52 protein-coding genes, 1 tRNA gene and 1 pseudogene (2 of these 54 running past the window's edge) are annotated in these 56100 nt (G+C 69.1%); 24 read left to right on the top strand and 30 right to left on the bottom strand.

Annotated features, from left to right (window positions below; all coding sequences use genetic code 11):
* The 3 genes from FPZ12_RS14715 to FPZ12_RS14705 all read right to left on the bottom strand — a co-directional run.
* Positions 1–402, bottom strand: the 5' end (the start) of a protein-coding gene (locus FPZ12_RS14715) for a PaaX family transcriptional regulator (RefSeq protein ID WP_279537807.1). The gene continues 429 nt to the left of window position 1, outside the view; the window shows 402 of its 831 coding nt (coding positions 1–402); it begins with the start codon at positions 400–402; the stop codon falls past the left edge of the window.
* 115 nt (positions 403–517) lie between these two features.
* Entirely contained in the window at positions 518–745 is a 228-nt protein-coding gene (locus tag FPZ12_RS14710; protein WP_144748397.1) for a hypothetical protein, read from the bottom strand.
* 415 nt (positions 746–1160) lie between these two features.
* Entirely contained in the window at positions 1161–2267 is a 1107-nt protein-coding gene (locus FPZ12_RS14705; RefSeq protein WP_144748396.1) for a DUF1015 family protein, read from the bottom strand.
* A 28-nt stretch (positions 2268–2295) separates the two neighbouring features.
* Between FPZ12_RS14705 and FPZ12_RS14700 the strand changes: the two genes are divergently transcribed.
* Both FPZ12_RS14700 and FPZ12_RS14695 read left to right on the top strand, forming a co-directional pair.
* Complete coding sequence (locus tag FPZ12_RS14700) at positions 2296–3108, top strand: helix-turn-helix domain-containing protein (protein ID WP_144748395.1); 813 nt, start codon at positions 2296–2298, stop codon at positions 3106–3108.
* The gene (locus tag FPZ12_RS14695; protein ID WP_144748394.1) at positions 3074–3490 is read left to right on the top strand and encodes an acyl-CoA thioesterase; all 417 of its coding nucleotides are present in this window, start codon (positions 3074–3076) and stop codon (positions 3488–3490) included. The genes FPZ12_RS14700 and FPZ12_RS14695 overlap by 35 nt, the downstream gene beginning before the upstream one ends.
* Before the next feature lies 1 nt (position 3491).
* Here the strand turns inward: FPZ12_RS14695 and pepE are convergent, their stop codons facing one another.
* On the bottom strand, positions 3492–4208 hold the full coding sequence (pepE, locus tag FPZ12_RS14690) for a dipeptidase PepE (RefSeq protein WP_144748393.1): 717 nt from the start codon (positions 4206–4208) through the stop codon (positions 3492–3494).
* Positions 4209–4317: 109 nt separating this feature from the next.
* Between pepE and FPZ12_RS14685 the strand changes: the two genes are divergently transcribed.
* Entirely contained in the window at positions 4318–5286 is a 969-nt protein-coding gene (locus FPZ12_RS14685; RefSeq protein WP_144748392.1) for a patatin-like phospholipase family protein, read from the top strand.
* Here FPZ12_RS14685 and FPZ12_RS14680 read toward each other — a convergent pair.
* Entirely contained in the window at positions 5269–5553 is a 285-nt protein-coding gene (locus FPZ12_RS14680; RefSeq protein WP_144748391.1) for a helix-turn-helix domain-containing protein, read from the bottom strand. The two genes, FPZ12_RS14685 and FPZ12_RS14680, sit on opposite strands and share 18 nt — an antisense overlap.
* 66 nt (positions 5554–5619) lie before the next feature.
* On the opposite strand from FPZ12_RS14680, the gene FPZ12_RS14675 reads away from it, so the two are divergent.
* Together FPZ12_RS14675 and FPZ12_RS46395 are read left to right on the top strand one after the other, a co-directional pair.
* Positions 5620–5889: a winged helix-turn-helix domain-containing protein gene (locus FPZ12_RS14675; protein ID WP_144748390.1), complete on the top strand. Its 270-nt coding sequence runs from the start codon at positions 5620–5622 to the stop codon at positions 5887–5889.
* Positions 5890–5967: 78 nt separating this feature from the next.
* Positions 5968–6192, top strand: a pseudogene (locus FPZ12_RS46395) (hypothetical protein); the annotation flags it as partial.
* 71 nt (positions 6193–6263) lie between these two features.
* On the opposite strand, the gene FPZ12_RS14665 reads toward FPZ12_RS46395, so the two are convergent.
* Positions 6264–7304, bottom strand: coding sequence for a J domain-containing protein (locus tag FPZ12_RS14665; protein WP_144748389.1), 1041 nt, complete (start codon positions 7302–7304; stop codon positions 6264–6266).
* A 97-nt stretch (positions 7305–7401) separates the two neighbouring features.
* Between FPZ12_RS14665 and FPZ12_RS14660 the strand changes: the two genes are divergently transcribed.
* Positions 7402–8007 (top strand): hypothetical protein, encoded by a 606-nt coding sequence (locus tag FPZ12_RS14660; RefSeq protein ID WP_144748388.1) that lies wholly within the window; start codon positions 7402–7404, stop codon positions 8005–8007.
* Here FPZ12_RS14660 and FPZ12_RS14655 read toward each other — a convergent pair.
* Together FPZ12_RS14655 and FPZ12_RS14650 are read right to left on the bottom strand one after the other, a co-directional pair.
* Positions 7991–8383, bottom strand: coding sequence for a DUF2237 family protein (locus tag FPZ12_RS14655; protein WP_144748387.1), 393 nt, complete (start codon positions 8381–8383; stop codon positions 7991–7993). The genes FPZ12_RS14660 and FPZ12_RS14655 overlap by 17 nt on opposite strands.
* 248 nt (positions 8384–8631) lie before the next feature.
* Positions 8632–9270 carry a TetR/AcrR family transcriptional regulator gene (locus tag FPZ12_RS14650; RefSeq protein ID WP_144748386.1) on the bottom strand — a complete coding sequence of 213 codons (639 nt, stop codon included), beginning with the start codon at positions 9268–9270 and terminating at the stop codon, positions 8632–8634.
* A gap of 52 nt (positions 9271–9322) precedes the next feature.
* On the opposite strand from FPZ12_RS14650, the gene FPZ12_RS14645 reads away from it, so the two are divergent.
* The 3 genes from FPZ12_RS14645 to FPZ12_RS14635 all read left to right on the top strand — a co-directional run bounded on the left by FPZ12_RS14645 (position 9323) and on the right by FPZ12_RS14635 (position 12719).
* Positions 9323–11074, top strand: coding sequence for a bifunctional sugar phosphate isomerase/epimerase/4-hydroxyphenylpyruvate dioxygenase family protein (locus FPZ12_RS14645; RefSeq protein ID WP_166462742.1), 1752 nt, complete (start codon positions 9323–9325; stop codon positions 11072–11074).
* A gap of 311 nt (positions 11075–11385) precedes the next feature.
* Positions 11386–11973 carry an ECF RNA polymerase sigma factor SigK gene (gene sigK, locus FPZ12_RS14640; protein WP_144748385.1) on the top strand — a complete coding sequence of 196 codons (588 nt, stop codon included), beginning with the start codon at positions 11386–11388 and terminating at the stop codon, positions 11971–11973.
* Positions 11970–12719 carry an anti-sigma factor gene (locus FPZ12_RS14635; RefSeq protein ID WP_144748384.1) on the top strand — a complete coding sequence of 250 codons (750 nt, stop codon included), beginning with the start codon at positions 11970–11972 and terminating at the stop codon, positions 12717–12719. Before sigK ends, FPZ12_RS14635 begins: the two co-directional genes overlap by 4 nt.
* An 11-nt stretch (positions 12720–12730) precedes the next feature.
* Here FPZ12_RS14635 and FPZ12_RS14630 read toward each other — a convergent pair whose 3' ends face one another.
* The 3 genes from FPZ12_RS14630 to FPZ12_RS14620 are packed head-to-tail and all read right to left on the bottom strand — an operon-like array spanning position 12731 to position 15854.
* Positions 12731–13924 carry an SAM-dependent methyltransferase gene (locus FPZ12_RS14630; RefSeq protein WP_144748383.1) on the bottom strand — a complete coding sequence of 398 codons (1194 nt, stop codon included), beginning with the start codon at positions 13922–13924 and terminating at the stop codon, positions 12731–12733.
* Positions 13921–14580 (bottom strand): DUF1365 domain-containing protein, encoded by a 660-nt coding sequence (locus FPZ12_RS14625; protein WP_144748382.1) that lies wholly within the window; start codon positions 14578–14580, stop codon positions 13921–13923. The genes FPZ12_RS14630 and FPZ12_RS14625 overlap by 4 nt, the downstream gene beginning before the upstream one ends.
* A complete protein-coding gene (locus tag FPZ12_RS14620) occupies positions 14574–15854 on the bottom strand; it encodes an NAD(P)/FAD-dependent oxidoreductase (protein WP_144748381.1) in 1281 nt (426 codons plus the stop codon). Before FPZ12_RS14620 ends, FPZ12_RS14625 begins: the two co-directional genes overlap by 7 nt.
* A gap of 307 nt (positions 15855–16161) precedes the next feature.
* Here FPZ12_RS14620 and FPZ12_RS14615 point away from each other — a divergent pair, with 307 nt between their 5' ends.
* The 6 genes from FPZ12_RS14615 to FPZ12_RS14590 all read left to right on the top strand — a co-directional run bounded on the left by FPZ12_RS14615 (position 16162) and on the right by FPZ12_RS14590 (position 21310).
* Positions 16162–17148 carry a sigma-70 family RNA polymerase sigma factor gene (locus FPZ12_RS14615; protein ID WP_341771221.1) on the top strand — a complete coding sequence of 329 codons (987 nt, stop codon included), beginning with the start codon at positions 16162–16164 and terminating at the stop codon, positions 17146–17148.
* Positions 17145–17717, top strand: coding sequence for a TIGR03086 family metal-binding protein (locus tag FPZ12_RS14610; RefSeq protein WP_144748380.1), 573 nt, complete (start codon positions 17145–17147; stop codon positions 17715–17717). The genes FPZ12_RS14615 and FPZ12_RS14610 overlap by 4 nt, the downstream gene beginning before the upstream one ends.
* A gap of 108 nt (positions 17718–17825) precedes the next feature.
* Positions 17826–18521 (top strand): 4-carboxy-4-hydroxy-2-oxoadipate aldolase/oxaloacetate decarboxylase, encoded by a 696-nt coding sequence (locus tag FPZ12_RS14605; RefSeq protein WP_144748379.1) that lies wholly within the window; start codon positions 17826–17828, stop codon positions 18519–18521.
* Positions 18518–19561: a 4-oxalomesaconate tautomerase gene (locus tag FPZ12_RS14600; protein ID WP_243769845.1), complete on the top strand. Its 1044-nt coding sequence runs from the start codon at positions 18518–18520 to the stop codon at positions 19559–19561. Before FPZ12_RS14605 ends, FPZ12_RS14600 begins: the two co-directional genes overlap by 4 nt.
* A gap of 8 nt (positions 19562–19569) precedes the next feature.
* A complete protein-coding gene (locus FPZ12_RS14595; protein ID WP_144748378.1) occupies positions 19570–20526 on the top strand; it encodes a catechol 2,3-dioxygenase in 957 nt (318 codons plus the stop codon).
* A gap of 244 nt (positions 20527–20770) precedes the next feature.
* The gene (locus FPZ12_RS14590; protein WP_243769844.1) at positions 20771–21310 is read left to right on the top strand and encodes a hypothetical protein; all 540 of its coding nucleotides are present in this window, start codon (positions 20771–20773) and stop codon (positions 21308–21310) included.
* Between the two features lies 1 nt (position 21311).
* Here FPZ12_RS14590 and FPZ12_RS14585 read toward each other — a convergent pair.
* A tRNA-Leu gene (locus tag FPZ12_RS14585) sits at positions 21312–21385 on the bottom strand.
* 108 nt (positions 21386–21493) lie between these two features.
* Here FPZ12_RS14585 and FPZ12_RS14580 point away from each other — a divergent pair.
* The gene (locus tag FPZ12_RS14580) at positions 21494–21715 is read left to right on the top strand and encodes a DUF3618 domain-containing protein (RefSeq protein WP_144748376.1); all 222 of its coding nucleotides are present in this window, start codon (positions 21494–21496) and stop codon (positions 21713–21715) included.
* A gap of 2 nt (positions 21716–21717) precedes the next feature.
* Here the strand turns inward: FPZ12_RS14580 and FPZ12_RS14575 are convergent, their stop codons facing one another.
* Positions 21718–22188, bottom strand: a complete 471-nt coding sequence (locus tag FPZ12_RS14575) for a hypothetical protein (RefSeq protein WP_144748375.1) — start codon at positions 22186–22188, stop codon at positions 21718–21720.
* A gap of 240 nt (positions 22189–22428) precedes the next feature.
* Positions 22429–23004, bottom strand: a complete 576-nt coding sequence (locus FPZ12_RS14570) for a TetR/AcrR family transcriptional regulator (RefSeq protein ID WP_144748418.1) — start codon at positions 23002–23004, stop codon at positions 22429–22431.
* 112 nt (positions 23005–23116) lie between these two features.
* Here FPZ12_RS14570 and FPZ12_RS14565 point away from each other — a divergent pair, with 112 nt between their 5' ends.
* Positions 23117–24601 (top strand): flavin-containing monooxygenase, encoded by a 1485-nt coding sequence (locus FPZ12_RS14565; RefSeq protein ID WP_144748374.1) that lies wholly within the window; start codon positions 23117–23119, stop codon positions 24599–24601.
* 28 nt (positions 24602–24629) lie between these two features.
* Here the strand turns inward: FPZ12_RS14565 and FPZ12_RS14560 are convergent, their stop codons facing one another.
* The 5 genes from FPZ12_RS14560 to FPZ12_RS14540 form a co-directional block, all read right to left on the bottom strand.
* Positions 24630–25127, bottom strand: coding sequence for a helix-turn-helix domain-containing protein (locus tag FPZ12_RS14560; RefSeq protein WP_144748373.1), 498 nt, complete (start codon positions 25125–25127; stop codon positions 24630–24632).
* A 190-nt stretch (positions 25128–25317) separates the two neighbouring features.
* Positions 25318–27021, bottom strand: coding sequence for an LCP family protein (locus tag FPZ12_RS14555; protein WP_144748372.1), 1704 nt, complete (start codon positions 27019–27021; stop codon positions 25318–25320).
* Between the two features lie 73 nt (positions 27022–27094).
* A complete protein-coding gene (locus tag FPZ12_RS14550) occupies positions 27095–29224 on the bottom strand; it encodes a phospholipase A2 (RefSeq protein WP_144748371.1) in 2130 nt (709 codons plus the stop codon).
* 66 nt (positions 29225–29290) lie between these two features.
* Positions 29291–30526 carry a GGDEF domain-containing protein gene (locus tag FPZ12_RS14545; protein WP_144748370.1) on the bottom strand — a complete coding sequence of 412 codons (1236 nt, stop codon included), beginning with the start codon at positions 30524–30526 and terminating at the stop codon, positions 29291–29293.
* 632 nt (positions 30527–31158) lie between these two features.
* A complete protein-coding gene (locus FPZ12_RS14540) occupies positions 31159–32352 on the bottom strand; it encodes an MFS transporter (RefSeq protein WP_144748417.1) in 1194 nt (397 codons plus the stop codon).
* Positions 32353–32783: 431 nt separating this feature from the next.
* On the opposite strand from FPZ12_RS14540, the gene FPZ12_RS14535 reads away from it, so the two are divergent.
* Positions 32784–33698: an SDR family NAD(P)-dependent oxidoreductase gene (locus FPZ12_RS14535; RefSeq protein ID WP_166462740.1), complete on the top strand. Its 915-nt coding sequence runs from the start codon at positions 32784–32786 to the stop codon at positions 33696–33698.
* A gap of 302 nt (positions 33699–34000) precedes the next feature.
* On the opposite strand, the gene FPZ12_RS14530 is transcribed toward FPZ12_RS14535, so the two are convergent.
* Together FPZ12_RS14530 and FPZ12_RS14525 are read right to left on the bottom strand one after the other, a co-directional pair.
* Positions 34001–35833, bottom strand: a complete 1833-nt coding sequence (locus tag FPZ12_RS14530) for an AMP-dependent synthetase/ligase (protein ID WP_144748369.1) — start codon at positions 35831–35833, stop codon at positions 34001–34003.
* Between the two features lie 87 nt (positions 35834–35920).
* On the bottom strand, positions 35921–38509 hold the full coding sequence (locus tag FPZ12_RS14525) for a bifunctional FO biosynthesis protein CofGH (protein WP_144748368.1): 2589 nt from the start codon (positions 38507–38509) through the stop codon (positions 35921–35923).
* A 146-nt stretch (positions 38510–38655) separates the two neighbouring features.
* Here FPZ12_RS14525 and FPZ12_RS14520 point away from each other — a divergent pair, with 146 nt between their 5' ends.
* A complete protein-coding gene (locus tag FPZ12_RS14520; protein ID WP_144748367.1) occupies positions 38656–40227 on the top strand; it encodes an IS1634 family transposase in 1572 nt (523 codons plus the stop codon).
* Here FPZ12_RS14520 and FPZ12_RS14515 read toward each other — a convergent pair.
* From FPZ12_RS14515 to FPZ12_RS14505, 4 genes are all read right to left on the bottom strand, one after another.
* On the bottom strand, positions 40202–41158 hold the full coding sequence (locus FPZ12_RS14515) for a hypothetical protein (protein WP_150980333.1): 957 nt from the start codon (positions 41156–41158) through the stop codon (positions 40202–40204). The genes FPZ12_RS14520 and FPZ12_RS14515 overlap by 26 nt on opposite strands.
* 335 nt (positions 41159–41493) lie before the next feature.
* Complete coding sequence (locus FPZ12_RS14510; protein WP_144757905.1) at positions 41494–43032, bottom strand: glycoside hydrolase family 13 protein; 1539 nt, start codon at positions 43030–43032, stop codon at positions 41494–41496.
* Between the two features lie 305 nt (positions 43033–43337).
* Positions 43338–43487 carry a hypothetical protein gene (locus FPZ12_RS45575; protein WP_166462739.1) on the bottom strand — a complete coding sequence of 50 codons (150 nt, stop codon included), beginning with the start codon at positions 43485–43487 and terminating at the stop codon, positions 43338–43340.
* 73 nt (positions 43488–43560) lie between these two features.
* Positions 43561–44721, bottom strand: coding sequence for a trans-sulfuration enzyme family protein (locus FPZ12_RS14505; RefSeq protein WP_144757904.1), 1161 nt, complete (start codon positions 44719–44721; stop codon positions 43561–43563).
* A gap of 63 nt (positions 44722–44784) precedes the next feature.
* Between FPZ12_RS14505 and FPZ12_RS14500 the strand changes: the two genes are divergently transcribed.
* Positions 44785–46176, top strand: coding sequence for an aminotransferase-like domain-containing protein (locus tag FPZ12_RS14500; RefSeq protein WP_243769843.1), 1392 nt, complete (start codon positions 44785–44787; stop codon positions 46174–46176).
* Between the two features lie 29 nt (positions 46177–46205).
* Entirely contained in the window at positions 46206–47273 is a 1068-nt protein-coding gene (locus FPZ12_RS14495; protein ID WP_144757902.1) for a glycosyltransferase family 4 protein, read from the top strand.
* A 1-nt stretch (position 47274) separates the two neighbouring features.
* Here FPZ12_RS14495 and FPZ12_RS14490 read toward each other — a convergent pair whose 3' ends face one another.
* Entirely contained in the window at positions 47275–48027 is a 753-nt protein-coding gene (locus FPZ12_RS14490) for an ANTAR domain-containing response regulator (RefSeq protein ID WP_144757901.1), read from the bottom strand.
* 197 nt (positions 48028–48224) lie between these two features.
* Between FPZ12_RS14490 and FPZ12_RS14485 the strand changes: the two genes are divergently transcribed.
* The gene (locus FPZ12_RS14485) at positions 48225–49367 is read left to right on the top strand and encodes an LLM class flavin-dependent oxidoreductase (protein WP_144757900.1); all 1143 of its coding nucleotides are present in this window, start codon (positions 48225–48227) and stop codon (positions 49365–49367) included.
* On the opposite strand, the gene FPZ12_RS14480 is transcribed toward FPZ12_RS14485, so the two are convergent.
* From FPZ12_RS14480 to FPZ12_RS14465, 4 genes are read right to left on the bottom strand one after another with little or no spacing between them, the layout of a single operon-like run.
* Positions 49357–50679 carry an MFS transporter gene (locus tag FPZ12_RS14480; protein ID WP_243769842.1) on the bottom strand — a complete coding sequence of 441 codons (1323 nt, stop codon included), beginning with the start codon at positions 50677–50679 and terminating at the stop codon, positions 49357–49359. The two genes, FPZ12_RS14485 and FPZ12_RS14480, sit on opposite strands and share 11 nt — an antisense overlap.
* A 56-nt stretch (positions 50680–50735) precedes the next feature.
* Positions 50736–51164 (bottom strand): cupin domain-containing protein, encoded by a 429-nt coding sequence (locus FPZ12_RS14475; RefSeq protein ID WP_144757898.1) that lies wholly within the window; start codon positions 51162–51164, stop codon positions 50736–50738.
* Positions 51165–51178: 14 nt separating this feature from the next.
* Positions 51179–52144 carry an SDR family NAD(P)-dependent oxidoreductase gene (locus tag FPZ12_RS14470; protein WP_144757897.1) on the bottom strand — a complete coding sequence of 322 codons (966 nt, stop codon included), beginning with the start codon at positions 52142–52144 and terminating at the stop codon, positions 51179–51181.
* A gap of 35 nt (positions 52145–52179) precedes the next feature.
* The gene (locus FPZ12_RS14465; RefSeq protein WP_144757896.1) at positions 52180–53220 is read right to left on the bottom strand and encodes an AraC family transcriptional regulator; all 1041 of its coding nucleotides are present in this window, start codon (positions 53218–53220) and stop codon (positions 52180–52182) included.
* Positions 53221–53291: 71 nt separating this feature from the next.
* Here FPZ12_RS14465 and FPZ12_RS14460 point away from each other — a divergent pair, with 71 nt between their 5' ends.
* The gene (locus FPZ12_RS14460) at positions 53292–54746 is read left to right on the top strand and encodes a flavin-containing monooxygenase (protein ID WP_279537805.1); all 1455 of its coding nucleotides are present in this window, start codon (positions 53292–53294) and stop codon (positions 54744–54746) included.
* Positions 54746–56100: the 5' portion of an FAD-dependent oxidoreductase gene (locus tag FPZ12_RS14455; RefSeq protein ID WP_144757895.1), read on the top strand. Its footprint extends 319 nt past the window's final position; the window shows 1355 of its 1674 coding nt (coding positions 1–1355); its start codon is at positions 54746–54748; its stop codon lies beyond the right edge, outside the window. Before FPZ12_RS14460 ends, FPZ12_RS14455 begins: the two co-directional genes overlap by 1 nt.

Here is a 56100-nt window from a genome sequence, read left to right as displayed (position 1 = left end):
CGAGCCGAACCCGGCCCAGGTCAGCCGGGTGCGCAGGCTGTGCCGCAGGTCCCGCTTCGTCTCCGGGACCGACACGAGCAGCATCAGCCACTTGCCGTCCCACTCTCCGCTGTCGCGGCCGAAGCCGTAAATCCGTTCCGCGCCTTCGGTGAGCAGCCTGCGCCCTGGCGGCGTCAGCGACCAGCGCACGCGCCTGCCGACGCGCTCGGACACGAGCCAGCCTTCGGCGGCCGTGCGCGCGAGTGCCTGGCGCGCCGACTTTTCCTCGACGCCGAAGGCAGCCAGCACGTCGACCAGGGTGGACGTCCAGACCGGGCGCCCGCGCGGCAGCACGTACTCACCGAGCACGGTCATCAGCAGCGAACGGGCACTCGTGTGGCTGACCTCGCGCCGCCTGCTCATCGTCGGGCGCGCGGCGGAGTCCCCCATCGGCTCCTCACCTCCCATTCCGGGCGTCAATCCGTCCACGGTACCGTGCGGCCGCGCCGGGTTGCCGGAATGGGGGGAATCGACGGGGTCAGGGCAGGAAATACGCGAGGTCCGGCACCGTTCGCGGCATCGGCTCCGGCAGCGGGAAAGTGTCCGGCCACGGTTCGTGGATTATGCACTCGTCGCGGGCGCATTGCCCGCACAACGGCCGGTCCTTGAAGTCGAAACACCATTCTTCGTCGTGGGGGGTCTGTTCCCGAGGGACGAGGCAGGAAAAGCAGATGTCGCCGGGCTCGAAATCAATGCGTGTTGCCATGATCGCATCCGGTTTCTCGTGAAGGTGCTGGCATCGTAAGCACGGTCGCAGGGGAGCCAGAAGCGTTGTCACCTTAATGTAGCAAACCCTTTGTCTCGGTGGCTGAAACTCCAGAAACTGCAATTTGCAGATTGCGTTTTCCTGCGTCCGTTGACCTGGGCGCGAGCAGCCGGGCGACGCCTGGCTCCCTGGGTGTCGACGAGATGATCTTTCGTCGCGACCCGGCCCGGGAATTCTGTCCCGCGGCGGCCGAATTGTACGTACCTTGTCGTGCCTGATCGTTATCCCGGCGCGCTGGAATATTCTGGCCGGCGCCTGCGTGACAGGAGCTGAGCTGCTTCTTTTGTCGTCCCGCGTCGGCGATTATTCGGGGAGCTGTCGATGGCGGGGCAATAGGTGATCTCCGGTTTAGTGGTCAACTTTTCGGTGCCGGCAGCTCGGCGATCAGGAGGCCGCTGCGTGGTTTCGGCGTGAAATAGGTGCTCTTTCGCGGCATTCGCCGACCTTGTTCGTGTACCGCGAGTACGTCGGCGAAGGGAACGGGCGCGAGTTGAAGCACGGCGTCGACATCCGGGCCCGGTGGATGTCCCGCGGGCAGCGCGCGCACGTGCGGCCCCTCCGGATCGATGCCGAGAGCCTGGCCGATGAGGAGTCGCTCCACGACGTCGTGATCGATGCGCGGCAACGGTTCCCGCGGCTCCGGGAGCTCGACGACCAGGCCGGACGGCACGGTGACGAGCCCCGGTTTCGCCGGTGGCTCCGGCGCGCGCGTCTCCCGCACGACGAGCCCGGCGCGACGCCAGGCCGCGGCGAGTTGTCCCGTGCGCAAACCCGTGCCCACCAACGCCCGGTGGATCGCCCCGATCCGCAGCTCCGGCCCCGCGGTGACCAGCGCCAGCAGACTGGACCGGGCCGCCGCCACACGGTGGTTCCCGTCGGCGACCAGCAACGGCCCGCGGCGCACCAACGCGAGCAACTCCTCTTGTACGGGCCCGGGGCCGATGAGCCACAGTCTGTGTCCACCGCTGACGACATCGGGTTTCTGCCCCGCGACCGCGCGCTCCACCGATTCGGTGAGCGCCGGACCGTCGCGCAGTGGGACGAGCATCGCCGCGCTCGTCGCCCGGCCGAGCCCATCGAGCATCGCGGCGCGCTCGTCGACGATCCGGGGGTAGATCTCTTCGCTGTGCCGCACACCTTGCGCCGGGTCGACAAGGCAGAACACGCCGACCGCACCATCCACCCGGTATGCCGCGACGAAATCGTGCGCTTCGCGGTAGTGCGTGGCGAGCAGCCTGTCGAGCGTTCGCCGTGCCTCGGGCAGGGCTTGGGCGAGCGAGAGGCCGCGGGCGCGCGCCCGCGGAGTGCGGTGTGGGTGCTGGACCGCGAGCAGCGTTTCGCCGCGCGTGCCGGCGAGTGCGTCGACCACCTCGCTCGGCTCGGCGAACTCGTCCACGTTCGGCCCCGGCACGTCGCCGACGACCACCCAGCCGGTCCGGATCGCGTGTGCGGACTGGTTCATACCCCGATCCTGCCTGGATACTGGCCGGGTGGCTGTCCCAGTGCGGCCGTCGGCCGGTCTCGGCCCGCGGCGTTCGGTCTACCGCGAGTTCGCGTCGTCCGTGCCGGGCGTCGCGTGCGCCTGGTACGGCCGCCCCGGCTGGGAACGAAATCTGCGCGTGCTGCCGGACGGCTGTGTCGACGTGGTGTGGAACGGGCAAGAGCTGACGGTGATGGTCGCGGTGGACGAGCCCGTGCGGGTCCGGCTGCGGCCGGCGGGGCAGACGGTGGGCTTGCGGCTGCGCTGCGGGGCAGCGGGTTCGCTGCTGGGCTACTCGATCGCCGAACTGCCGGTCGGCGGAGTCCCGCTGCGGGAGCTGTGGGGGCCGTCGACGGTCGAGGAACGGCTTGCCGAAAGCGCGGATTTCCTTGCCGCGCGGTCGATCCTGGAGTCGCTGTTCGTAGATCGCGAGGCGGATGGGCTGCCCGCCGGGGCAGTGTCGGCCGGAGCACGCGTGCCCGAAGTCGCCGCACAGCTGGGGATCAGCGAGCGCGGGTTGCGTCGCCGGTTCGCGTTCGAGGTGGGCTGCAGCCCCAAACAACTACACCGGGTCCTGCGGTTCCAGCGCTTCCTGGCGCGCCTTCCCAGAGTCGCATGTGGACGGACATCGCTCGCCGACGTCGCTTTCGAGACAGGGTACGCCGATCAGTCCCATCTCGGCCGGGAATGCCGCGCCCTCGCCGGATCGTCACCGGCCGGGCTGGTGCGCACCTGGGCTGGCCGAAACGTTCCAGACAACCGCCCCACCACAGGGCATCGTGCGCGGCATGACGTTTCGCACCACCATCGGCGTCCGCAGTGACGACCTGGACGTGAACGGGCACGTCCGCGGCCCGGCCTACCTCGCCTACGCCGACCACGCGCGCTGGGAATGCCTGCGCGCGGCCGGTATCGACCCGAACGAGCTGACCGCGCGCGGGCTCGGGCCGGTGAATCTGGAGACCACGCTGCGCTTCCGCCGCGAGCTGCGGATGGGCGACGAGATCACGGTGGTCAGCACTTTCCATTGGGGCACCGGGAAAACCTCGCGGGTGCGGCAGGAGATGCTGGTGCGCGGCGAACTCGTGGCCGAGGTGTCGAGCGTGTCCGGGGTGCTCGACCTGCGCACCCGGCGGCTGGTCGAGGACCCCGGCAGGCACTGGCTGGAGATCGCGGCCGAACCGGAGCTGCTCGGCCTGTCCTGATTCAGCGGAACAGCGGCACGGTGTCCAGCAGTGCGCTCAGGTCCGCGCCGGAGTGGATCTCCGCCGCGGCCGAACCCCGCTGGAACAGCCGGGCGCCGGACTCGTCGCCGCCCAGGGTGAGCGCGTCGCCGGAGCGGTGCAGCCAGGTGCCTTCGCGCATCCCCAGCACGGGCACGTCGTTCTCCTCCAGGAACTGCTCCAGCCGTTCCTCCCGCGTCTCGCCCATGTGCGGATCGCCCGCGACGGGGTCGAGGTAGTGCGGGTTGATCTGGAACGGGACGAGCCCGCTGGCCTCGAACGCGGGCGGCTGCACGATCGGCATGTCGTTCGTGGTGCGGATCGTCGGGCAGGCCACGTTCGTGCCCGCACTCGATCCGATGTAGACGGTCCCGTGCGCCACCCTGTCCCGGATCGGGGCGAGCAGCTCACGCGCGTACAGCTCGCGCAGCAGCCGGAAGGTGTTGCCACCGCCGACGAACACCGCCTGCGCGCTGTTGAACAGCTTGATCGGATCGTCCGAATGCGCGCCGGCGACCTCGACCCCGACCGGCTCCAGCGCCTCGGCGACCTTGGCCGTGTAGCCCTCGTGATCGGCGAGCGCGAACGGGACGAACACCAGCCGCTTGACGCCGTCGAGGATCTCGCCCAGCACGTCCAGCGCGTGTTCGAGGTACTGCTTCCCCGGCGCGGTCGAGTTGGACAGCAGCAGCAGACGCATCCGGAATGCCTATCACGAGCGATCAACACTGATGTGCCGAGAGTGGGCGGTGTAACACCGCGGTCCGCGCGCCGACTCCTGAAGCGGACGACTCCCAGGGGGGTGGGGCATGGCTGACGGGAAACCGGTCGACCTCGTGCTCGAAGGCGGCGGGGTGAAGGGGATCGGCCTGCTCGGCGCGGTGCTGGTGCTCCACGACCAGGGCTACCGCTTCCAGCGGATCGCGGGCACCAGCGCCGGGGCCATCGTGGCCGCGCTGGTCGCGGCGTACCAGAAGGCGGGCCGGGATCTGCACGAGCTCGAAGACGTGATGCACGGCTGCGAGTACCGGAAGTTCCAGGAGGACAGCCTGCTGCACCGCGTGCTCGGCAAGGCGGGCGACGGTATCGAGTTCCTGCTGCACCGCGGCGCGCACACCGGCGACTACCTCTACGAATGGCTGGGCCCGCTGTTCGAGGCCGTGGGCGTGACGAAGTTCGGCGACCTCCGCCTCGACGACCCGAACACCTCGCTCCAGGACTACCAGCGCTACTCGCTCGTCGTGCACACCAGCGACCTGTCCCGCCGCGCGCTCGTGCGGCTGCCGTGGGACTACGCGGAGTACGGCCGCAAAGCCGATGACGAGCTGCTGGTCGACGCCGTGCGCGCGTCCATGTCGATCCCGTTCTTCTTCCGGCCCGTGGAGTTCGAGACCGGCGAACGCAAGAAGGTCACCTGGGTCGACGGCGGGCTGCTGTCGAACTTCCCGATCACCGTCTTCGACCGCACGGACGGGGTGCGCTCGCGCTGGCCGACCTGGGGCGTGAAGCTGTCCGGCCGCCCGCGCGGGAATCACGACTCGCCGATCCGTTCGCCGCTGGGCATCGCGACGGGTTCGCTGCAGACGCTGATGGCGGACTGGAACCGGTACCGGCTCGACGACGAGGGCGTCAACCAGCGGACCATCTTTGTCGACACCGGCGGGATCTCCGCGACGGATTTCGGGCTGTCGCCGGAGACGCAGGCGACGCTGTACTCCAGCGGGCAGGAGGCCGCGCGCAGGTTCCTCGCGCAGCTGCCGTCAGCGGTCGTCGAGTAGCTCGGCGGGGTGCACCCCCAGCGCCTCGGCCATCCGGAACAACGTGTCGAGCGTGATGTTGCGGGGCGGGCGTTTTCGCGGATCTTCCTTGCGCCGCGGCTGATCGAGCCGGGAACGCTCCAGCTCCGCGACCACCGACCGGGAGACGCCGGCGCGGTCGGCGAGCTCGTCCTGCGTGAGGTCCCTTTCGCGCCGTGCGCGGCGCACGCGGGTGGCCAGCGCGCGCAGCCGCGCGTCCAGCGCCTCGTCCAGCTCGTCCTCGGTCATCGGAAGTGCAGCTTACTGTGGGCGGATCAAGCGACATTTTGTCGTTTCTATGCTACTTTTCGTCCTGTGAGTCTTGATTTCGAAGCACCCGGTTACCTCTACGAGTCCGTCGCGAAGCGCATCGCCGAACGGATCGAGGCGGGCGAACTGGCGCCGAACACGACGCTGCCCGCGGAGGGCCAGCTCGCTCGCGAGTACGGGGTGTCACTGGGGACGGCCAGACATGCGACACGACTGCTGCGGGAATGGGGGTTGGTGGTGACGGTCCGCTCGAAGGGCACGTACGTGCGTCGGCGTGAGAAGACGCCGGAGTTCTGCCTGTGGAGCGCCCCCTAGCGGTGCTTGGCGGTTAGGTTGGTGGCAGTCGGCTGGTGGGTGCACCCGCATCGAACGGCTGATGACCGACAACGCCTGGGCCTACCGTTGGCGACGCGCACGGTCTCGCGAGTACTTGCACGACATGGCGTGCCGCCACGATCGGCGCTCGACCCGGTGACCGGCACGGTAATCAAGGCCAGCAAGACCACAGCGGTGCGCTACGAGCGAGACCGGCCGGGCGAGAAGGGCCCGACCTGCGCCGCTTTCCTCACCCGGGCGATCACCTACTTCGCCGACCACGGCATCCCAGGCGTGCCCCGATTCCCGCAGGCCTTCCTCGCCTTCGTGCGCATGCCGGTCCAGCCACGTTCTCACACATTTACCCAGCCCGGTCAGACGACCTGCCCGCGCACGCGGCGCAGCACGGAGGTGTCCACAATGGAGGGTCCGGCGGCGAGCCAGCCGCCGATCTCCTGTACGAACTGGTCCGGGGTCATCGGCGGGGCGGGCACGGTGAAGTCCGCCTCGGTGGTGATCTCCCCGGCGCGGCTCGGGTACACGACCAGCGCGCCCCGCACCTCCACGCCCGGCAGCAGGTTCCGGTAGGCCTCGATGGCTTCGGGGAGCCGGGTGGCGCCGCCGCGGAAAAGGCGGTCGTCGCGCCACAGTGTGCCGTCGTCGTCGGCTCCGTAGCGGCCGGGCAGCCACGTCTTGGATTCGACCAGCACCAGGCGTTTCCCGGCGAGCACGGCGTGATCCACGTCGGCGAAGACCGAGCCGGGGAGCGCGAGGCCGTGGAAGACGCGGACGTGCGGCAGGCGGGTGAGGTAGCGCTCGAGCAGTTCGGCGGTGAGCCGCTCACCCCACTGGTCGGCGTCGGCGCCCGGCCTGCCGAACACGGTCACCCCGCCGAATTCGGTGGCGAACCGCGCGCGGGCGCGCGCCAGTTCGAGGTGCCGCCGCACGAGCCAGATAGCCACGGCCGTCGCCAGCAGCAGCCAGACGGCGAACAGCAGCCAGTCCGCCGTCAGCGGCAGCACGACCAGCAGCAGCCAGGCGAGCAGGATCGCCGCCGGGGCGTGTCCCGGCGGGCGTGGCGAGGACGGGCCCGCGCATTCCGCCCCACGGTGCCACCAGGAAAGCGTTTCCGGGTCGAGCCGGGGAATCGTCGCGACGAACGACGGGTCCTCCCCGAAATCCCGCGGCCGCCGCCGCGTGCGCACCGGCGCGGGCACGAACCCGCGGTCGTAGTCCGCGCGGCGGCGCGGGTCGCTCAGCGTCTCGTACGCCTCGCGGAGCAGGTGGAACTCGCGAGGCGAACCGCCGGCGTCGGGGTGCATCGCCCTGGCTCGCGAGCGGTAGGCGGACTTGATCTCCGTCGCGGAGGCATCCCGCTCCACCCCGAGCAGCTCGTAGTAGCCGGGATCGTGCACGCGGTCACAATACAAGGGCACCGCGCGTTGCCGGGGTGTTGCTCCGGGCAAGGGAAAACCGGTCACTGGACCCGGTGAACCCGGTTAGTCTTGCGCGATGGCAGCTTCTCCCGCGGACGTCTTCGCCCGAAGACTCGGGTTGCGCACCGGCAGGCTCACGGCCGTGTGCGGGCTGGTGGCCATCGTGGCGGCAGCAGTCGTTTTCCTCCTTCCGCCGCACAGCACCATCGCCGCGATCGTGCTCGGCATCGCCGGGGTCGCCGCGTTCGGGCTCGGCATGGCGCGGCAGGCGGGCGGCCCGTGGTGGGCGCTGGTCACGTCGCTCATCGTGGCCGGGCTGCTGTTCGCGGCGCTCACGATCGCCGGGCGAGGCGTCGTGCTGCATGCTTTCGGGGTGGCCGAGAGCTGCGAAGTGACGCAACGGCAGGAAGTCGACACCCAGTCGCGGTACCAGCACTACGGTTTCGTGCACACGCTGAGCTGCCCGCGCGCCGGCACGCTCATCATCCGCACCGACTCCACCGACCGGCAGCGGCAGGGTAGCCAGGCGGAGGTGCTCGACGATCCCGGCGGTCTCCTCGAACCCGATTTCGCCGGCAGGCACGGACTTCTGGTCGACGTGCCGGCGCTCGTCGTCTCGATCGGCCTCGTCGCGGCGAACGTGGTTTTCGTCCGCCGCGTGGCGATCAGAGCAAAGAGCTAGGGTCCGCCGGCACGTCGGCGGCGTGCTCGCGCAACGCCTCCAGGCTCACCACTTCGAGCGCGCGCTCATGCGTGGCGGCCAGCACGACGGGCGCCGCCATTCCCGCTTCGTACGCTTCTTGCCAGCGGGAGGCGCAGACGCACCACCTGTCACCGGGACGCAGGCCCGGGAACTCGTACTCCGGGCGCGGGGTGACCAGGTCGTTGCCCGCGCGGAGCTGATGCGCCAGGAACTCCTTCGAGACGACCGCGCACACCGTGTGGTTGCCCAGGTCGTCCGGGCCGGTGGTGCAGCAACCCGTCCGGTGGAACCCGGTGCGGGGTTCGGTTCCGCAGGACTCCAGCTCGCCGCCGAGCACGTTGCGATCGTTGGTCATGGCTCAAGCTTGGCACTTCCGGCGTGTTGCCGCTGTGGGTCCACTGTGGACTCCCGGCCGGTGCGCGGTCAGTGATTCACCTGCTACCGACCGCAGTCCGCCGTCGGACCACGAACGCCACCGCACTTCTCCTCCGACGCGTGCTCCGGCGGGTCAGCTCGCCCCGGCGAGGAGTCGTGCTCCGTTGCGGGAGCGGGGCCGTCCGGGTTAATGTACCGTCCGGTTATGTACCAGATGGTGAGTTGTGGTCAAGTCGCCGTCAGGTAGTCGATCACCAGCTCACCGAGCATCTTCCGGTAGTGCTCGCGGCGGCCGGGGTCGAGCAGGTCGCGGTCGAAGATCGCGTTGAAGGTGTGCCGGTTGGCCGTGCGAAAGACACAGAAGGAACTGATCAGCATGTGCACGTCGAGCGCGTCCACGTCGTCGCGGAAGCGGCCCTCGGCGCGGCCGCGGTCGAGGATGCGGGACGCCACGTCCAGTGCCGGGTTGGCCAGCGTGGTCAGCACCGAGGACTTGAGCAGGTGCTCGGCGTGGTGCGTGTTCTCGATGCTGACCAGCCGGATGAAGTCCGGATGGGACTCGTGATGGTCGAACGTCAGCTCGGCCAGCTGCCGCAGCGCCTCGACGGGGTCGAGGTGCTCGACGTCGAGCTCCTGCTCCTGCGCGCGGATCACCGAGTACGCGCGCTCCAGCACCGCGACGTAGAGGCCCTCCTTGCTGCCGAAGTAGTAGTAGATCATCCGCTTGGTCGTCCGGGTCTTGGCGGCGATCTCGTTCACCCGCGCCCCGGCGTAGCCCTGGTCGGCGAATTCGTGGGTGGACACGTCGAGGATCTCGGCGCGCGTTCGGTCGGCGTCGCGCTGCCGTTCGGGGGTAGCTGAGGGCATACGCCGCACCGTAGAACTCACCGATTGGTCCGTCCACCGCGGAGGAGAAGACGTGCAGAGGAAGACGATCGCCACGGTGTGCCTGTCGGGCACGCTGGAGGACAAGCTGGCCGCGGCCGCCGAGGCCGGGTTCGACGGGATCGAGCTGTTCGAGAACGACCTCGTGGTCGCCCCGTTCTCGCCGGCCGAGGTGCGGCGGCGCTGCGCGGACCTCGGCCTGTCGATCGACCTCTACCAGCCGTTCCGCGATTTCGAGGCCGTGCCGCCGGACGTGCTCGCGGCCAATCTTCGCCGTGCGGAGCGGAAGTTCGACGTGATGGCCGAGTTGGGTGCCGACACGGTGCTCGTCTGTTCGTCCGTCTCCCCGGACGCGGTCGACGATGACGATCTCGCGGCCGAGCAGTTGCACGCGCTGGCCTCCCGCGCCGCCGACCGCGGGATGCGGATCGCCTACGAGGCGCTGGCGTGGGGCCGCTTCGTCAACACCTACGACCACTCGTGGCGGATCGTGCGGCGCGCGGACCACCCCGCGCTCGGGCTGTGCCTGGACAGTTTCCACGTGCTCTCCCGCGGCAGCGACCTCGCCGCGATCCGCACGATCCCGGGTTCGAAGATCTTCTTCCTGCAGCTGGCGGACGCGCCGCGGATGCACATGGACGTGCTGCAGTGGAGCAGGCACTACCGGCTGTTTCCCGGCCAGGGCGCGTTCGACCTGACCGGGTTCGTCGAGAAGGTGCTGTCCACCGGCTACTCCGGCCCGCTGTCGCTGGAGGTGTTCAACGACGTGTTCCGGCAGTCCGATCCGCACCGGGCCGCGGTGGACGCGATGCGCTCGCTGCTGTTGTTGCAGGAGCACGAGATGCCGGCCGCGCCGGAGCTGTCCGGGCACGCCTTCACGGAACTGGCCGTCACCGGTCCCGAGATCGCGAACGCGTTGGGCCGCATGGGGTTCACGCACGTCGGTCAACATCCGAGCAAGCCGGTCCAGCTGTGGCGGCAGGGCGCGGCGCGGGTGGTGCTCAACGAGGGCGCGGGGGAGATCAGCGCGCTGGCGGTGGAAAGCGCGGACCCGCAGCGCTCGATCGCGCGGGCCGAGGCGTTCCGTTCGCACGAGCTCTCGCGGGAGCAGGTCAGCCTGCCGTGGGTGGAAGCGCCGGACGGCACGGCGGTCTTCTTCTGCGGCGAGGGCTGGCAGCAGGACTTCGAGCCGACCGGGCGGGTCGACGACGGGGGCGCCGGGCTGACCCGGACCGATCATGTTTCGCTCAGTCAGCCGTTCGACAACTTCGACGAGGCCGCGCTGTTCTACCGGACCGTGCTGGGCCTGCGGCCGGAGTTGCCGACGGAGTTCGCCGCGCCCTTCGGCCTCGTCCGCAGCCGCGCGGTGACCAACGCGGCGCGCGATGTGCGGATCTCACTGAACGTTTCCCTGCTGCGCCGCGGCGAGTGGGCGCCCGGCGTGCCGGACCCGCAGCACATCGCCTTCGCGACGGACGACGTGTTCGCCAGCGCCAGTGCGATGCGCGAGAACGGCGCGCCGTTGTTGAAGATCCCGGACAACTACTACGACGACCTCGACGCCAGGCTCGCGCTTTCCCCGGAGCTGCTGGCTTCTTTGCGCGAGTACTCGGTGTTGTACGACCGCGACGAGGATGGGGAGTTCCTGCACTTCTACACGGAGTTGCTGGGTTCACGGGTGTTCTTCGAAGTGGTCCAGCGCGTAGGCGGCTATCTGGGCTATGGCGGCGTGAACGCCCCGGTGCGCATGGCCGCCCACCGGCGATTGCGGCTGGCTCGGGCCTGAGCGTTCGGCGGAGGAAGCATCAATACGGTGGGAGGCCCTCGGCGGGCGGGAGGTAGGGAGAGGCGCCGCCGAGGGACTCCCTGAGCCCGGTGGTGCACAGGAGGGGAAACGCCCGGGCTCGGGCCGGTCCGCCTTGAGGAGGGCGGCCGGTGCTTGTGCGCGACCATTTTCACTGCCGTACGCACAGCGGACAATACTCCGAATGGAGTAAAAACCAAACATGAGTTTCGTTCACTGAAACCGACTGCTGCGCCAATCCACAACCGCCGCCGCACCGAACAACCAGCAGCGAAGTACGGAAGGATCGGTGCATGGACGAGTCGGTGCGGGCGATGCGGCCGTCAGGCCCACCGGGGCCCTCCCCGGAAGACCTGCTCACGCAGGTCGCGCGCGGCAGCGAGGCGGCTTTCGAGCAGCTGTACGCGGTGGTCGCCACGCCCGTGTTCGGCGTGGTGCGGCGTGTCGTACGGGACGTGGCCCAGTCCGAGGAGGTCACCCAGGAAGTACTGGTCGAGCTCTGGCGCACCGCGACGCGCTTCGACCCGGCGCAGGGCGGCGCGGTGAACTGGGCCCTGACGCTGGCGCATCGCCGTGCCGTGGACAGGGTGCGCTCCGCGCAGGCCAGGGCGGATCGCGAGAAGCGCGCCGGTTCGGTCTCGCCGGGGCCGGACTTCGACCAGGTCTCCGAGGCCGTCGCCGCCCGGCTCGAACGCGAGCAGGTGCGCCGCTGCCTGTCCAACCTGACCGAGCTGCAACGTGAATCCGTGGTGCTCGCCTACTACGGCGGGCACACCTATCCCGAGGTGGCCGAACTGCTCGACAGTCCACTCGGGACGATCAAGACGAGGCTGCGCGACGGTCTCATCCGGCTGCGCGACTGCCTGGGGGTGGGCCGATGACAGCTCCGGACGTGCACACGCTGACAGGTGCGTACGCGCTCGACGCGCTCGACGAGCTGGAGCGACGCCAGTTCGAACGGCACCTCGCCGAATGTCCCGAGTGCCGCCAGGAGGTGGCCGAACTGCGGGCCACGGCGGTCCGCCTCGGTCTCGCCGTCTCGGAAGAGCCGCCTGCCACGATGAAACAAGCGGTGCTGAACAGGATCGCCGGTGTCCGGCAGGATCCGCCTCGCCCCGCGCGGCCCGAGAAGCAGCGGCGCGAGCGCAGCCCGTGGGCCATCCGGCTGGTGTCCGTCGCCGCTGCCGTCGCGGTCGCCGCGGCGGTGGGGCTCGGGGTGGTCGCGCTCAACACGCAGAGCGAGCTCGACCAGACCCGCGGCGAGTTGTCCCAGGCGCGGGGCCAGGCGAACGAGGTCGCGGAACTCCTTGCGGCACAAGACCTCCAGGCCATTCCAGGCACGGGCGCGAAGGTCGGCGAGGGCAGCGTGATGGTGTCGCGGCAGCTGAACCGCGGGATGCTGCTGGTGGCCGGGATGCCCGACCAGCCGTCGACCTCGACCTACCAGGCGTGGGCGATCGTCAACGGCACGCCGCATTCGATCGGCGTGCTCGGCCCCGGCGGCACGTCCACCGCGCCGCTGGTCTTCGACGGCATCCAGGGCGTCGACGAGATCGCGATGACGGTGGAACCGGCGGGTGGCTCGGCCAAGCCGACGACCGAGCCCTCGGTCTGGTTCCTGATGTGACCGCGATGGGCCTACCGCTTGCTCAGCCCGAACTGGTAGACGTCGAGGTAGCCGGCGCGGAACCCGGCCTCGCAGTAGGCGAGGTAGAACTCCCACATCCGCCGGAACGTCTGGTCGAAGCCGAGGTCCGTGATACGCGGCCACGCGGCCAGGAACCGTTGGCGCCACTGGCGAAGCGTGCGTGCGTAGTGCTGGCCGAAGCCGCGTCGCTCGTCGACGCGCAGCGATGTGTAGCCTCGGACGGCGTCCTCGAAAGCCCGCACCGACATCAGGTGCCCGCCGGGGAAGATGTACTTGTGCATCCACGTGTAGGACTTCCGCGTGGCCACCATCCGGTCGTGCGGCATCGTGATCGCCTGCACGCCGGCCCGCCCGCCGGGCGCCAGCAACCGGTCCAGCGCGGCGAAGTACGCGGGCCAGTACTCCTCGCCGACGGCCTCGATCATCTCCACGCTGACGACCGCGTCGTAGCTGCCGGTGGCTTCGCGGTAGTCGCGCAGCAGCACTTCCACGCGGTCCTGCATCCCGGCCTCGGCCACTCGTTTGCGCGCGAGGGTCTGCTGTTCCGCCGAGATGGTCAGGCTGGTGACATGCGCGCCACGCTTGGCCGCGCGCAGCGCGAGCTCGCCCCAGCCGGTGCCGATCTCCAGCAACCGCGTGCCTTCCCGCACTCCGGTGAGGTCGAGGATCGCGTCGATCTTGTTGCGCTGGGCGGCCGAGAGGTCGTCCGAGCCGGGCTCGAACAACGCTGAGGAGTAGGTCATCGTCTCGTCGAGGAACTCCGCGAACAGCTCGTTCGACAGGTCGTAGTGGCGGTGGATGTTCTGCCGCGCGCCCTCGACGGTGTTGCGCTCGCTGCCCGGTTTCGCGGCGTCCACGAAGCGCCGCAACGACTGCAGCGGTTTGGGCACCAGGTTCGCGAGCCGTTCGGCGAACGGGAGCAGCGCGTCCGCCGGCTCCGGGGCGGACCAGTCACCGGCCATGTAGGACTCGCCGAAGCCGATCTTCGCGTCCGCGCCGAGCCGGTGGAAGAACGCGCGCGGCCGGTCGATCCGCAACACCGGGCCGCCGCGGCCGAGCCGTTCGGCGCCGAGTTCGACCGTGACCGCGAGATCGCGCACGGCGAACCGGAACAGCTTCTCGGCCGCCCACGCCCGCCCGGGCGAGTTCGGCACGATCGCGAGTTCGGACCAGGGTTCAGTCATCGGTTCCTCTCCGATTTCCGCGGGACGATCGGGACACGGCGCATCCACAAAGCTATGCCGTGCCACCTGATCGACAAGGAGACGCGCTGCGGCGTCAACGGGCGTGTGAGCAACATCCTGAGCAGGGTGGCCGGAGTCGCGGGCAGCCGACGGCCGCGCACAGTGGCGGCGAGGCTCGTGCGGCCGTCCTGCCGGAGCGAGACCACCAGGTTCAGCTCCTCGTCCGGGTATGGCAGGTGCAGCCGGTACCGGCCGTGCATGGGCAGGAAGGGCGAGACGTAGAACTCCTTGTCCGCGCTCGCGCTTCCGGAGTCGTCCGGTCGCACTAAGTAGCGATGCATCCCGCGATAGGTGTTGCGCACCTCGGCGACGACGTACCCCGCTTCGCACCAATAGACCGTGAGCGGGTTGAACACGTACCCGAGCACTTTGGCCTGAGCGAGCATCGTGATCCGGCCAGGGCGCCGGATGCCTTGTAGCTTCAGCCATTCGCGGAGATCGCCGGCGCCTTCGAACCGCGCGAACGGGCGCAGCCACCATGGCAGTTCGGGCGGGGCGTCCGGGTCCACCAGCCACAGGTACATCCGGTGCGAGAACCGGCGGTGCGGCGCGCGCCGGGTGTGGGTCACCACGGCGTCGTAGATCGCGTTCACCAGCGGACACCCAGCGCGGCGGCGGCCCGCACCCCCGACGCGCAGCCGTCCTCGTGGAACCCCCAGCCGTGGTACGCCCCGGCGTACGCGGTCCGGCCGGTGTTCAGTTCGGGCAGCCTTCGTTGTGCGGCAAGGGCTTTCGGCGTGTAGACGGGGTGCTCGTAGACCATCTCCGCGAGGACCTTACCGACGGCGGGGCGGTTCAGGGAGACGAGGTAGCCGACCGGTTCGTCCAGGCGCATCAAGCGATTCATGTCGTACGTGACGAGCACGGGGCTCTCGCTGGTGTGGCAAACGGGCTTGAGGTAGTTCCACGAAGCGCGGGCGGCCCGCGCCTTCGGCAGCACCGACTCGTCGGTGTGGAGCACGGTTGTGTTGCGCGAGTAGCGGAACTCGCACAGCACTTCGCGTTCGGCGCGCGTGGGGTCGGCGAGCAGCCGCAGGGCCTGGTCGGCGTGAGTGGCGAGCACGACTTCGTCGAACTCGTGGCTGTCGCCGGCTTCATCGCGCACGGTCACACCGTCCGCGTGTCGTTGCACGGCGCGCACCGGGGTGGCGGTGTGCACGGCGGTGAGGTTCTTCGCGACCCTGTCCACATAGGACCGCGATCCGCCGGTGACGGTGCGCCACGTCGGCGAGCCGCTGACGGACAGCATTCCGTGGTGGCGCAGGAAAGTGAACAGGTACCGGGCCGGGTACCGCTTGCTGAGCTGCCCGCCCGCCGACCACACCGCGGACACCAGCGGGATCAGGAAGTGGTCGACGAAGTACGTCGAATAGCCGCCGATGGCGAGAAACGCGCCGAGCGTGGTGTCGCCGGCGTCGGGGTGGTCGAGCACGCGGTGCGCGTGCCGGTGAAAGCGCTTCACCTCGGCCAGCATCCGAAGGTACTGAGGCCGGAACAGGTTAGCGCGCTGGGCGAACACACCGTCGAGCCGGCGCGCGCCGGCGTATTCGAGTCCGCAGCCTTCGCAGCGCACGCTCATCGACATCTCGGTGTCCTGTGTGGACACTCCGAGCTCGCGGAACAGGCGCAGCAGGGTGGGGTAGGTGCGCTCGTTGTGCACGATGAACCCGCTGTCCACCGGGATCTCGCGGGCGTCGGGCGTGGTCACGTCGTGGGTGTGCGCGTGCCCGCCGAGCCTGTCGTCGGCTTCGAAGAGCGTCACGTGGCGGTCGTTGCGCAGCACGTAGGCGGCGGTCAGCCCGGACACTCCGGAGCCGATCACGGCGACGCGACGCTGGGCGGGGTTCGAGTGAGCTTGCACGTTCGGCATTCGGAGCCGCGCGTCATCCGGATGGGTCTCGGCAGCCGGTCGGCCACGCTTTGCCGGGATACGGGCTTGGGACGGTAGTTCCAAGCCTCAGGACGGGTGTCCTGAGGTGGTGGTGACGCGGCGGCTGCTCTGGAACCCGAGCGAGCTGGGACTGGCGAGGGCCGCAGGCCGAAGAGGCCCGGCCTGCCGGAGGCCTTCACCAAGGCCTTGATTTCCGCCCCGGAAAATTCATCGCCTCCGTACCGATGAATTAGCGGTCCGTGTCCGGTCTGTACTTCTGACGTGGGAGAAGGGAATCCTTATGACCATGACGATGACAGAACGGCCGGCGGACGAGGATTTCCTCCGTCAGGCCGACCCCTTCAGACGCGAACTGCTCGCGCACTGTTACCGGATGCTCGGTTCGGTGCACGATGCCGAGGACCTGGTGCAGGAGACCTACATCCGGGCCTGGAAGTCCTACGAGCGCTTCGAGGGCCGCTCCTCGTTGCGCACCTGGCTGTACCGGATCGCCACCCGGGTCTGTCTCACCGCGCTCGAGAACCGGGGCAAGCGCCCGCTGCCGACGGGGCTGGGCAACCCGGGCTCGCAGGCCGGCGACGAGCTGGTCGAGCAGCCCGAGGTGCCGTGGCTGGAGCCGGTGCCGGACGCGATGGTCGGCGCGGATCGCGCGGATCCGGCCTCGATCGTCACCTCCCGCGAAACCATCCGGCTGGCGCTGATCGCCGCGCTGCAGAACCTTCCGCCGCGGCAGCGTGCCGTGCTGATCCTGCGAGACGTCCTGCAGTGGCGCGCCGCCGAAGTCGCGGAGGTGCTCAACACGACCACCACCGCGGTCAACAGCATCCTGCAGCGGGCGCGCACCCAGCTGGAGCAGGCGACCCCGCGCGAGGACGAGGTGGTCGAGCCCACCGCCGCGGACCAGCGCGAGCTGCTGGAGAAGTTCGTGGCCGTGTTCGAGGCCAAGGACGTCAACGCGATGGTCGACCTGTTCACGAAGGACGCCATCTGGGAGATGCCGCCGTTCGTCGGCTGGTACCAGGGCAACGAGAACATCGCGCGGCTCATCGACGTCCAATGCCCGGCGCAGGGGCCCGGCGACATGCACCTCATCCCGATCGAGGCGAACGGCCAGCCCGGCTTCGGCCTGTACATGAAGGCGGGAGACGTCTACGTGCCGTTCAACATGCCGATCCTGACGATCTCGGGCGACCGGATCACGCACGTGTCGTGCTTCTTCGACACCAGCCTGTTCGCGAAGTTCGGACTGCCGGAGAGCGTTCCCGCCAAATGATCGAAGACGGCGCGGCGGCGCTCCTGGGTGGGATCGGCCTGCTGGAACGCGCGGTGAACTACACCTTCGGCAGCCTGCATCTCGTCCGGCAGGAGCACCTGCCGCGTCCGACGCCCTGCCGGGGCTGGGACCTGGCGACCCTGCTGGGGCACCTGAACGACTCCCTTCTCGCGTTGTACGAAGCCGCCGACATCGGGCGCGTCGACCTGGTCGCGCCCGATGCCGAAGGCGGCGACCCGATGGACACCCTCCGCGCCCGCGCCCGGCTGCTGCTCGGCGCGTGGACGGATGGCCCGGAAAGCGTGTCTGTCGGCGGAAATCCCCTGGCCACGAGCATCCTCACCAGCGCGGGCGCGGTCGAGATCGCCGTGCACGGCTGGGATATCGCGCAGGCCTGCGGCCATCCCCGGCCGTTGCCGGACAGACTCGCCGAGGAGCTGCTGGAGTTGGCGCCCCTCTTTCTCGTCGACGCCGACCGTCCCGGCCGCTTCGACCCGCCCTTGCCCGTGCGGCCGACCGCGGACGCGAGCGCGCGGCTCCTGGCGTTCACCGGCCGCCGGGCGACTTAGCACCGGCTGTCAACCAAATTGTTGACAATATTGGCGGGTATCTTCTACGGTCGTGGCAGAGCTTCGAGGTAGGGAGATGTCTGCGATGACTGTGACGGTGGTGCCGGTATGAAGAACGTGATCGTCACCGATCCTCCGCGGGCCGAGATCGAAAAGGTCGACAAGCTGGCCGGGTACGGCGTCGCCACGGTGCACGAAGCGTTGGGGCGCACCGGTTTCCTCGGCCCTCAGCTGCGGCCGGTGCACCTCGGTTCCCGGATCGGCGGCACCGCGGTCACCGTCGTGAGCTGGCCGGGGGACAACCTGATGATCCACGCGGCCGTCGAGCAGTGCCGGCCCGGTGACGTGCTCGTCGTGACCACCACGTCCCCCAGCACGGACGGCATGTTCGGCGAGCTGTTCGCCACCGCGCTGCAGGTGCGCGGCGTGCGCGGGCTCGTCACGGCGGCTGGTGTCCGCGACGTCGCGGAGCTGCACGAGATGGGCTTCCCCGTGTGGTCCGCGGCGGTCAGCGCGCAGGGCACGGTCAAGGCGACCGCGGGTGCCGTGAACGTCCCGGTGACCATCGGCGGCCAGCTGGTCCGCCCCGGCGACGCGATCCTCGCCGACGACGACGGCGTGATGGTCGTGCCGCGGGGGGACGTGGACCGCGGTCTGGAGAAGTCCCAGGCGCGCCTGGAGAAGGAGGAGGCCACCCGCGCGGCGTTCCGTGAGGGCGAGCTGGGCCTCGACAGGTACGGCCTGCGCGAAAAGCTCGCCGAGCTCGGCGTCGAGTACGTGACGGCGGAGGAGTACGGGCTGTGAACGGGGTGCGCTGCCTGATGATGCGCGGCGGCACCTCCAAGGGTGCGTACTTCCTCGCCGAGGACCTGCCCGCGGATCCGGCCGAGCGCGACGAGCTGTTGCTGCGCATCATGGGCAGTCCGGACCCGCGCCAGATCGACGGCATCGGGGGCGCGCATCCGCTGACCTCCAAGGTCGCCGTCGTGTCGCGTTCGGACCGTCCGGAGTCCGATGTGGACTATCTGTTCCTGCAACTCGGTGTCGGCGAGGCCACCGTGTCCACGCGCCAGAACTGCGGGAACATCCTGGCCGGGATCGGGCCGTTCGCGGTGGAACGCGGCCTGGTCGAGCCCGGCGGCGAAACCACGAGCGTGCGGATCTACCAGGTCAACTCGGACGCGGTGGCGACCGCGACCTTCGAAACCCCCGGCGGTGTCGTGAACTACGACGGGGACACGGCCATCTCCGGTGTTCCCGGCACGGCCGCGCCGATCACCCTCGACTTCACCGGTACCGAGGGTTCGTCGACCGGAAGCCTGTTGCCCACGGGCAACCTGCGCGACGTGATCGACGGCGTCGAGGTCACCTGCATCGACAACGGGATGCCGGTGGTCGTGGTGGCGGCCGGGGATTTCGGGCTCACCGGGTACGAAACCCTCGACGAGCTCAAGGATCCCGCGCTCGTCGAACGCGTGCAGTCGTTGCGGCTGCAGGCCGGGAAGCTGATGGGGCTCGGCGACGTCGACGGCGCGTCGATCCCGAAGACCACGTTCGTCGCCGCGCCGCGCGACGGCGGGACGCTGTGCACCCGCACGTACATTCCGCTCGAACCGCACACGTCCATCGGTGTGCTCGGCGCGGTAACCGTTGGTACGGCGGCATTGCTGGACGGCGCGGTCGGGCACGACCTGGCGCGGCCGTCCGGGAACCGGCTCGACATCGAGCACCCGACCGGCCACCTCGAGGTCGAAGTCGAGCTCGACGGAGCGCGGGTGCGCCGCGCCGGCGTGGTGCGCACCGCGCGGAAACTGTTCGACGGCACTGTTTTTCCCCGTAGCTAGGAGGATCGATGACGAGCCTGCTGCACGATGTCGCCCACATCGGGCACGTTGAGCTGCTCACCCCCGAGCCCGAGAAGAGCCTGTGGTTCTTCACGCATGTCATGGGCCTGACCGAAAACGGCCGCGACGGGGATTCGGTGTACCTGCGCACGTGGGACGATTACGAGCACCACAGCCTGAAACTGACCGGCTCGCACACTTCCGGGATCCGGCGCACCGCGCTGCGCGCGTCGAGCCAGGAGGCTTTGGACCGCCGGGTCAAGGCGATCGACGCGGCGGGCCGCGGCATCGGCTGGATCGATGGCGACGCCGGGATCGGCCCCACCTACCTGTTCACCGATCCCGACGGGCACGAATACGAGCTGTACTGGGAAAGTGAGCGGTACGACCCGCCCGAGGAGCTGCGGCCCGCGCTGAAGAACCAGGCGCAGGCGTACCCCGGCCGCGGCGTGTGCGTGCGCCGGCTCGACCACGTGAACTTCCTCGCCGCGGACGTGGAACCCAACGGCAACTTCGTCCGCGACCTGCTGGGCGCGCGGGCCACCGAGCAGATTCGGTTGGACAACGGCAATCTGGGCGCGCAGTGGCTCCACTTCGGACAGAAGTCCTACGACATCGTCTACACGAGCGACTGGACCGGCAGCAACGGGCGGCTGCACCACATCGCCTTCGCGACCGACACGCGTGAAGACATCCTGCGGGCGGCGGACATTTTCCTGGAGAACGGTGTCTTCATCGAGACGGGGCCGCACAAGCACGCGATCCAGCAGACGTTCTTCCTGTACGTCTATGAGCCCGGCGGCAACCGGATCGAACTGTGCAACCCGGTGGCGCGGCTGATCCTCGCGCCGGACTGGGAAACCGTCACCTGGACCGAAGCCGAGCGCGCGAAGGGCCAGGCGTGGGGCCTGAAGACGATCGAGTCCTTCCACACCCACGGCACCCCACCGGTCCCGGCCCCCTGACACTCCGGCATCCGGGTGACGAACATTCGGCATCCGAGTGTTCGTCCCCGGACGCGGTTTCCTTCGTGCACGGGTTCACGCCAAGGTCGACGGCTGAAGTCGATCGATGCTGGGGTGAGCTTTTGTGCGGTACGACCCGAATCAACCCAGAGACTCGCGCGGAAGGTGGACAAAGGCGACGGGCGGCGCTCTCGGGGCCGCGTTGGTCGCCAGTTTTGTCGCATTCGGCAGTAGTGGGGATGTCGTGACGTCGGTCGGCGCCGGTCTGGATACGGCGACCGGTGCGGACAGCGCCGCCGCCCGCACGGCGCGCGGCAAGACCGAGGCGAAGAAGGGCGATGAAACCCAGGCCTGGCAACGGATGTCGCTGAAGGAGATCGAGCGCGTGGTCAAACAGGACCTGCGTTGTGGGGTGCAGTCGTATGGTCAGGTGCAGCAGTTCTTCCTGAGCCATCCCTGCACCGATCTCGATCAGTTGCTGTTCGCGGTGAGCGATGACAACGGCGCCGTGATCGTCGGTTCCGTGGTGTGGGTGAAAATGCCGTCCGCGACCTCGGCCGCCGAACTGAAGAAGGTCGAAGATTCGTACGGCTCAGGCGACGTACGGCCTTTCGGCAGCGAGGTACTCGGACTGGGCGGCGTGCATTTCACGGGCCAGCACTATCGCTCGCGCTTGGACGGTTCGCTCTTCGTCATCACCGAGACGGAGGCCCTCCGGGGGCGCCCCTCCGATGATCAGCTCGACGACGTCGCGGCAGTGGCCGATGTGTTGCCCCCACCGTGAGTGCGCCCGGAGAGACTCGAACTCTCACTGGCACGGACCTAAACCGTGTGCCTCTGCCAATTGGGCTACGGGCGCGACGCCTGCCAGCCTAGCGTCCGGACCACACCGGGTTTCCGGCGTGGCCGGTACGCCCGGCCCATGGCGGTGATTTACGGTGGTGCCCTGTCAAGCTGAGGAGGACTGGTGGCCCGCGACCCCGACACCATCGAGCGTGAGATCGAGCAGGCCCGCGACGCGCTGGCTTCGACTCTGGACCAGCTCGGCGAGAAGGCCAACCCGAAGAAGCTGGCCGACTCCGCCAAGACCAGTGCGCTGGCGAAGCTCGAGGACCCCAAGGTGAAGTTCCCGCTCATCGGTGCCGGCGTACTGATCGTCGCGCTGCTGGTGCGCAAGCTGTTCCGCTGAGGTCAGCTACGGGCGGACGGGACCGTGGCCTTGGCCACGGTCACCGAGCCCGACGCGGCAGGCAGTTTCGCGCTCTCCATTGCGTCCCCGATGTCAGCGGTCAGCTTCGCTTTCCTGGCCGCCTTGTTCTTGGGTTTTCCCGCCGACTCGTCCTTCTGCTGCTCCGGCACGGCCTCACCCGACTCCGCCTTCTCGTCGGCGTCCTGCGCGGGCACCTCGAGCGGGGCCATCTCCGGCCTGGTCAGTCGCGCCGTCATGTAAGCCGCGGTGAACTCCAGCGCGCTCCCGTTGAGCAGGTGCACGACGGTCGCCCCCTTCGCCGTCGCCCCCAGTTCGTCCACGAGCTGGTCCACGCTGTCACGCGCTGCGATGATGCCCGGCGCGTGCCGCTTCAGCGTCTTGTCCCCACCCGAGACCGTGACGCTCCAGTCGTCGTCCTGCTGAACGTAAATGGCCGTGATCGGTTCCGCCATTGTCTCCACACCCCTGCCACTGGCTGCTGTTCCGCTGCTGAGAGCGGGTTACCGCCGTTCCGTGACGCCGATCGCTCTCACCCGATCAGGCGCACCTGAGCCGCCGTTCGCCGAACTTTTTGTCGACCTCTATCGATACCCCAATACGACTCTGTGTGACAAGCAAACGCACCAAGTGTGCTCAGGGTGACCATTGCAGGTGACGATGCACGTGCATTTGCACGGTTGACGCAAACGAGGTCACTGTGCGCGTTCGCGCAGCCCGGTCCAGAGCACGTCCATTGCGTAATCTGTCGCCCGATCAGGTGTCACTTCGGCATGCCGTTCGCACCACACGGCGAGCCGTTCGCACGCTCCGACGACGAATTCGGCGGTCGCTTCCACCCGCAGGGGGGACCCCACGCCGAAGTATCCCGTCATCAGCTTCGCGATCAGGTCCGTCTGCTGACGCCGGGTCTCCTCGATCTCGTCCGACGCGCCGGTGCCGATCAGCGCCATCTCGTGCCGCAGCAGTGACCACGCCTGCCGCCGCTCGCGGATGTACACGAAAAAGGCTCGCAAACCACGCCTGAGCGCCTCTTCAGCGGACGTGGCGCCCAGGACGGCCTCCTCGGTCGCCTCACGCAGTTCGGCGCGCGACTGGGCGATACAGGCCAGTAACAGCCCTTCCTTGGAATGGAAGTACTCGTAGAGCATCGGCTTCGACACGCCGACCCGTTCCGCGATCTCGTCCATCGACGCGGACACGTACCCCCGCTCGGCGAACACCTCTTCGGCGACCTGAAGCATCTGGCGTTCGCGCTCGGCCCTGGGCATGCGCTTCCGGGGACTGGGGGTGGTGCTCACGGGATTGACTCTACCGGAAGTAACCTACTTCAAGTAAGGTGGACTCGCGGTAACACCTAAGCGGCTCGATGCGGAGGAAGTAATGGGTGAGCGGACCGAGACGGGCGTGATCATCGTCGGCACCGGGTTCTCCGGTCTCGGCATGGCCATCCAGCTGCGTAAACAGGGACGCGAGGACTTCGTGATCCTGGAGAAGGCGCACGAGGTCGGAGGCACCTGGCGCGACAACACCTATCCCGGCTGCGCGTGCGACATCCAGTCGCACATGTACTCGTTCTCGTTCGAGCAGAACCCGAACTGGACGCGTTCGTTCTCCCCGCAGCCCGAGATCTGGGACTACCTGCGCGGGGTCGCGAAGAAGTACGACCTGTACCGGTTCATCCGGTTCGGCCAGGAGATGACCGGCGCGCGCTGGGATTCCGACGAGCACCGCTGGCACGTCGCCACGAGGGGCGGCGACGAGTTCGCGGGCACGCACCTTGTCAACGGCGTGGGCGCGCTGCACCTGCCGCAGACTCCCGACCTCAAGGGCATCGAGAACTTCGAGGGCGAGAAGTTCCACTCGGCGCGCTGGAACCACGACTACGACCTGCGCGGCAAGCGCGTCGCGGTGGTGGGCACCGGCGCGAGCGCGATCCAGTTCGTCCCGGCCATCGCGCCCGACGTCGAGCGGCTCACCCTGTTCCAGCGCACCCCGCCGTGGGTCATGCCGAAGCCGGACCACGCCATGCCGGAGTGGGCGAAGAACCTGTTCGACAAGGTGCCGGGCGTCCAGCGCGCCTACCGCAGCCTGCTGTACTGGATGCTCGAGGCCCGCGCGGTCGGGTTCAACGGGCATCCCGGCGTGATGAAGATCGGCCAGCTGCTGGCCAAGTCCAACATCGACCGCGCCGTCTCCGACCCGGAGCTGCGCGCCAAGCTCACCCCGGACTACGTGATGGGCTGCAAGCGCGTGCTGATCTCCAACGACTACTACCCGGCGCTGGCCAGGGACAACGTGGACGTGGTCACCGACGGCGTCGCCGAGGTCAAGGCGCACAGCATCGTGGACACCGCGGGCGTGGAGCACGAGGTGGACGCGATCATCTTCGGCACCGGCTTCCACGTCACCGACGCCTTCGACAACCTGGACATCATCGGCGAGGACGGCCGGAACCTGTCCAAGGAATGGGCCGGCGAGGGGATGCAGACGCACCTCGGCATCACGGTCGCCGGTTTCCCGAACCTGTTCTTCCTGCTCGGGCCGAACACCGGCCTCGGGCACAACTCGGTCGTCTTCATGATCGAGTCGCAGATCCGCTACATCGCCGAAGCGATCCGGCTGGTCGAGGAAAAGGACGCACACGCGCTGGTCCCGCGGACCGACGTGCAGACGAGGTTCAACGACGAGATCCAGCGCAAGCTCAACAAGGGCGTCTGGACCCAGGGTGGCTGCCAGAGCTGGTATCTCGACAGCAAGGGCGTGAACCGGACGGTCTGGCCCGGCTTCACCTGGCGGTACTGGCTGAACACCCGCAAGCTGCGCCCCGCCGACTTCGAACTAATCGGCAGCGCAGGCAACAAGTAGCGCCTGAGCCGGCGGGGCGAGCGGGGCCTTATCCGCCCCCGCCGGGATCCAGGCTCCCGGCGGCGGGCGCGGCCATCGATCGCAGTCTGGTCAGCAGATCCGCGACCTCGAGTCCGCACAGCTCGGCCATCCGCTCGAGGGCGGGCCGGTCGAGCTGAACTTCCGTCGTGCCGGTGGCCTGTCGCATCCGGCCGTCGGCCCATCTCCGCAGCGGCAGTAGTTCGTGCTGCCGGTCCGCGACGATCCGTGCCAGGTCGAGCCGGACTTTCCCCGGCTCGTCGGTGAAGACCCGCCGGTGCACTCTCGCCAGCAGATCCTGAGGTAGTTCGTCCATCGCCAGGCACAACTCAACGAGACGCACGACCGAGCACTGGCGGGTGCCGAGCTCGTAGGTCGCCAGCGTCTGCAGCGAGATGTCGCTCTGCAGGTGCTGGTTCAGCTCCTTGCGCGTCCAGCCACGCCGCCGGCGCAGCTTCCTGAGTTCCTCCCCGAGAACCCGTTGATAGACATCACTGTCGATGAGCACTCCTAGTCCCCTGCCTTGACCCTCGGTAGTACCGCACCCCTGCGCCGGTACTTCCGGTCGAACCCGAGCGGTGTCCACGCGTATGTAAGTCGCTGAGGGGCCCGCTCTTACGTCACTTCGGCCGAGTCGTTGGAGTTGATTCCCGGATTAGGCCGTTTGGGCTAACGCCGGTGGGCTGAACAGAGCAGGGTCAGTTCACGCAAGTGATGCCATCGGCGGTGATCGCCTGGTCATCGGTGGCCGGGGCCTGCGCGCTGGTGCTCGACGCGGCGGAAGACTGCGCGGCGGGCGCGACGTTTTCCGAGGTCGGCGGGCTGTAGTCGCTGCCGACCACCACGACCACGTGTCCGCTGGGCACCGAGGTGTCCTGCTCCAGCGTCGGTTTCGAGCCGAGCGCGGTGGCCACGCTCTGCGCGGCTTCCTTCGCGCCGGCCGGGTACCGGACGGTGGTGTGGCTGGTGCGCCCGGTCGCGTTGCCCGTCTCGCCCCCGGTGAAACCCTGCGCGGTCAGCGTCTGCGAAACGGTCGCCGCCAGGCCTTCCTTCGACGTTCCGTTGTGGACGTCCACGGTGGTGCCGGCGTTGGGGCTGGTGGTCGGTGCCGCGGCCTGCGCCGCCGGCGGCGGACCGGTCAGGCCCTGCACGAACTGGTGCACCTGGCTCGGGTCCACCTTGATCGCGCTGCCGTCCTCCGGCGTGCTGTAGTCCATGTTGACCACGGGGATGGTCTGGAACTGCAGCTGCCCGCCGGTGAGGTTCTTCATCTGCTGGGCGAACGCGAGGATGTCCCAGCCCTGGTTGAGCACCACCGATTTCTTGATGGCGGCGGTGAGCGAGCTGAGCTTGCCGGGGTCGGTCAGCGTCCCGGTGGAGAGCACCTTCTGCGCCATGCCCGCCATGAAGACCTGCTGGCGCACGACCCGGTCGAGGTCGCCGCGCGGCAGCCCGTGCCGCTGCCGGACGAACTCAAGCGCTTCGACCCCGGAGATCGTGTGCTTGCCCTTGGTGAACTTCGCGCCGGAGTAGCTGTCGTCGACGTTGTCCTTCAGGCAGACGTCGACGCCGCCGATGGCCTTGGTGATGTCGGAGAAGCCGAGCAGGTTGACCGAGGCGTAGTTGTCGATCGACGAGCCGGTGAGCTGCTGCACCGTCGCGATCAGCGTCTTCGCCCCGGCCTGGCTGCTCTTGAGCTCGATGTCCTTGGCGTCGGTGTCGCCCTCGCTCTGCAGTTTCGAGCGCTCGGCGGCCTTGGCCCGCGCGTACGCCGAGTTGATCTTGTGCTGGCCGAACCCGGGGATGTTCACGTACGAGTCGCGCGGCAGCGAGATCGCGACGGCTTTGCTCCCGTCGTTCGGGATGTGCACCATGATCAGCGTGTCGGTGTTCTCCTCACCATCGGAGACACCGGCCCGCAGTTCGTTCAGGAGCGATTCGGGCAGCGGGTTGCCCTGCGCGTCGACCCGGCTGTCCATGCCGACCAGCAGGATGTCCCTCGCGCCGTCGGCAGGCTGGTCCGCGCTGATCACGTCGGTGGTGGTCAGGCCGTCGACCAGACCCCGCATCGCGGCCCACGCGTAACCGGTCAGGCTCACCACGAGCAGCGAGACCACGGCCACCACGATCTTCGCGCCGAACTTGCGCCGGCGCGGAGGCGGCGGGGGAGCGGACGGGCGGCGCCTCGGCGGCGGCCCAGATTTCGGCGGTGGGGCGGACCTGGCTGTCGCCGGGGTCTGCCGTGCCGGCGGACGCTGTCCTCCGGCGGGGCGCCGGGCGGGGCCGACATATCGGGCGTCAGTGGGGCGTCCCTGCCGCGGTGCGGGCCTACGAGGCCCACGCTCGTTTCGCGGCGGATTGTCCACGCCAACGCCTCCTTCCCCGACGGGTGTCCAGACCATTGGACGTGTCAGCCTGTCACCCGGTTGCCGTAGCGTCGCATACCGATCTCCGAATGTGGTTCACAACACTCGTTTAAGTGTTCTGCACCACCGTTCTGGCCGGACGCAAGGTGCTGGCAGCGGCCGCGAGCGCGAAGACGGCGGTGAGCCCGTGCACCGCGATCGTCACCGTGTCCACGTCGTACCCGTCCGCGACGTCCATCAGCGGCGGCACGCAGGCCAGCGCCGTCACCACCCAGGTGCTGGTGGCGCCGCTGAGTCCGACCCGCACCGTGTGCAGCAGGAACACCCCGAGCAGGAGCTGGATCAGGTTCTGGATCGGGTCGAGCGGGAGTCCGAGAACCGATCCGCCTGCGTCTCCGCCGAAGCGGGTCAGGGCGAACCCGAACAGCCCGATGGTGGCGAACCCGGTGCCCAGCACCGTCGCGGCGTGCGCCAGCCAGCCGGTCGGCCGCTGATGGTGCACTACCAGGTACCCCTCCGAGTGCCGTTCGAACCACCAGAAGATGATCAACGCGGGGACCGCGAGCAGCGCCAGTGCCGTCAACGGGCGCGGCCCGGCGAGCCAGGCCAGCGCGTCGGCCGGGTTCACCGGCAGGTAGACCACCGTGACGAGCAACAGCACCGCGGCGAGGAAGCCGAGGTACAAGCTCATCGGAGCGCGCATCGCCAGCCGGACCACGCTGGAGACCACGGGCTGCGTGGTGATCCGGTTCAGCGGTTTCGCGAACAGGCCGAGCAGGCACAGCTGCGCCGCGCCGAGGAAAAGCACCGGCAGCGTCGGCGCGGCGAGCGCGGGCGGCGCTCCCGCGGCGCCCAGCAGATTCGGGTCCACACCGCCGATCGTGACGAGCAGCGCGAGCCCGGCCGCGGCCGTGATCCCGCCGATCACCAGCCGACTCCGTCCGGCGATGCGACCGAACGAGACCTGCTGTGCGAGCAGCGCGAGCCCGAGAGCGCCCGCATAGCGCGGAATTTCCGTACCCAGCCACCCCGCGGACAGTTCCGCCAGCACCACGAATGCCAGCAGTCCCACCGTGCTCGCCGCGGCGGCGCGGCGATGGAGCGCGAGCATCACCGGCGCCGCGACCATCGTCAACAGGTAGACAGCCAGCAGCCACAACGGATGCAGCGCTATCCGGACGATCGTCGCGTTCGTACTGTCCGGAATTCCCAGCAGTTCGAGCGCCAACGGCACCACGAGCGTCACCACGACGAAGATCAGCGCGGGCCGCAACAGCCAGCTCGCCCGGTGCGCGAGGTACTGGCGGTAGCCGCCACCGCTGTCGGCCACGGACTCCCAGCCTGCCCTGTTCGCCCGGCCGCCGGCGAAGAAGAAGACCGGCGCCAACTGGGCAAGCCAGGTGAACGGCCACAGCCACGACTCGTCGGCGCCCGCCCAGCGAGCCAGCGAGATCACCGATTCACCGAGGATCAGCAACACCAGGCTCGTCACGCCGAGCGTCACCCAGGACGAAGCGGGCGCGGGCGTGGGCTTCGGCTCGAGTTTGCGGGCCGGGCGCTCGCGGCGCGTACGCAGCCAGCCGCGTAACCGGAACACCAGCAGACAGCCGATCACGGCGACGCCCGCCAGCATCGGGCCGATCGGGTCGCCGACCGGCGGACCCCAGCGCTGGTGCCAGGAGTTGACCTTCAAACCCGCCGCGTACATGGACGCCACCGCCTGGCACAACCGCGGCGAGCCCATGGGATTGATGTCACAGGTGTGGTGCATGTCGTCGGACAGGCGCGCGTCGAGCGAGGCGCGCACCTCCGGGCCGAGCGGGTGGCCGACCTTGTCCGCGTAGCGCAACAGGTCGTAGCCGAGGTCGTGCGCCTTGCACGGGACCGCGTAGTCCCATTTGGTGTTGTCGTCGCCCCAAGGAGTCGAACAACCACCGTCCACGTGGACCGCGCGCATTGTTCCGTCGAGTGCGGGCATCGCGCCCGGTTTCACCCCGGTGACCTGGGTGAAGTCCGCGGGCAGCAGGTTCAGTGCGAGCGGTTGCGAGCCGGGGTGGGTCAACGCGTCGATCGCGCGTTCTGCCGCGGCGGCGCCGCCGGTGGGCGGGCCCTGATCGGCGGGAGTCGCCGCGCGCGACGCGACGAAACCGAATCCGACGAGTGCGAAGGTCAGCACGAGCAGCCAGGCCGAGGTGGACAAGGGCCGCCGCAGGCGCGGGGTCTCGGCTGGGGCGATCATGAACTCCAGGGTGGCAGGATCAACGGCATTCCAACACCGGGAAAACCCCCGGGCCGGTCCGCCACCCTAGTGGTTCACGGAGCGGTGCTCGGCCACCCGCACCTGGTTCCGGCCGCCTTCCTTGGCTTCGTACACCGCGGCGTCGGCCGCTTGCATGAGTTTCTCCAGGGAGTCGCCGTGCGCGGGGAAGACCGCGACGCCGATCGACGCCGTCCGGTCCGACACCGTCGTCTGGTCGCCGCGCTTGTCGGTGGTGACGATCCGTAGTTCCGCGACCGCCGACCGGATGCGCTCCGCGGCACCCGTCGCGGTCGCCTGGTCGGTGTCGGGCAGGAGCACGAGGAACTCCTCGCCGCCGAACCGGCCGACGACGTCCGAAGGGCGGGTCACTTCATCCAGCAGTTGCGCGAGGTTCCGCAGGACGTCATCCCCGGCGGGATGGCCGTAGGTGTCGTTGATCCACTTGAAGTGGTCGAGGTCGATCATCAGGATGCCGAGCCCGTCCTCGGACTTCGTGGCCCGGTTCAGCGCCCGTTCCGCCGACTCCGTCCAGCCGCGCATGTTGTACACCTGCGTCTTGGGATCGGTGCGCACGTCGTCCTGGAGCTGATCGAGCTCCGCGAGCCGGTTGAACACCACCGTCACCACGGCCATGATCGCGACCGTCGGCGGCAGCACGACGAGCAGGATCGCCGTGATGGCACCGAGTCCGACCGTGATCGCTTCGAGCAGGTTGTCCGCTTTGCTGCCGAGTACGGTCTGCACGCTCGGTTTGCCGGCGAGGCTGAGAATGCTGCCCACGTAAAGGATCTGGACCGCTTCGTAGACCAGTCCGACCAGGACGAGCTTGCCGAATTCGCCCAGCGAGCCCAGGACGGACAATGCCTCCCAATGCTGCCCGCCCAAAGCCACGAACACGGTGTGCGCCACCGTGGCCGCCAGCATGTGCGTGATCGAGGAGAACACGAAGTTGTGCGCCGGGCGCCGGGCGACGAACCAGTGCTGCGCGCGAATCAGCAGAACCAGTAGTACGGTCAGCGGCGCCGGAAGAATAATCGCGGCGGGAAACACCCAGACCGCGGTGAGGTCGATCAGCACTGTCCGAACGCGATTCCGTCGACGTTCTTCCTGGCGCCGGGTGAGCTGGATGTGCACCGTCGCGCCGACCGTGAGAATCGCGAACCGCAACCAATCGAGAGGTGCCAGAACGGGCGAGTTCGCGATTGCCGCCGCGAACCAGACAATGGCCACCAGTTCCGCGACGATCAGGAATGCGATGAATCCCTTCGGCCGCCGCCACAAAGCCCAATTGCGCGGGCTTAATGAGCGGCGAGTGCCCGAAGAATCACTCGACGTGTCCGAACGCGGGTTCGTGGCCTTGATTTGGCCGGAGCCGTTCGGACGCGGACCCTCCTGTCCGGCCTGCTCGCCGGGGAGCGTGTGCGATCCCCGCCTGGAGGGGGGCGGTCCCACTGGGTCACCTTCTCTCGACGAGCCCGGCCACGGCGGGGTAACTTTGCTGTGCCCGGAAGGACGCCGGGCACTTTCCTTCGACAGGTATCATCCCACCGCATACGAAGTGGCGTGCACGCGAGGACCTCGCCCATGCCGGCGCTTCGCAGCTCCCTTGCGAGCACCGATTGGAGGTGTTCTTCTTGACCAACCGTGACTTCTGATCCTGGTGGCTGGTTGATGTTCGATTGTTTGCGTGGTGCGTGGAGGTGGACCTCGGTGTCGAACCGTGACTTCTGAAAGCCGTCCCTTGAATCTTGTTCGTTTCGCTACCGCGGGAGAGGTGTACTCCGTGTCCAACCGCGACTTCTGAGCCGGCGAGTCGGTAAGTGGAAGTTTGTTTCGTCGGGAAAACTGGAGGTGACTGGTTGTGGCAAACCGCGACTTCTGATGAGGATCGGCGGGCGACCCGGCGGCGTTACTCATATCGCAGAGGTGGTTTCGGCAGCGGTTCGTTGCAGACGGGCCCAGGAGACCGCCAGCGGTATTCCGAGCACCACCCCGGCCGCGCCCGCGATGACGATGGCACCGGTGGCCGAACCGAGCAGCTGTGCCACGACACCGCCGATCGCGACGCCGACGCCCTGCGCGACCCGTAGCCCGGTGCGGTACAAACCACCCGCACCGCCGCGCAGTTCGTTGGGAACCCACGTGATGAACGAAGCGCCCACCGTGACGATGTAGGCACCGGCCGCACCCGCGGCCGCCAGTGCGACCAGGGCAAGCACGAGATCCGGTCGCACGGAGAACACCAGCAGAATCGCCGTCGGCAGTATCGCCAGCACGCCCAGCGCGCGTTTGCGCGCTTCCGCGGAGACGTAGCGCGACATCAGGAAAACCCCGATGACGAAGCCGAGCGGATCCGCGGCGAGGAGCCAGCCCACCGCCTGATCGGGGGCGCCGATCTCCTGCACCAGCGGGGCCACGAGCCCCTCCGGTACGACGGCGAGGCCGACGAGCCAGGAAAAGCCGAGCAGGACGCGCAGCCGCGGCTGCGTCGCGACCCAGCGGATCGCGCCGAACCAGCTGCCCTGCCCGCCGTCGGCGGCGGGTCGTGGTTTCACCCAGCGGTGCAGCGCCACCGCGCTGACGGCGAAAGTCGCGGCGTCGATGGCCAGCGCGAGCGAAGGCCCCGCCGTGGTCACGAGCAGGCCACCGCCGGCCAGTCCCAGCAGCATCGCCGTGTTCGTGGTGATGCCACGGATGTCCTGGCTGCGCAGGTACAGCTCGTCGTCGACGAAGATCTCCCTGGTCAGCGCGTTCTGCGCCGCATTGGCGGGCGCGCCGGCCAGCCGTCCGCAGACCACGAGCACACACAACGGCACCAGCGGCATCCCCGGTATCGCCATCACGCCGACGAAACCCGCCTGCACCGCGGCGGTGACGACCAGCACCGTCCGCCTGGGGTACCGGTCCGCCAGCTGCGAGAGGCCCAGCCCGCCGGCCAGCGCCGGCAGGAAGGTCAGGGCGTAGGCCACGGCCGACCACAGCGCGGATCCGGTGCGGTGATAAACCAGCAGGGCCAGCGCCACGGTGGTGAGCTGGTCGCCGAGGGTGGACTGTGCCTCCGCGAGCCACACCGTGCGGAACTCCCCGTTGGCCAGGGCAGCACGCATCGATGGCCGGGCCTCAGTCCTCACCATCCGTCCCTACTCCCCCCTACCGGGTGAACGCACCGCGTCCACGCATTCTGTCGTCTGCCGTGGGGTACCGGGTATGGGCACTCACCCAACCGACAGGAAAGACAACAGTCAGTATGCCGCTTACAGCCCGGAAGCGAACAGTCACAGCACGACGGTAGCCCGGGTTTGGGCCCATCCGGTGGTAAAAGCAACGGTTCGGGCTACGACGAACGGCGGATACCGGGAGTGCCGCTGACCGGTCGGAGAGTATGTCCCACTGGTCATCGCTCACTCGTTCGGCGCAACGAGCTGACCGCTCGTCGTCAGCTCCGTCTCAACGGTGTGGGGAGGGCGAAGACTGGGGCCGAGGCCGGTGGAGCCGAGGACAGGGCTGCGTCGGGGCCGGCCAGTGGGGAGTGGACACGATGAATATGGAGCTGGCGGGCCTGAACGGGCGGGCAGTGGTGGTGACGGGGGCCGGGCGTGGCCTCGGCGAATCGTTCGCGGTGCACCTGGCCCAGGCCGGCTGCCGGGTGGTGGTGAACGATGTCGATCTCGAACTGGCGGAGCGCACCGCCGGCAACATTCGTGCTTACGGCGGTTCCGCTGTCGCCAGTGGACACACCGTGACCGATCCAGCCCAGGCGTCCGCGCTGGTCCAGTTGTGTGTGGACGAGTTCGGCGCGATCGACGGGCTGGTCAACAACGCGGGCCTCAACTACGAGGCGCTGCCGTGGCAGGAGGAGGCCGAACAGGTCCGCGAGCTGGTGGAAGTCAACGTGCTGGGAGTGATGTACACCGGCATCGCCGCCGTCAAGGCTATGCGGGAACAGGGACACGGCGGAGCGATCGTCAATGTCTCTTCCGGAGCGTCGCTCGGCCAGCGCAAGCTCGGCGTTTATTCGGCGAGCAAGGGCGCGGTGGCTTCACTGACCTATTCCTGGGCGCTGGACCTGGAGGAGATCGGGATCAGGGTCAACGCGATCTGCCCGCTCGCGCACACCAGGATGGTCTGGAAATCGGAGCGGTCCCTGCGCAGCTGCCCGCCGGATCGGACGCCGTCCCGGATCGCGCCGCTGGTCCTGTTCCTGCTTTCGGACAATGCCGAGGGAATCACCGGGCAGCTGGTTCGGTGCAACGGACCGCAGCTGCACATCATGGGCCAGCCCTATTTGAAGGCGCCGATACTGGAACGCCAGACCTGGGACACCGAAACCGTGCGGCGCGCGTTCGACGAAGTCTTTTCCGCGCATCTGGAGCCTTATGGTCTGGAGAAGCGCGTCCCGCCCCGGTTGCGCAAGTGGACGGAAAGCACGTCCAGTCCGCTTCGCACCGCCTGACCAACCCCGGACAGCACGGCTTCCGGGTCCGGGGATCGTCCGGAAACCGGCTGTCCGGGGTTGCGGTTATCCGGGTTCGCCTTGTTTGTCAAGGCTGAATTGCGCTGCCTGTGGACAACTCCGGGAACACGGCGTGTTGTCCACAGGCGGCGAAAAAGTTGTGCGGTCGGGGCTCCGTTGTGGCCACGATGGATCTCGTGAACCCCGTCTTGCGTGCTCCCCGCGGCGCCCGGAGCTGTCTTCGTCCTTTGTGGACCCTGCTGGTCCTGGTGGCGGCACAGCTTTTCCAGGCGATGCGGGAATTATTTTTGGTACAGCGCGGCGATCTCCGTGCCGTACCGGTCGTTGATCACGCGGCGCTTGAGCTTCAGCGTCGGGGTCACCTCGCCGGACTCGGGCGTCCACGGCGTGGTCACCACGTGGTAGCGCTTGATCTGTTCCACTCTGGACAGTCGGTTGTTCGCCGCTTCCACGGCGCGCTCGATCTCCTCCCGCACCGCGGGATGGTCGGCGAGCGCCGCGGGGTCGGTTTCGCCGAGGCCCTGCGCGGCGGCCCAGCCGGGCAGGATCTCGTCGTCCAGCACGATCAACGCCGTCACGTACGGCCGGTCGTTGCCGATCGCCACCGCCTGCCCGATCAGGGGGTGCTCCTTGAGCAGGCCTTCGATCGAGGTGGGCGCGATGTTCTTGCCGCCGGAGGTGATGATCAGTTCCTTCTTCCGGTCCGTGATCCGGACGAAGCCATCGGCGTCGATCTCCCCGACGTCGCCGGTCGCGAACCAGCCCTCTTCGTCGGTCGCCGACTGGATCGTCCCGTCTTCCTTGAGATAGCCCAGGAACACGAGCGGCCCGCGCACGAGCAGTTCGCCGTCTTCCGCCACCTTCACCTCGGTGTCCGCCACCGGGCGGCCCACGGTGCCGGCCCGGAAAGCGCTGAGGGAGTTCGACGTGACGGCGCCGCTGGTCTCGGAAAGCCCCCACACCTCCTGGATTTCCAGGCCCAGCCCGGCGACGAAGTAGAGCACCTCGAGCGGGAGGGCGGCGGCGCCGCTGGAGCAGAAGATCAGCTTGTCCAGGCCGAGCATCTGGCGGACGGGGGCGAGTACGGTGCGGTCGGTTTCGGCGATCTGCTCCGCCAGCTCCGGCGGCACTTCCTCGCCCGCGTCGCGCAGTTTGTAGCCGCGTTGCAGGAGTTCGTTCGCCTGCAGCAGTACCGTGCGCCGTTCCTCGGGGGCGGCGGCGAGCATGTTCTTCAAGCCGGCCACCAGTTTTTCCCAGACCCGCGGCACGCCGAAGAAGCCTTCGGGGTGCACCCGGCCGAGCGCGGGCACGATCGTCGTCGCGTCGGCGAGGGTGTGCACGTGTCCGGCGTAGACGATCGGCATGTAGATCGAGATCTCGCGTTCGGCGATGTGCGCCAGCGGCAGGTACGCGATGTTGTTGGTGTGCATGGGGGTGTCGTGCAGCGCATGCACCGCGTAGGCCTCGTGGATCACGTTGTGGTGCGAGAGCACCACGCCCTTGGGCTCGCCGGTGGTGCCGGAGGTGTAGATCATGCAGAGCGGGTCGTCCGGCTGGATGCCGGCGGTCGCCCGGTCCACGGCGCCGGGGTCGGCGGCGAGCAGTTCGGCCCCGCGGGCGCGGAGATCGGCCAGGCTGACGAAACGGTCGTCGCCCGCCGGGATGGCCGTCGTGTCGATCATCACGATCCGCCGCAGCGCGGGCAGGTCGCCGAGCGCCGGTTCCCAGCGCTTCAGCTCGTCCATGCCCTGCAGTACCACCACCGGGGCGGCGCTGTGCCTTGCCACGTAACCGATCTGGTCCGGCGAGAGCGTCGCGTAGGCAGTGCACGAGATGGCGCCGACGTGCGCGGCGGCGAGGTCGGCGATCAGGTGTGCGGGGCTGCTCGGAGCCATGATGAGCATCCGGTCGCGGGGGCCGAGGCCGAGGTCGGCGAGCCCCCGCGACACGGCGGTGACTTCTTCACGCAGTCCGGCCCAGGTCAGTGTGGGCTGGCCCGGATCGTCCAGCGAGCTGAGCGCGGGCAGCTCCCCGTATTCGGAAGCGTTGCGCTGCAACAGTTTTACGATGGTCTGGCCCTTGGCCTGTTCCGCGACGGACAGCTGGGTGGACACCTTTGGCCTCCTGGAGTCGGCACTGGGTTTCCAGCCTATGTGACAGCGGACACAGGCTGGAAGGTTCCGGTCCGGAGAACCCTGGGCTCAGCCCACGATCGGCAGTGGATTGCGCACCGCGGCAGCCACCCCGTCACTCAAGCGGGCCGCGGCGACACGTTCCGCGCTCGGCCTGCCGTAGGAAGTCGTGCGCTGCACCAGCTGACGCCCGAGCGGCTCCACCATCGCTTCGAGATCGCTGATCGTCTTGTAGGAGCCGTTGCCAGCGCCGGCCATCCGGCTGATCGTCTCTTCCATCAGCGTTCCGCCGAGGTCGTTGACGCCACCGTTCAGCACCGCGCGACACGTGTCCTCGCCGAGTTTCACCCACGAGCACTGAATGTTGTCGATCAGACCGTGCAACAGGATGCGCGCGAGCGCGTGCACCGCACGGTTCTCGCGCACCGTCGTGCCCGGGCGGGCGAGGCCCGCCAGGTAGATCGGCGCGTTCTGGTGGATGAACGGCAGCAGCACGAACTCGGTGAACCCGCGTTTCCCGGTCCGTTCCAGCGCCCGGCGCTGCAGCTGCGCGATCAGCTTGATGTGGCCCACCCAGTGCGCCGGCGTGTCCACGTGCCCGTACATCATGGTCGACGTGGTCGGGATGCCGAGCTCGTGCGCGGTGCTGACCACCTCGATCCAGCTGGATGTCGGCAGCTTGCCCTTGGTGAGCACCCAGCGGATGTCGTCGTCGAGGATCTCCGCGGCGGTGCCCGGCAGCGAGTCCACACCGGACTCGTGTGCCTTGGTCAGCCAGTCCCGGATGGACAGATTGGTCCGCGAAGCGCCGTTGACGACCTCCATCGGGCTGTACGAGTGCAGGTGGATGTCCGGCTGCCGCCGCTTGACCTCCTGCGCGAGGTCGAAGTACGCGGTGCCCGGCATGTCCGGGTGGATACCGCCCTGCATGCAGATCTCCGTCGCCCCGGCTTCCCATGCCTGGTCCACCCGGTCGCCCACCTGGGACAGCGAAAGGGTGTAGGCGTCGGCGTCGGTGCGGCGCTGCGCGAAGGCGCAGAACCGGCAGCCGGTGTAGCAGACGTTGGTGAAGTTGATGTTCCGTGTGACCACGAAGGTCACGTCGTCGCCCACCGTTTCCCGGCGCAGCCCGTCCGCGAGTTCGGTGAGCGCGTCGAGTTCGGCGCCGTCGGCGTGGAGCAGAGCGAGAGCGTCCTCATCGGACAGTCCGGCCGGATCCTGCTCGGCGCGGCGCAGCGCGGCCGCGATGTCCGCGTCCATCCGCCGCGGCGCGCTCGGCACCTTCTCCGCGAGTTCGTTCCAGTCGCCGTAGACGGAGTCGAAGTCACTGCGGCGGTCCCCGGTGCGGCCGATGGTGTCCACCTCGACGTGCAGCTCGGTGCGGCCCTGCTCCTGCCAGCCGCCGTCCGGCTCCTGCCATGGGCTGCCCTGTGGGTTCACGTCGTTGGCGAGCCCGGTTTCCGGATCCGCCAGCGCGGCCACGTGCCCGGCCACCCGCGGGTCCAGCCAGGGTTCGCCGGCCAGGATGTACTCCGGATAGATGGCCAGCCGCTCACGCAGCTCGAAGCCCGCGGCCGCGGTCTGCCGGGCCAGCTCGTCGATCTGCGGCCAGGCGCGCTCCGGGTTCACGTGGTCCGGGGTGAGCGGGGAAACGCCGCCCCAGTCGTCGATACCGGCCCGCACCATCTGCTCGTACTGCCGGCCGATGAGGTTGGGCGGGGCCTGGATCCGCATCTTCGGGCCGAGCACGAGCCGGGCGACCGCGATCGTGGCGGCCAGCTCCTGGAGGTCGGCGTCGGGGGTGGCGCGCATCTTCGTGTCCGGCTTGGCACGGAAGTTCTGCACGATCACCTCCTGGATGCCGCCGTAGGTCCGCGCCGACTTCCGGATGGCGAACAGGGCGTCCGCGCGTTCCTCGTAGTTCTCGCCGATCCCGATGAGGATCCCGGTGGTGAACGGCACCGAGTTGCGCCCAGCGTCCTCGAGCACGCGCAGCCGGACGGCCGGGTCCTTGTCCGGCGAGCCGTAATGCGGTCCGCCGCGCTCGCTCCACAGCCGGGTCGCCGTGGTCTCCAGCATCATCCCCATCGACGGGGAGACCGGCTTGAGCCGCTGGAGGTCCTGCCAGGTCAGCACACCCGGGTTCAGGTGCGGGAGCAGTCCGGTCTCTTCCAGCACCAGAATCGACATGGCGCGCACGTAGGAGAGCGTGTCGTCGTAGCCGTGGGCGTCGAGCCATTCGCGCGCGGCCTTCCACCTGTCCTCGGGACGGTCGCCGAGCGTGAACAGCGCTTCCTTGCAGCCCATCGCCGCGCCCTCCCGGGCGATCGCCAGCACCTCGTCCGGCGAAAGGAAAGGCGCGTCCACCTTGCCGGGAACGGTGGCGAAGGTGCAGTAGCCGCAACGGTCGCGGCACAGCCGGGTGAGTGGGATGAACACCTTGCGGCTGTAGGTGATCACGCCTTCCCTGCCGACCGCGGCGAGGCCGGCGTCGCGGATACGGGAAGCGTGCTCGGAAAGCGTGTCGAGATCTTCGTCGCGGGCGTGCAGCAGGACGGTCGCCTCGGCGATGTCCAGCGCCTTGCCGTCGCGTGCGCGGGCCAGCGCGCGGCGCATCGCGGAGGCTGTCGGACGGTCCTGCTGATCAGCGGAAGCCATGCAGCAAACGGTAGGTCCGCCGAGCGGGGCATCTCCATGACCGCTCAGGTGATCCTGTCCGCGCGCCCCGGCTGTCGCGGTGTTTCCGCAGCTCAGCGATATCGATCTCGTTGCGCCGGGAGCCGGGCATGTGTATTACCTAAAGTGTGGGATCGGTGGTCGGCAAGCGGATCAACGGGCGGACCTACTACTACTTCGTCGAGTCGGCGAGGGTGGACGGGCGGCCCCGGATCGTGGCGCAGCGCTACCTCGGTTCGGCCGAGGAGATCGCGGCGGCGGTCGACGGTGGCGGCGGGATGCCGGAGTCCACCCGGCAGCTGACCTTCGGTGATTCGGCCGCGGTCTGGGGCACCCTGGAGCGACTCCAGGTGGCGCCCGCGATCGACGAAATCGTGGGACGGCGCAAGGTTTCCGTCGGCAGGTACCTCGCGTTGGCCGTGCTGCAGCGGGCCGTCGCGCCGTGTGCGACGTTGGCGGACTGGTGGGCCGAGACAGCGGCGGAGCGGTTCATCCGGCCGAGGTTCGCGGCGGAAACGGTGCGGGATGAGCAGTTCTGGCAGGTGACCAGAAGGCTGACCCGGACCCAGCTGGAGCGGATCGAGGAGGAGGTGGTCTCCCACATCCGGCTCGACGCGCCGGTCACGCTGGCGGTGGACATCCCGAACTTCGCTACCTACGCCGAATCGGACACCGCGGACGCGGCGCTGGCCGGGCTCAGCGCGGTGGTCACGAGGGATGGCGCCATCCCGCTCGTGTCCCATGTCTACCAACGAGGTGTGCCGTTCGGGGTGGCCGCGTCGCGGCTCGCGGCACGGCATCGCGGTGAGGTCACCGTGGTGTTCGACGCCGGGCAGCAGGCGCAGCTGGACCTGGACGCGGGGCGCCATTTCGTCGGTGCCTTGCCACTCGCGGACTTTCCGGAGCTGCTCGTCCGTCCCGCCTCGGTGCGGCGGCCGGTGGATCCGGACCGGTTCGCGGGGCTGACGGCGCTCGACACGCACGCGACGGTGTCCGGGGTGCGGCGGCGGGTTGTGCTCACCCATTCAGCGCGGTTGCACGCCGCTCAGGTTCGGGGGTTCGCGCAGGCGTTGAGCACGGCCACCCGGCAGCTCGACGGTCTGGCGCTCGCACTGGAGGCGGGCACCAACCGGCGCACCAGGGAACAGCTGCTCACCGAGCTCGCCCGGATCACGCGGGTGCGCTGGGTGGACAGGGTTCTGACAGCGCGGCTGACCGGCGGTAAGCCCGGTGAGCTGCGGTTGGAGTATCGGATCGACGAAGCCGCCCGCGCGCGGCTGGACGAGGAGCTGTTCGGAAAGCAGTTACTGGTGACTGATCACGACGACTGGTCGGTGCTGGACGTGATCACCGCGTACCGGGCGCGCTACCACCTGGATTCGACGTTCCGGATGTTCCACGGTTCGTTCGTCGCCGCGCCGGCGCCGCGGTGGGACTGGACGGAGCAGCGGATCGCCGTGCACTCGCTGGTGAGCACACTGGCGGCGGCGGTTACCCACCTCATGCGGCAGGAGGCCGACCGCGCCGGTCTCGACCTTTCCGTGCGGGAGCTGCTCGAGCAGCTTTCGCGGATCGGGGAGACGGTGCTGCGGTATCCGTCCACCGGCGGGCGCCCGCGGACGCGGCGGGTGCTCACGTCGCTGAGTGGGAGTCAGCGGCAGTTGTTCGAGTTGTTCAACCTGGAGGCATATGCGCCGTGACCCGCGGCCCGACGAAGGCACCGGCGGCCACGAGCACACTGCCGACGAGCACCAGCCAGGCGCCCGCGCCGATCAGGCTGAGGTCCTTGTGGAACAGGCCGATCACCCCGGCCACGTGGATGCCGAGCATCAGCGTCGCGCGTGAGCCGAAGACGGTCCGGTACCACCAGAGGTTCTCGCGAGTGAGGTCCTTGCGCCGGATCCCGCTGAGCAGGAAGGCCGATTTCTTCCCGCGCAGGGCACCGAGCGTCCATGGCAGCGGGTTGACCAGCTGCACGAACACCACGAGGTAACCGAGGAAGATCGCGTAGGTGCTGCTCCAGCCACCAGAGCCGGTGCTGTCCGCGGCGAGCTGGGTGATGTCGGTGAAGTAGTCCGTCTGGCCCATGAGCGTCAGCCACGGCAGCGCGAACAACCCGACGAGGATCAGGACGATCCCGGCAACCGCCGGGATCGCGCCGAGCCCCGGCAGCGTCAACGGCCCGGGTTTGAACGGCATGCCCTGCCCCGGGTAGCCCTGTGCCGCATAGCCCGGTGCCGGATAGCCGAGTCCTGGAGCACCCGGTGCCGGATAGCCCTGCCCAGGGGAGCCCTGCGCGGGGAAGCCCTGCGGAGAGCCATGCGCGGGGGAGCCCTGCGGATAGCCCTGCGCGAGGGAGTCCGGCGGCGGATAGCCCTGCGCGGGGGAGTCCGGCGGCGGATAGCCCTGTCCAAGGGAGCCCTGCGGCGGGTAACCCTGCGCGGGGGAGCCCGGCGGCGGATAGCCCGTTCCTGGAGAACCCTGTGTCGGGTAACCCTGCCCCGGAGAGCCAACACCGGGGGAGCCCTGCGGATAGCCCTGCCCGGGGAAACCCTGCGCCGGATAGCCCGTCCCTGGCTGGGGGTGCGCGGGATACCCCATCCCCGGCGCGGCTTGGCCCGAGTAGCCCATCCCCGGGGCGGCCTGCCCTGGATAACCCGGCCCTGCGTCACCGCCCCCGGTGGTGCCGGGTGCTGGGTTGCCCGGCCCTGCATAACCTGATGGGCCCGGGAAGGCTGGCGGCGCACCCGCACCCGCACCCGCACCCGCACCCGCACCCGCACCCGCACCCCCATCCGCGCTCGGTGCGGCGGGGTGAGAGCCCGTCCCCGGCTGGGGATAGGGCGGCTGCTCCTGTGGATAACGCTGTGGCTGTCCTTGCGAATAGCCCTGCGGCTGCCCGCCGTCCCCCGGAGTCGTCATGGTCGGGACCTTACCCAATCCGCCCCACGACACGACGGAAAAACTCAGGTCGCGAGCCACACGGTGGTGTCGGTGGGCAGCTTCCCGTTGTCGAGCGGGGTGCTCGCCAGGAGCACTCGCTCGTGTTCGGGCAACGGGTACGGGACCGGCGAAAGGTTGGCCACACACAGGAAACCCTCGCCGCGGCGGAAGGACAGCACGCCGTCCGGACTGTCCACCCAGGACAGTTCCCCGGTACCGATCTGCCGCCGCTGGTGCAGCGCCTCGCGGTACAGGGAGAGCATCGAGTTCTCGTCGGCGTCCTGGGCCTCGGCCGTCAACGTGCTCCAGTGCGCCGGCTGTGGCAGCCACGGCGTGCCGGTGCTGAACCCGAACGGCGGCCGCTTTCCGTTCCAGGGCAAGGGAACCCGGCAGCCGTCGCGACCTCGGTTCTGGTGCCCGGAACGTTCCCACTTCGGATCCTGGAGCACTTCCTCCGGCAGGTCCTCGACCTCCTCCAGGCCCAGCTCCTCACCCTGGTAGTGGTACACGCTCCCGGGCAGCGCATCCATCAGCAACAGCGCCGCCCGCGCCCGCCGGAGGCCGAGGTCCCCGCCGCCATACCGGGTCACGTGGCGGATCACATCGTGGTTCGACAGCACCCACGTCGCCGGCGCGCCGACCGACGACATCGCGGCGAGGCTGGTGTCGATCACCTCGCGCAGGCTCGCCGCATCCCAGGCGCAGCGCAGGAAATCGAAGTTGAACGCCGTGTGCAACTCGTCCGGCCGGACGTATCTGGCCAGCCGCTCGGGGGTCGCCACCCAGGCCTCCGCGACGAAAATCCGGTCCGGCCCATAGGCTTCGCTGATCCGGCGCCACGACCGGTAGATCTCGTGCACCTCCTCCCGGTCCCAATGCGGGTGGTCGAGCCGGTCGGTCGGCAGCACGAGTTCGGAAACTCCCAGCGCCGGCAACCCTTTCTGCTTCGCCAGGCCGTGCGCGACGTCGATACGAAAGCCGTCCACGCCGCGGTCCAGCCAGAACCGCAGGATGTCCTCGAACTCCGCGACCACCTCGGGATGCGCCCAGTTCAGGTCCGGCTGGGTCGGGTCGAACAGGTGCAGGTACCACTGGCCGTCCCCGACCTGTGTCCACGCCGGACCGCCGAACACGCTCCGCCAGTCGTTCGGCGGCTCATCGCCGTCGCGGAAGATGTATCTGTCTCGCTCCGGCGACCCAGGTCCCGCGGCGAGTGCGGCCTGGAACCAGCGGTGCCGGTCCGAGGTGTGGTTCGGCACCAGGTCGATCAGCACGCGCAGGCCGCGCCCGTGCGCCTCGCTGATCAGCGCTTCGGCCTCGCGCAGTGTGCCGAACAGCGGGTCGATGTCCCGGTAGTCGGCGACGTCATAACCCCCGTCGGCCATCGGGGACGGGTACCAAGGCGTGATCCACAACGCGTCGACGCCGAGTCTTTCCAGGTACGGCAACCGGGAGCGGATTCCGGCTAGATCGCCGACCCCGTCGCCGTCGCCGTCGGCCAAACTGCGGATGTAAATCTGGTAGATCGCCGCGCTGCGCCACCACTGCGAGCTGTCCGCCACGGAGGCCCCTTCCGCTTCGGCTGCACAGCCAAAGCGTAACGGGACGATCGAGGCGCGTAAGGGTTCTCGCGGGTTGTGCACCCAGGTGGCCCAACCATTCCCATCCGGCCACAGTGGACGGTCAGGGCGCCTTGCCTGGACCACAGCCTCGCACGCGCCCGCACGGAACCCCGTGCAGGTCGAACCGCAGGTTTGTCTTTCACGAAGTGCGGGTAAGCAAGATTCAGACTCAGGCCGGTGCCGCCGCTCCGGCCCTGCCGGGCGGCGTGACCGTAGTGCCCCCTCCGGTCACGCCGCCTCCGTCTTCACCGTTGCCGCTCCGCGTCCGCCCGGTCCGATTCGGACTCTTTCTCCTCACGGCTGTGTCGTCGCGGCTCGGCTTCCTTCCGCTCGGCCAGTGCCGGGCCGCCCCATTTGCGGTCTTCCTCGTTCTCGTCGAAACGATGCTTGCCCATCGCGCCTCCTGGGGTCACCGTCCGCCCGGAATTCCCGTCGGCGCCCGATTTGAAACACCTCCGCGCCGGGCTGTCACCCCGGCAACGACTTCAGCGCCTGCTCGATGTCGGCCCAGAGATCGTCGGGGTGTTCCAGTCCGAAGGACAGCCGCACGAGGTCCGGGGTCACGCCGGTCGCACGCAGGGCCTCGCCCCGCAGATGCCGGTGCGTGGTCGACGCGGGATGCATCGCGACGGTTTCGGTGCCGCCGAGCGAACCCGCGTTCAGGATCAGGCCGAGTTGGCCCATGAACTGCTCGGCGCCCGCCACTTCGAAGGACAACGTGCCGCCGTACCCGGACAGCAGCCTGCTCGCCCGGCGGTGGCTCGGATGTGACGGCAGCCCGGGGTGGTGCACCACCGACACGGCCGGATGGGCGGCCAGCCGGTGCGCGATGTCGCTCGCTGTATTCACCTGCCGCTGCACCCGCAACGGCAGCGTTTTCAGGCCCCGCAGGGTCAGCCACGCCGTGAACGGGTCGATCACCGAGCCGAGTTTGATCGCCTGCGCCCACGCCTTCTCGTACGGCTCCCGCTCGGCGAACACCGCCACCCCCGCGACCAGATCGTGGTGCCCGCCGAGGTACTTCGTGGCCGAGTGCACCACGACGTCGGCACCGTATTCGATCGGACGGCACAGCATCGGCGTCGCGAACGTGTTGTCGACGATCGTCGTGAGGCCGGCGGAATGGGCGGCGCCAAGCAGGTTCGGCAGATCGGGCACATAACCGGTGGGGTTGGCGATCGTCTCCAGCAGCAGGACGCGGGAGTTCGGCCGCAGCGCGGCGGTGAACTCGTCGAGGTCGTGCCCGGCGATCCAGGTGACCTCCACGCCCCACTGCGTCGCGAGGTTGTTCAGCAGCCCGGAAGTGCCGCCGTACACGGCTTTCTGGGCGATCACGTGGTCACCGTGGCGCAGCGCGCCGAACAGGCTCGCGCTGATCGCGCCCATCCCCGACGCCGTGGCGAGCGCGACCGTGCCGCCCTCCAACGCGGTGACGGCCTCTTCCAACGCGCGCGAGGTCGGGTTGGTGTAGCCGCTGTAGAAATGCGCCCCGGAGGGGCTACTCATCGCCGACGCCATGGCGGCCGGATCGTCGAAGGCGAAGTTGGCGGTCTGGTAGAGCGGCACGGTGACCGGACGGCCTTCGATCTGGTCGGGAACGGGCAGCCGGAGCGTTTCGCGATGCGTCATGCCTTCACTCTGGCGGCGGAAAACCGCTTGCCACAGAGCCAATCCCGGGATATTGGTTTGCCGGTGAGGCCACTTGACCTTGTCGCGCGCCTCGGCCGCTGGTCGGCCGGGCGCGGGCCCCTGTACGTGCTGCTGGCCGCCCGGCTCCGGCGGATGATCGACGACGGCGAGCTGCGTCCCGGTGACGCGCTGCCACCGGATCGCACGCTGGCGGCCGCCCTCGCTGTCGGGCGCACCACCGTGGTCGCGGCGTACGACCTGCTCAGCCAGGAGGGCCGGATCGTCCGCAAACAGGGCAGCGGCACCAGGGTCGCGCCGGCCGCCGTGCCGGGCGGGGCCTCGATGGAGACGTCGAACCCGCTGTTCCTCCACCTGCTCGAACCGCCGGACGACGTGGTCCTGTTGACCTGCGCTTCCCCGAACGCGATGCCGAAGGTCGTGGCGGACGCGTACGCCAAGGTGCTGTCCGTGCAGGACGGGATGGGCTACTACCCGGCAGGGCATCCGGCGTTGCGGCGCGCGCTCGCCGAGCGGTACACGCGGCGCGGGCTGCCGACGTCGCCGGAGCAGATCCTCGTCACGGCGGGCGCGCAGCAGGCACTGTCGCTGGTTGCCCGGATGCTGCTGACGCCGGGTGACCGAGTGCTGGTGGAAGCGCCGACGTACCCCGGCGCGCTCGAGGTCTTCCGCGAGTCGGCGGCGGTCCTGCGTTCGGTGCCGCACACCGACGCGGACGCGTTCGTCCGTGCACTCCAGGAGCGTCCCGCGCTCGCTTACCTGATCCCGACCCACCACAACCCGACCGGCGACGTGCTGCCTGCCCTGCTTCGCCGCCGGGTCGCCGAAGCCGCCGTCGCCGCCGGGGTGCCGGTGATCGACGACGAGGCGTTGGCCGACCTCGGGTCCGGCGACCTCCCGCCGCTGGCCGCCTTCGGCCGTGACGACCTGCTGCTGACCGTCGGGTCGCTGAGCAAGATCCTCTGGGGTGGTCTGCGCATCGGCTGGGTGCGCGCCGCCGAAGCGGTGGTCGCGCGGCTGGCCCGGTTCAAGGCCGTGCAGGACCTCGGCGGCGAAGTGTTCAGTCAGCTCGCCGCGGCCGAGCTGGTCGCGGGGTTGGAAGAGCACCGCGAGCGCCGGGTCGCCGAGCTGCGGGAACGCCACGACACGCTGTGCGCGGAGCTGACCAGGTTGCTGCCGGAGTGGCGGTTCCGGCCCGCGACGGGCGGCCAGACGGTGTGGGTGGAACTTCCGCGCGGGGACGGGATTTCCTTCGCCCAGCTGGCGTTGCGGCACGGCGTCGCGGTCCTGCCCGGCGGGGCGCTGGACGTCACCGGCGGCAGCACCCGCTGCCTGCGGATCTCCTTCCTCGCCACGCCGGAGGAGCTGACTGAGGCCGTCAGACGGCTCGCCGCGGCTTGGGACGCGTATGGGGTACCGGAGCCGTTGGCCGTGTAGCCGTCGCGCAAGGCGGGTACTTCCGGCATATGGGACCACTGCACGTCGCGCTCGTGGTGGACAGTGGCACCTTCGGCGCCGCCGAGCTCTACACCACCAGGCTCCTGCGACACCTGCCCGGCTGGGTGCGCCGCAGTCTCGTCGTCAACCAGGAGGTGGCGGGCCCTTTTCTCCGTGAGTTCGGCCCGGTGATGGACGTGAAGGTGGTCCCGCTCGCGAAGCACGCGTCGTGGGCGCCCGAGGCCGGAGCCGCGTTGGCGGACTTGGCGCCCGACGTGGTGCAGGTGAACCTGGCGGACCCGGCGAGCAACCTCGCGTTGGTGCGGGCGGCCGAATCGGTCGCGCCCACCGTCGCCACCCTGCACGGCGGCGGCGCGACGGACACGTTCCTGCCCGACGCCTGGCAGGCGTACCGGAACCTGGCGGGCGCGGTGGCGCCGACGAACACGCTGGTGGGCCTGCTGAAGAAGCTCGGCGTCCGCAACGCGCGCCGGATCCTGCCTGGCGTGGAGATCCCGGACGAGCCGGTGCCGCCGCGTCGCCGGACGCCGGTCGTGCTGGGGGCGATCGCCCCGCTGGTGCTCGAAGACGGGCTCGACCTGTTGGTGCGAGCCGTGGCCCAGCTACGCCGCCGCGGCCGTCCGATTCAACTGTTGCTCGCCGGATCCGGACCCGACCGCGCGGCACTGATCGAGCGCACCCGTGGCCTCCCGGTGCGGTTGCTCGGCCCGCTGCCCGACAGCTCGAAACTGTTGCGCCGCTTGGACATCTTCTGCGAGCCGGATCGGTGGGAAGCCCTGCCGTACCCCTTGCTGGAGGCGCTCGCGCACGGACTGCCCGCCGTCACCACCGCGATCGGCAGCACGATGGAGGTGCTCGCGGGCGCCGCGACGATCGTGCCGTCCGGCGACGCCGACGCGCTCACGGCCACGCTGGAGCGGCTTGTCTTGGACGACAAGCTGCGCGCGAAGCTGGCGCCGGCCGCGCGGGCGGTGGCGAGGCGGGAGTTCGACGTCCGGGTGAACGCCGCACGCACCGCCGAGGTGCTCGTCGAGTCCAGTGTGGACGGTGCGGCGATCGGTTCCGGCGACGGCTGAATCAGCGGTGCCGCACCGACTCCAGAAGTTCCCGCGCCACCTCGCGGAGCTTCCGGTTCTGCTGCTGGGACTGCTCGACCAGCCGGGCGAACGCGTCCTCCGCGCTCACCCCGTGCACCGCCATCAGCACGCCCTTCGCCTGGTCGATCTCGGCCCGCGAGGTCAGCGCGACCTCCAGGTGCCGCACCCGGTCGCGGGCGTGGTGCCAGCGGCGGGCGTTGCTGATCGCGGCCGACGCGGTGTTGGTGAACAACCGCATCAGGGTCTCGTCGAAGGGATCGAAGGCTGTGGCCGTGCGGCTGTACACGTTGAGCGCGCCGACCAGTTCCGGCTCGCCGTCGTGCGCGCTCTCCAACAGCAACGGCATCGACAGGTACGCGCGCACGCCCGTCGCCAGAGCCGCCTTCACGAACTCCGGCCAGCGTTCCTCGTCGTCGGCGACGACCGAGCGCACGGGCTCGCGCGTGGTGGCCGCGTGCAACGCGGGCCCGCTCTCGGCGGTGTACTGGGCGCCGTCGATGCCGATCATCTCGGAATCGGTGCTGGCCGCCGTGCGCGGGCCGCCGTCCGCGAGCACCGTCACACTGACCGCGTCCGCGTCGGAGATCCCCTTCACCGCGGTTTCCGCCAGCCGCAGCAACACCGCGTCCAACGGTTCCTCGCCGGCCACCTCGGCGCGCAGATCCTCCAGCGCGCCGGCGACTTCGTCCAGGCGGAGCAACGGCTCGGGCCGTTCGGGGGTGAGGCCGCTCATCTTCGATTCGCCATGTGTTCACGCCACTTTCGCGCCGTCCAACAGTTTCCGGCGCCGGATTCTTGACGCACGGAAAGCATACGTCGGGGCGCGCGTCGCCCGGCACGGACCTGCTCCCGGATGCTGGGAACGGATGCACTGTCCCGAGCACCTGCGGCATGGTGGCGTTTTGGTGCCCATTGCCGAGGAGTTGCCTGATGTCGCTGACTTTTCACTGGTTCCTGCCGACCTACGGGGACAGCCGGTATCTGGTGGGCGGCGGGCACGGCGTGGCGACGACGACGGCGGGTGGCTCCCGTCCCGCCACGCTCGGCTATCTCGGCCAGATCGCGCGCAGCGCGGAGCAGCTCGGATTCGTCGGCGCGCTGACGCCGACCGGCGCCTGGTGTGAAGACGCCTGGCTGTCCACCGCGATGTTGAGCGAGGTCACCGAGCGGCTGAAGTTCCTCGTGGCGTTCCGGCCCGGGCTCCTGTCACCGACGCTGGCCGCGCAGATGGCCGCCACGTTCCAGCGGCATTCCGGGCAACGCCTGCTGCTGAACGTCGTCACCGGCGGGGAAAGCCACGAGCAGCGGGCGTACGGCGACTTCCTCGACAAGAAGGCGCGGTACGAACGCTGCGACGAGTTCCTGTCGATCGTGCGGGCGCTGTGGCGTGGCGAGCGGGTCGATTTCGCCGGTGTGCATCTGCAGGTCGAGGGCGCGGAGCTGACGCGAACGCCCGACCCGGTGCCGGAGATCTACTTCGGCGGCTCCTCGCCCGAAGCGGGCGCGGTCGCCGCCCGGCACGCCGACGTGTATCTGACTTGGGGTGAGCCGCCGGCGCAGGTGGCCGAGAAGATCGAGTGGATCCGCGGGCTAGCGTCGGCCGAAGGGCGCAAGCCGCGGTTCGGGATCCGGCTCCACGTGATCGCGCGGGACACCGCCGAACAGGCGTGGGCGGAAGCCGAGCGGCTGCTGAAGGCGTTGGACGCGGAGACGATCGAGCGGGTACAGGGCGGGCTCGCGCGCAGCGAGTCCGAAGGGCAGCGCCGCATGCTCGCGCTGCACGGCGGTTCGAACGCGGACCTGGAGATCTACCCGAACCTGTGGGCCGGGGTCGGGCTGGTGCGCGGCGGCGCGGGCACGGCGCTCGTCGGCAGCCACGCCGAGGTCGCGGAGCGGATCGAGGAGTACCACGCGCTGGGCATCGACGAGTTCGTGCTCTCCGGCCACCCGCATCTCGAAGAGGCCTACTGGTTCGGCGAGGGCGTGCTGCCTTTGCTGGAGCGCAAGGGTTTGTGGCACCACCCCGCCGGCTCGTCGTCCGACGAACCGGCGGCGATCCCGTTCACCTCGTAGTCGAGAAGAACAGGTCCCGCTTGCGCAGCGCCAGCGTCGCGGCGGCACCGACGATGCCGGTGAGCACGAGGTAACCACAGGCCAGCCAAGGCGTTCCGCCGCCCGCCGCGAGCAGCGCGGTGACGAGCAATGGCGTCAGCCCGGACGCGTAGATCCCGGAAAACTGGTACACGAAAGACATCCCGGTGTAGCGCAGCCGCACCGGCGCGAGCTGCGCGTAGAGCGTGCCTTGCGGCGCGTAGAGCACCGAGTGGACCACACCGAGCAGCAGCACGAGCACGATCCCGACCAGTAGCGCGTTCCGTGTCTGGAAGGCGACGAACGCGGGGTACACCGAGAGCGCGTAGATGAGGGCGCCGATCGCGTACAACCGCCGTGGTGAAGCCGAATCGGCCACCCTGCCGAAGACCAGGAGCATCAGCGCCAGCACCACCGACGCGAGCATCACCTGCACCAGCACGGTGTTCCGCGGCAGTTTCAGCGTGGCCGTCGCGTAGGTGATGAAGAAAACGGCCCAGGTGTTGAACGCCGCGCCTTCGGACCAGCGCGAGAGCAGGCCCAGTATCGTGTTGCGCCGCGCGGTCCGGTCACGGAGCAGCTCCACGAACGGGATCCGCGCGGTGCCCTGCAGCCGCCGCATCCGCTCGAACGCCGGGGTTTCGTCCACCTTGAGCCGGATCACCAGCCCGACCACCACGAGCACCAGGCTCAGCCCGAACGCGATCCGCCAGCCGTAGGTGAGGAACTGGTCGTCGTCGAGCAGATTTCCCAGCAGGGCGAACAAACCCGTGCCGAGGCCCAGCCCGAGCGCGAGACCGAGCTGCGGCCAGGCGCCGTACCGGGCGCGTTTGCCGGGCGGCGCGTACTCGACCGCCATCAGCACCGCGCCGGCCCACTCGCCGCCGATCGCCAGGCCCTGGAACAGCCGCAGCAGCACCAGAAGCAGCGGCGCGAGGACGCCCACCTGCGCGTACGTCGGGAGCACACCCATCGCCGCGGTGGACAGGCCCATCACGACCATCGTGGTGATGAGCGTCCGCTTGCGGCCGATCCGGTCGCCGATGTGTCCGAAAAGGACACCGCCGATCGGGCGGGCGAGGAAGCCGACGAAGAACGTGACGAACGAGAGCATCGTCCCGACGAAGGCGTTCTCCGACGGGAAGAAAAGCTTGTCGAACACCACGCTCGCCGCGGTGCTGTACAGGAAGAAGTCGTACCACTCGACTGTGGTGCCGATCAGGCTCGACACCAGCACGGTACGCACGTTCGCGGTCTGGTCCGGGGCGGGGGCTTCGTCCAGATCGGTGGTCACCGCGCCGAACGTACCGGCGCTGTCTGTGATTTCCAGCAGCGTCCGCTATCTGGGAACTAAGTTTCCGTCCGGTCCACTTCCGCCCACAGGCTGGGCAGGTTCACCACGATGCCCTCCTGGCTGCTTCGGGCGATGATGACCACCGCGTCCTCTTCGCCGGGATTCTCCTCGCGGTGCGGGACGTACGGCGGCACGAAGATGTAGTCGCCGGGGCTGGTCTCCAGCCGGACCTCCTCGTCCCCCTCGGCGAAGACGAAGACCGGATGCCCCGATTTGACGTAGATCGCGGTCTCCGCCTCGCCGTGGTGGTGGTCCCCGGAGTTGGTGGCGGGGCCGACGTGCGTCTCGCCCATCCACACCTTTTCCGAGCCGACCGTCTTGCCGGACACCGCCTCCAGCCGCCGCATCCCGCTCGTCTGGTTCGTGTCCCCGCTCAACTCGCCGCCGCGGATGTGCCGCAACGGCTGGTGCCACTGGTCGCTCATCCGGCCATTGTGGCTCACGCGAAGGCGTTCACGCCCGTCAACTCGGCCGACATGGTCCACAGCCGGGCCGCCTGCTCCGGGTCGGTGGCCCAGTCGCGCACGCCGAGCCGGACCGCGGGGCGCGCGCCACCGATCCGCAGTTCCTCGTCGCCGGCGGGCTCGGCGATGTCGCAGTCCTCGCAGTACTGCCCGCCGAAGTCGTCGAGCTGCCGCGAGGTCGCGCACCAGACCTGGGTCGCGGCGCCTTGTTCGGGGGTCTTGAACGTGCTCTTCGAGTTGCCCTGCTCGTCGACCCACGAGCCGTTGGCGACCTGCTCGTCGGGCGGGAGGTAGCGCTGCAGCGGGGTGAGGATGCTGCCGGGGTGCACGGAGAAGGCGTGTACGCCGCGGTCGGCGAGCTTGTCCAGGTGCAGGGCGAACAAGGCGTTGGCGGTCTTGGCCTGGCCGTACGCCTGCCACTTGTCGTAGCCCTGCTCGAACCACGGGTCGTCCCAGCGGATGCCGGAGAAGTGGTGCCCGCGCGAGGAGACCGACACGACGCGCGCGCCGGGCGCGATGGCGGGCCAGAGGCGGTTCACGAGGGCGAAGTGGCCGAGGTGGTTGGTCGCGAACTGGGCCTCCCAGCCCGGGCCGACCCTCGTCTCCGGGCAGGCCATGATCGCGGCGCTGTCGATCAGGATGTCGATGGCGCGGCCGGAGGCGAGGAACTCGTCGGCGAACCGGCGGACGCTCTCCAGGTCGCCCAGATCCAGTTCGCGGACCTCGGCGTCGACCGCTTCGCGAGCGACGTCGGGGCGACGGGCCGGAACGACGACGTGCGCGCCCGCTTTCGCCAGCGCGCGGGTGGTTTCCAGGCCCAGTCCGGAGTAGCCGCCGGTGACGATCGCGAGCTTGCCGGACAGATCGATGCCGTTCAGGACCTCGTCCGCGGTGGTCTCCGCGCCGAAGCCCGAGCCGATTTTGTGCTGTGTCGTGGTCACGAAATCCGAGCCTAGGAGCTGGACCGCGCTCCAGGTCAAATCAGCGTCGGGCGGCGGGCACGGACGAACGCCGCCGGGGTGATGCCCTTCCACCGCTTGAAGGCGTGGATGAAGCTGGAGGCCTCGGCGTACCCGAGCCGGACTGCAACGTCCTCAATGGACAGTGCGCCGGTGGTCAGCAGCTCCTCCGCGAGCGCCTCGCGCACTTCGTCCTGCAGCGCGCGGAAACTGGTGCCGGACTCGTCGAGCTTGCGGCGCAGGGTCCGGATGCTCATGTTGAGCTCGCGTGCGACGCCGGGCATGCCCTCGGCGATCGCGCCGACGCGGGTGAGCTTCGCGCGAACTTCGTGCGCGATCCCGGCGCGGGCTCGCCGCCGGGACACCAGGTCCCGGCACTGCGCTTCGCACACCGCCACGGTCTGCGGGTTGGCCTGGGGCAGCGGCTGGTCCAGGTAGGTCGCGTCGAACGTGGCGGCGTTGGCTTCCTGGCCGAACAGCGGCGCCACGCCGAAGAACTGCTCGAGTTCGTCCGCTGTGGAGGGTTCGGGAAACCGGAAACCCAGGCTGGTCAACGGAACTCCGGCGGGCAGCAGCTCGCCGATCACGGTGTGGATGGCGCTGAGGTCCCGTTCGACGAGGAAACGGGACACGTCCGCGGGCAGTGCGCTGTCGTCGAGTTCGAGCAGGACCTGCCCGTCGACGAGACGCGCACGGGGGATGCTGAAGGTGAAGCTGAGGTCGAGGTAGCGCAGCGCGAGGTTGACCGCGTCGCGGATCGTCGTGCTGCTGATGAACGCGAACCCGAAGATCCCGAACGTGGTCGCGTGGTACTCGGTGCCCGCGGCCAGCCCGGCGTCCGGCAGCGCGGCCGCGAGGTTGCGGACCACCTGCAGCTCCTGATGCGCGTCGACCAGTGCCGCCGGGTCCGCGAGCTGGGCAGGCGTGAGCCCGCTGCCCGCCAGCAGCTGCTGCTCGGCGACGCCGTGGTCGGTGCCGAACCGGACCAGCAGGCACACGCTCGCGTTGCCCCTCGGGAAGTCCCAGTGCCGGACGACCGGCTCCGGTAGCTGCGTCATGGCCGAAATTATGGATCGTCTGACCGCTGTTGTCTTGGCCAGGGGCGGGGCGCCGCTCTACCGTCGTACCCGTGAGTAAGCCACGGACGTCTTACCGCCGCCCGACGGTCGCGATCATCGGCGCCGGATTCGGCGGGCTCGGGATGGCGATCACCCTGCAACGCGCGGGGTTCACCGACTTCAGAGTGTTCGAGAAAGCCGGGGACATCGGCGGGGTCTGGCGCGAGAACACGTACCCGGGCGCGGCCTGCGACGTGCCCTCGCCGCTGTACTCCTACAGCTACGCGCCGAACCGGACGTGGCCGCGTCGTTACTCGGAGCAGCCGGACATCCTCGAGTACCTGCGCCGCACCGCCACGAAGTTCGGCGTGCTGGACCGGGTGCGGCTGAACACCGAGGTCACCGGCGCGGAGTTCGACACGGACTCCCGGCGCTGGCGCGTCGAGACCGCCGACGGCGAGACCTTCGAGGCCGACGTGCTGATCCCTGCCGTCGGGCAGCTGTCGCGGCCCGCCGTGCCGGACATCCCTGGCGCGGACAGCTTCGCCGGCGAGATGTTCCACTCCGCGGAGTGGAACCACGACGTGGACCTGACCGGGAAGCGGGTGGCGGTGATCGGCACCGGCGCGAGCGCGATCCAGTTCGTGCCGAAGATCCAGCCGCTGGCCGGGAAGCTGACCGTCTTCCAGCGCACGGCGCCGTACGTGATCCCGAAGACCGACCGGAACTACACCCGCTGGCACCACCGCGTCTACCGCGCGCTGCCGGTGACCCAGCTGGCCGGGCGGGTCGGCACCTGGGGAATCGGCGAGCTGCTCACGATGGCGCTCACTTCCGTGCAACCACTGGGAAAACTGGTGCGGGCACTGTTCAGGTGGAACCTCGAGCGCGGCGTGCCCGACCCGGGACTGCGGAAGAAACTCGTGCCGGACTACCCGATCGGCTGTAAACGGCTGTTGTTCTCCAACGACTGGTACCCGGCGCTCGCGCAGTCCAATGTGGAGGTCGAGACCGGGGCGATCGAGGAGATCACGGCGGAGGGCGTGCGTACCGCGTCGGGGGTGCACGAGGCCGACGTGATCATCTACGGCACCGGGTTCAAGGCGACGGAATTCCTCGCGCCGATGAAGATCCGCGGCGTCGGCGGGCGCGAGCTGGCCACGGAATGGGCCGGCGGGGCGCACGCTTACCTCGGGATCAGCGTTCCCGACTTCCCCAACATGTTCCTCGTCTACGGGCCGAACACGAACCTCGGCGGCAACTCGATCATCTTCATGATGGAGCGCCAGTGCCGTTACATCATGCAGCTGCTGCGGCGCGGGTCCTGTGTGGACGTTCGGCGTGACGTGGCGGAGCGGTTCGACGCGGAGGTGCAGCACCGGCTCGCGCACAGCGTGTGGAGCGGGTGTTCGAGCTGGTACCGCGAGCCGAACGGGCGTATTTCGACCAACTGGCCGGGATTGGTGTGGGAGTACCACCGTCGCACGGCGAAGGTGGATTTCGGTGCATATCGTGAGGTTGCCTGATGGACTACGACGTACTGGTGATCGGCTCCGGGTTCGGGGGCAGCGTCAGCGCCTTGCGGCTGACCGAGAAGGGGTACCGGGTCGGCGTGCTCGAAGCCGGGAAACGGTTCGCGGACAAGGACTTCGCGAAGAACTCCTGGCATCTGCGCGACTATCTGTTCGCGCCGGGCGCCGGCTGCTACGGCATCCAGCGGATCACCATGCTGCGGGACGTGCTCGTGCTGACCGGTGCCGGGGTCGGCGGCGGTTCTCTGGTGTACGCCAACACGTTGTACGAACCGCCGGAGGCGTTCTACCGCGACTCGCAGTGGGGCCACATCACCGACTGGCGTGACGAGCTCGCGCCCCACTACGACCAGGCGAAGCGGATGCTCGGGGTCTCGGAGTACCCGCGCGTCAGCCCGTCGGACGAGGTGATGCACGGCGTGGCCGAGGACATGGGGGTCAGCGAGACCTACCATCCGGCGCAGGTGGGTGTGTTCTTCGGCGGTGAGCCCGGCGCGCGCGTCGCGGACCCGTTCTTCGGCGGCCTCGGCCCGGCGCGCAACGCGTGTACCCACTGCGGCGAATGCATGACCGGCTGCCGCCACAACGCGAAGAACACGCTGGTGAAGAACTACCTGTACCTGGCGGAACAGGCCGGCGCGACGGTGCACGAGCTGACCACGGTGACTGACGTGCGGCCGCGGCCGGGCGGCGGGTACACCGTGCACGTCAAGCGCACCGGCACGCGCGTCACGCGCACGTTCACTGCCGAGCAGGTCATCTTCGCGGCCGCTTCGCTTGGTACGCAACGACTTCTGCACCGGCTGCGGGACAACGGCAGCCTGCCGTTCCTGTCACAACGGCTGGGCATGCTGTCGCGCACGAACTCGGAAGCCGTGCTGGCGGCGAAAGCCCGTGGCGACGACGTCGACTACTCGGCCGGAGTTTCGATCACGTCGTCGATCCACCCCGACGCGCACACCCACATCGAACCGGTGCGCTACGGGCACGGCAGCAACCTGATGGGGTTGTTGATGACCGTGCTGGTGGACGCGAAGAAGGGGCGGCCGCGCTGGCTGCTCGGGTTGCGGGAAATGGTGCGGTACCGCAAGGATCTGCGCCGGCTGCTGAACCCGCGGCACTGGTCCGAGCGCACGATCGCGCTGCTGGTGATGCAGAGCCTGGACAACTCGCTGACGACGTACACCAAACGCGGGCTGTTCGGCAGGCGGATGACCACACGGCAGGGGATCGGCGAGCCGAACCCGGTGTGGGTCCCGGCGGGCCACGAGGCGACGCGGCACGTGGCCGAGCGGATCGACGGTATTCCCGGCGGGGCGTGGAGCGATTTCGTGAACATTCCGCTGAC

The organism is Amycolatopsis acidicola (assembly GCF_007713735.2).
In the GTDB taxonomy this organism is placed as follows: domain Bacteria; phylum Actinomycetota; class Actinomycetes; order Mycobacteriales; family Pseudonocardiaceae; genus Amycolatopsis_E; species Amycolatopsis_E acidicola.
This window is presented reverse-complemented; position numbering and strand designations above follow the sequence as displayed.

What these genes read in the sequence shown, in the direction of transcription:
- FPZ12_RS14710 (WP_144748397.1), bottom strand. Translation starts at nt 745, where the DNA reads ATGGCAACACGCATTGATTTCGAGCCCGGCGACATCTGCTTTTCCTGC.
- FPZ12_RS14705 (WP_144748396.1), bottom strand. Translation starts at nt 2,267, where the DNA reads ATGAACCAGTCCGCACACGCGATCCGGACCGGCTGGGTGGTCGTCGGC.
- FPZ12_RS14695 (WP_144748394.1), top strand. Translation starts at nt 3,074, where the DNA reads ATGACGTTTCGCACCACCATCGGCGTCCGCAGTGACGACCTGGACGTG.
- pepE (WP_144748393.1), bottom strand. Translation starts at nt 4,208, where the DNA reads ATGCGTCTGCTGCTGCTGTCCAACTCGACCGCGCCGGGGAAGCAGTAC.
- FPZ12_RS14685 (WP_144748392.1), top strand. Translation starts at nt 4,318, where the DNA reads ATGGCTGACGGGAAACCGGTCGACCTCGTGCTCGAAGGCGGCGGGGTG.
- FPZ12_RS14680 (WP_144748391.1), bottom strand. Translation starts at nt 5,553, where the DNA reads ATGACCGAGGACGAGCTGGACGAGGCGCTGGACGCGCGGCTGCGCGCG.
- FPZ12_RS14660 (WP_144748388.1), top strand. Translation starts at nt 7,402, where the DNA reads ATGGCAGCTTCTCCCGCGGACGTCTTCGCCCGAAGACTCGGGTTGCGC.
- FPZ12_RS14655 (WP_144748387.1), bottom strand. Translation starts at nt 8,383, where the DNA reads ATGACCAACGATCGCAACGTGCTCGGCGGCGAGCTGGAGTCCTGCGGA.
- FPZ12_RS14650 (WP_144748386.1), bottom strand. Translation starts at nt 9,270, where the DNA reads ATGCCCTCAGCTACCCCCGAACGGCAGCGCGACGCCGACCGAACGCGC.
- sigK (WP_144748385.1), top strand. Translation starts at nt 11,386, where the DNA reads ATGGACGAGTCGGTGCGGGCGATGCGGCCGTCAGGCCCACCGGGGCCC.
- FPZ12_RS14635 (WP_144748384.1), top strand. Translation starts at nt 11,970, where the DNA reads ATGACAGCTCCGGACGTGCACACGCTGACAGGTGCGTACGCGCTCGAC.
- FPZ12_RS14630 (WP_144748383.1), bottom strand. Translation starts at nt 13,924, where the DNA reads ATGACTGAACCCTGGTCCGAACTCGCGATCGTGCCGAACTCGCCCGGG.
- FPZ12_RS14620 (WP_144748381.1), bottom strand. Translation starts at nt 15,854, where the DNA reads ATGCCGAACGTGCAAGCTCACTCGAACCCCGCCCAGCGTCGCGTCGCC.
- FPZ12_RS14615 (WP_341771221.1), top strand. Translation starts at nt 16,162, where the DNA reads ATGACGATGACAGAACGGCCGGCGGACGAGGATTTCCTCCGTCAGGCC.
- FPZ12_RS14610 (WP_144748380.1), top strand. Translation starts at nt 17,145, where the DNA reads ATGATCGAAGACGGCGCGGCGGCGCTCCTGGGTGGGATCGGCCTGCTG.
- FPZ12_RS14605 (WP_144748379.1), top strand. Translation starts at nt 17,826, where the DNA reads ATGAAGAACGTGATCGTCACCGATCCTCCGCGGGCCGAGATCGAAAAG.
- FPZ12_RS14595 (WP_144748378.1), top strand. Translation starts at nt 19,570, where the DNA reads ATGACGAGCCTGCTGCACGATGTCGCCCACATCGGGCACGTTGAGCTG.
- FPZ12_RS14575 (WP_144748375.1), bottom strand. Translation starts at nt 22,188, where the DNA reads ATGGCGGAACCGATCACGGCCATTTACGTTCAGCAGGACGACGACTGG.
- FPZ12_RS14570 (WP_144748418.1), bottom strand. Translation starts at nt 23,004, where the DNA reads ATGCCCAGGGCCGAGCGCGAACGCCAGATGCTTCAGGTCGCCGAAGAG.
- FPZ12_RS14565 (WP_144748374.1), top strand. Translation starts at nt 23,117, where the DNA reads ATGGGTGAGCGGACCGAGACGGGCGTGATCATCGTCGGCACCGGGTTC.
- FPZ12_RS14555 (WP_144748372.1), bottom strand. Translation starts at nt 27,021, where the DNA reads ATGGTCTGGACACCCGTCGGGGAAGGAGGCGTTGGCGTGGACAATCCG.
- FPZ12_RS14550 (WP_144748371.1), bottom strand. Translation starts at nt 29,224, where the DNA reads ATGATCGCCCCAGCCGAGACCCCGCGCCTGCGGCGGCCCTTGTCCACC.
- FPZ12_RS14540 (WP_144748417.1), bottom strand. Translation starts at nt 32,352, where the DNA reads ATGCGTGCTGCCCTGGCCAACGGGGAGTTCCGCACGGTGTGGCTCGCG.
- FPZ12_RS14535 (WP_166462740.1), top strand. Translation starts at nt 32,784, where the DNA reads ATGAATATGGAGCTGGCGGGCCTGAACGGGCGGGCAGTGGTGGTGACG.
- FPZ12_RS14525 (WP_144748368.1), bottom strand. Translation starts at nt 38,509, where the DNA reads ATGGCTTCCGCTGATCAGCAGGACCGTCCGACAGCCTCCGCGATGCGC.
- FPZ12_RS14515 (WP_150980333.1), bottom strand. Translation starts at nt 41,158, where the DNA reads ATGGGCTACTCGGGCCAAGCCGCGCCGGGGATGGGGTATCCCGCGCAC.
- FPZ12_RS45575 (WP_166462739.1), bottom strand. Translation starts at nt 43,487, where the DNA reads ATGGGCAAGCATCGTTTCGACGAGAACGAGGAAGACCGCAAATGGGGC.
- FPZ12_RS14505 (WP_144757904.1), bottom strand. Translation starts at nt 44,721, where the DNA reads ATGACGCATCGCGAAACGCTCCGGCTGCCCGTTCCCGACCAGATCGAA.
- FPZ12_RS14495 (WP_144757902.1), top strand. Translation starts at nt 46,206, where the DNA reads ATGGGACCACTGCACGTCGCGCTCGTGGTGGACAGTGGCACCTTCGGC.
- FPZ12_RS14490 (WP_144757901.1), bottom strand. Translation starts at nt 48,027, where the DNA reads ATGAGCGGCCTCACCCCCGAACGGCCCGAGCCGTTGCTCCGCCTGGAC.
- FPZ12_RS14485 (WP_144757900.1), top strand. Translation starts at nt 48,225, where the DNA reads ATGTCGCTGACTTTTCACTGGTTCCTGCCGACCTACGGGGACAGCCGG.
- FPZ12_RS14475 (WP_144757898.1), bottom strand. Translation starts at nt 51,164, where the DNA reads ATGAGCGACCAGTGGCACCAGCCGTTGCGGCACATCCGCGGCGGCGAG.
- FPZ12_RS14465 (WP_144757896.1), bottom strand. Translation starts at nt 53,220, where the DNA reads ATGACGCAGCTACCGGAGCCGGTCGTCCGGCACTGGGACTTCCCGAGG.